The sequence below is a fragment of the Streptomyces sp. NPDC006140 genome (assembly GCF_040628815.1).
In the GTDB taxonomy this organism is placed as follows: domain Bacteria; phylum Actinomycetota; class Actinomycetes; order Streptomycetales; family Streptomycetaceae; genus Streptomyces.
This window is the reverse complement of record NZ_JBEXTS010000012.1, coordinates 57,049-104,283: the sequence shown is the minus strand read 5'-3', so window position 1 is coordinate 104,283 and position 47,235 is coordinate 57,049. Positions and strand designations below refer to the sequence as shown.

Annotated in this window: 40 protein-coding genes and 1 tRNA gene (1 of these 41 only partly in view); 17 read left to right on the top strand and 24 right to left on the bottom strand. The window is 71.3% G+C overall.

Translation table 11 applies throughout. The features are described 5' to 3' along the window. The 4 genes from ABZ386_RS28445 to ABZ386_RS28430 form a co-directional block, all read right to left on the bottom strand. Positions 1–1,334 (bottom strand): AAA domain-containing protein (locus ABZ386_RS28445; RefSeq protein ID WP_356500992.1); only part of this gene is annotated, 1,334 nt, incomplete at its 3' end. After that, entirely contained in the window at positions 1,331–2,923 is a 1,593-nt protein-coding gene (locus ABZ386_RS28440) for a hypothetical protein (protein ID WP_358966416.1), read from the bottom strand. The genes ABZ386_RS28445 and ABZ386_RS28440, both read right to left, overlap by 4 nt. After that, entirely contained in the window at positions 2,914–4,035 is a 1,122-nt protein-coding gene (locus ABZ386_RS28435; protein WP_358966599.1) for a hypothetical protein, read from the bottom strand. The genes ABZ386_RS28440 and ABZ386_RS28435 overlap by 10 nt, the downstream gene beginning before the upstream one ends. After that, a complete protein-coding gene (locus tag ABZ386_RS28430; RefSeq protein WP_351341819.1) occupies positions 3,986–4,939 on the bottom strand; it encodes a phosphatase PAP2 family protein in 954 nt (317 codons plus the stop codon). Before ABZ386_RS28430 ends, ABZ386_RS28435 begins: the two co-directional genes overlap by 50 nt. 190 nt (positions 4,940–5,129) lie before the next feature. On the opposite strand from ABZ386_RS28430, the gene ABZ386_RS28425 reads away from it, so the two are divergent. Further along, on the top strand, positions 5,130–5,723 hold the full coding sequence (locus tag ABZ386_RS28425) for a histidine phosphatase family protein (protein WP_114252905.1): 594 nt from the start codon (positions 5,130–5,132) through the stop codon (positions 5,721–5,723). Positions 5,724–5,730: 7 nt separating this feature from the next. On the opposite strand, the gene ABZ386_RS28420 is transcribed toward ABZ386_RS28425, so the two are convergent. Next, entirely contained in the window at positions 5,731–7,200 is a 1,470-nt protein-coding gene (locus ABZ386_RS28420; RefSeq protein ID WP_351341816.1) for a hypothetical protein, read from the bottom strand. Positions 7,201–7,497: 297 nt separating this feature from the next. Here ABZ386_RS28420 and ABZ386_RS28415 point away from each other — a divergent pair, with 297 nt between their 5' ends. Together ABZ386_RS28415 and ABZ386_RS28410 are read left to right on the top strand one after the other, a co-directional pair. Continuing rightward, entirely contained in the window at positions 7,498–7,893 is a 396-nt protein-coding gene (locus ABZ386_RS28415) for a hypothetical protein (RefSeq protein ID WP_351341814.1), read from the top strand. Positions 7,894–8,040: 147 nt separating this feature from the next. After that, positions 8,041–8,907 (top strand): fused MFS/spermidine synthase, encoded by an 867-nt coding sequence (locus ABZ386_RS28410; protein ID WP_355722217.1) that lies wholly within the window; start codon positions 8,041–8,043, stop codon positions 8,905–8,907. A gap of 76 nt (positions 8,908–8,983) precedes the next feature. Here the strand turns inward: ABZ386_RS28410 and ABZ386_RS28405 are convergent, their stop codons facing one another. Beyond that, the gene (locus ABZ386_RS28405) at positions 8,984–9,496 is read right to left on the bottom strand and encodes a hypothetical protein (RefSeq protein ID WP_356500988.1); all 513 of its coding nucleotides are present in this window, start codon (positions 9,494–9,496) and stop codon (positions 8,984–8,986) included. A gap of 132 nt (positions 9,497–9,628) precedes the next feature. On the opposite strand from ABZ386_RS28405, the gene ABZ386_RS28400 reads away from it, so the two are divergent. The 8 genes from ABZ386_RS28400 to ABZ386_RS28365 all read left to right on the top strand — a co-directional run bounded on the left by ABZ386_RS28400 (position 9,629) and on the right by ABZ386_RS28365 (position 21,070). Continuing rightward, positions 9,629–10,333 carry a response regulator transcription factor gene (locus tag ABZ386_RS28400; RefSeq protein WP_358966414.1) on the top strand — a complete coding sequence of 235 codons (705 nt, stop codon included), beginning with the start codon at positions 9,629–9,631 and terminating at the stop codon, positions 10,331–10,333. Further along, entirely contained in the window at positions 10,330–11,718 is a 1,389-nt protein-coding gene (locus ABZ386_RS28395) for a HAMP domain-containing sensor histidine kinase (RefSeq protein WP_358966411.1), read from the top strand. The genes ABZ386_RS28400 and ABZ386_RS28395 overlap by 4 nt, the downstream gene beginning before the upstream one ends. Positions 11,719–11,944: 226 nt before the next feature. Continuing rightward, positions 11,945–13,258 (top strand): ABC transporter substrate-binding protein, encoded by a 1,314-nt coding sequence (locus ABZ386_RS28390; RefSeq protein ID WP_114252891.1) that lies wholly within the window; start codon positions 11,945–11,947, stop codon positions 13,256–13,258. Between the two features lie 34 nt (positions 13,259–13,292). Then, complete coding sequence (locus tag ABZ386_RS28385; protein ID WP_351341803.1) at positions 13,293–14,276, top strand: sugar ABC transporter permease; 984 nt, start codon at positions 13,293–13,295, stop codon at positions 14,274–14,276. Next, positions 14,273–15,166 carry a carbohydrate ABC transporter permease gene (locus ABZ386_RS28380; protein ID WP_351341801.1) on the top strand — a complete coding sequence of 298 codons (894 nt, stop codon included), beginning with the start codon at positions 14,273–14,275 and terminating at the stop codon, positions 15,164–15,166. Before ABZ386_RS28385 ends, ABZ386_RS28380 begins: the two co-directional genes overlap by 4 nt. Before the next feature lie 21 nt (positions 15,167–15,187). Further along, the gene (locus ABZ386_RS28375; RefSeq protein WP_351341799.1) at positions 15,188–16,513 is read left to right on the top strand and encodes a glycoside hydrolase family 36 protein; all 1,326 of its coding nucleotides are present in this window, start codon (positions 15,188–15,190) and stop codon (positions 16,511–16,513) included. Positions 16,514–16,536: 23 nt separating this feature from the next. Further along, the gene (locus tag ABZ386_RS28370; protein WP_358966410.1) at positions 16,537–16,848 is read left to right on the top strand and encodes a trypco2 family protein; all 312 of its coding nucleotides are present in this window, start codon (positions 16,537–16,539) and stop codon (positions 16,846–16,848) included. Next, complete coding sequence (locus tag ABZ386_RS28365; protein WP_358966407.1) at positions 16,832–21,070, top strand: trypsin-like peptidase domain-containing protein; 4,239 nt, start codon at positions 16,832–16,834, stop codon at positions 21,068–21,070. The genes ABZ386_RS28370 and ABZ386_RS28365 overlap by 17 nt, the downstream gene beginning before the upstream one ends. A gap of 31 nt (positions 21,071–21,101) precedes the next feature. Here ABZ386_RS28365 and ABZ386_RS28360 read toward each other — a convergent pair whose 3' ends face one another. The 4 genes from ABZ386_RS28360 to ABZ386_RS28345 form a co-directional block, all read right to left on the bottom strand. Then, on the bottom strand, positions 21,102–22,538 hold the full coding sequence (locus tag ABZ386_RS28360) for a GH1 family beta-glucosidase (RefSeq protein WP_114252878.1): 1,437 nt from the start codon (positions 22,536–22,538) through the stop codon (positions 21,102–21,104). A gap of 121 nt (positions 22,539–22,659) precedes the next feature. Next, positions 22,660–23,580, bottom strand: a complete 921-nt coding sequence (locus ABZ386_RS28355) for a carbohydrate ABC transporter permease (protein ID WP_351341792.1) — start codon at positions 23,578–23,580, stop codon at positions 22,660–22,662. Positions 23,581–23,592: 12 nt separating this feature from the next. Further along, positions 23,593–24,603: a sugar ABC transporter permease gene (locus ABZ386_RS28350; protein ID WP_355713323.1), complete on the bottom strand. Its 1,011-nt coding sequence runs from the start codon at positions 24,601–24,603 to the stop codon at positions 23,593–23,595. Positions 24,604–24,608: 5 nt separating this feature from the next. Beyond that, the gene (locus ABZ386_RS28345) at positions 24,609–25,934 is read right to left on the bottom strand and encodes an extracellular solute-binding protein (protein WP_351341790.1); all 1,326 of its coding nucleotides are present in this window, start codon (positions 25,932–25,934) and stop codon (positions 24,609–24,611) included. 411 nt (positions 25,935–26,345) lie between these two features. Between ABZ386_RS28345 and ABZ386_RS28340 the strand changes: the two genes are divergently transcribed. Beyond that, the gene (locus tag ABZ386_RS28340; protein WP_114252870.1) at positions 26,346–27,401 is read left to right on the top strand and encodes a LacI family DNA-binding transcriptional regulator; all 1,056 of its coding nucleotides are present in this window, start codon (positions 26,346–26,348) and stop codon (positions 27,399–27,401) included. A gap of 124 nt (positions 27,402–27,525) precedes the next feature. Here the strand turns inward: ABZ386_RS28340 and ABZ386_RS28335 are convergent, their stop codons facing one another. Next, a complete protein-coding gene (locus ABZ386_RS28335) occupies positions 27,526–28,056 on the bottom strand; it encodes an NUDIX domain-containing protein (RefSeq protein ID WP_358966404.1) in 531 nt (176 codons plus the stop codon). Between the two features lie 418 nt (positions 28,057–28,474). Here ABZ386_RS28335 and ABZ386_RS28330 point away from each other — a divergent pair, with 418 nt between their 5' ends. Continuing rightward, entirely contained in the window at positions 28,475–29,227 is a 753-nt protein-coding gene (locus ABZ386_RS28330; protein WP_358966402.1) for a DUF6879 family protein, read from the top strand. Between the two features lie 10 nt (positions 29,228–29,237). After that, entirely contained in the window at positions 29,238–30,092 is an 855-nt protein-coding gene (locus ABZ386_RS28325; RefSeq protein ID WP_358966400.1) for a DUF5753 domain-containing protein, read from the top strand. A gap of 177 nt (positions 30,093–30,269) precedes the next feature. Here ABZ386_RS28325 and ABZ386_RS28320 read toward each other — a convergent pair. From ABZ386_RS28320 to ABZ386_RS28305, 4 genes are all read right to left on the bottom strand, one after another. Then, positions 30,270–30,342: transfer RNA gene (locus ABZ386_RS28320), tRNA-His, on the bottom strand. 115 nt (positions 30,343–30,457) lie between these two features. After that, the gene (orn, locus tag ABZ386_RS28315; protein ID WP_114252866.1) at positions 30,458–31,060 is read right to left on the bottom strand and encodes an oligoribonuclease; all 603 of its coding nucleotides are present in this window, start codon (positions 31,058–31,060) and stop codon (positions 30,458–30,460) included. Positions 31,061–31,535: 475 nt separating this feature from the next. Further along, on the bottom strand, positions 31,536–32,804 hold the full coding sequence (locus ABZ386_RS28310; RefSeq protein ID WP_358966397.1) for a helix-turn-helix domain-containing protein: 1,269 nt from the start codon (positions 32,802–32,804) through the stop codon (positions 31,536–31,538). A gap of 377 nt (positions 32,805–33,181) precedes the next feature. After that, the gene (locus ABZ386_RS28305) at positions 33,182–33,514 is read right to left on the bottom strand and encodes a hypothetical protein (RefSeq protein ID WP_351341782.1); all 333 of its coding nucleotides are present in this window, start codon (positions 33,512–33,514) and stop codon (positions 33,182–33,184) included. A gap of 305 nt (positions 33,515–33,819) precedes the next feature. Between ABZ386_RS28305 and ABZ386_RS28300 the strand changes: the two genes are divergently transcribed. Next, positions 33,820–34,347 carry a universal stress protein gene (locus tag ABZ386_RS28300; RefSeq protein WP_031114250.1) on the top strand — a complete coding sequence of 176 codons (528 nt, stop codon included), beginning with the start codon at positions 33,820–33,822 and terminating at the stop codon, positions 34,345–34,347. Positions 34,348–34,482: 135 nt separating this feature from the next. Beyond that, positions 34,483–35,043, top strand: a complete 561-nt coding sequence (locus ABZ386_RS28295; protein ID WP_356500972.1) for a GPR1/FUN34/YaaH family transporter — start codon at positions 34,483–34,485, stop codon at positions 35,041–35,043. A gap of 180 nt (positions 35,044–35,223) precedes the next feature. Here ABZ386_RS28295 and glmS read toward each other — a convergent pair whose 3' ends face one another. Beyond that, positions 35,224–37,041 carry a glutamine--fructose-6-phosphate transaminase (isomerizing) gene (gene glmS / locus ABZ386_RS28290; protein WP_351341776.1) on the bottom strand — a complete coding sequence of 606 codons (1,818 nt, stop codon included), beginning with the start codon at positions 37,039–37,041 and terminating at the stop codon, positions 35,224–35,226. A 12-nt stretch (positions 37,042–37,053) separates the two neighbouring features. After that, on the bottom strand, positions 37,054–37,311 hold the full coding sequence (locus tag ABZ386_RS28285) for a hypothetical protein (protein WP_031114246.1): 258 nt from the start codon (positions 37,309–37,311) through the stop codon (positions 37,054–37,056). Positions 37,312–37,497: 186 nt separating this feature from the next. On the opposite strand from ABZ386_RS28285, the gene ABZ386_RS28280 reads away from it, so the two are divergent. Beyond that, positions 37,498–39,057, top strand: a complete 1,560-nt coding sequence (locus ABZ386_RS28280; RefSeq protein WP_356500970.1) for a metallophosphoesterase family protein — start codon at positions 37,498–37,500, stop codon at positions 39,055–39,057. A gap of 12 nt (positions 39,058–39,069) precedes the next feature. Here the strand turns inward: ABZ386_RS28280 and ABZ386_RS28275 are convergent, their stop codons facing one another. From ABZ386_RS28275 to ABZ386_RS28245, 7 genes are all read right to left on the bottom strand, one after another. Then, positions 39,070–39,954 carry a DUF4429 domain-containing protein gene (locus ABZ386_RS28275; RefSeq protein ID WP_351341772.1) on the bottom strand — a complete coding sequence of 295 codons (885 nt, stop codon included), beginning with the start codon at positions 39,952–39,954 and terminating at the stop codon, positions 39,070–39,072. A gap of 40 nt (positions 39,955–39,994) precedes the next feature. Continuing rightward, on the bottom strand, positions 39,995–41,275 hold the full coding sequence (locus ABZ386_RS28270; RefSeq protein ID WP_358966392.1) for a transposase: 1,281 nt from the start codon (positions 41,273–41,275) through the stop codon (positions 39,995–39,997). Positions 41,276–41,449: 174 nt separating this feature from the next. Then, positions 41,450–43,222, bottom strand: coding sequence for an IucA/IucC family siderophore biosynthesis protein (locus ABZ386_RS28265; protein WP_358966390.1), 1,773 nt, complete (start codon positions 43,220–43,222; stop codon positions 41,450–41,452). Next, positions 43,219–43,749: a GNAT family N-acetyltransferase gene (locus ABZ386_RS28260; protein ID WP_356670062.1), complete on the bottom strand. Its 531-nt coding sequence runs from the start codon at positions 43,747–43,749 to the stop codon at positions 43,219–43,221. The genes ABZ386_RS28265 and ABZ386_RS28260 overlap by 4 nt, the downstream gene beginning before the upstream one ends. Further along, a complete protein-coding gene (locus ABZ386_RS28255; protein ID WP_358966387.1) occupies positions 43,746–45,023 on the bottom strand; it encodes a lysine N(6)-hydroxylase/L-ornithine N(5)-oxygenase family protein in 1,278 nt (425 codons plus the stop codon). Before ABZ386_RS28255 ends, ABZ386_RS28260 begins: the two co-directional genes overlap by 4 nt. Continuing rightward, positions 45,007–46,449 carry a lysine decarboxylase DesA gene (desA, locus tag ABZ386_RS28250; protein ID WP_356616301.1) on the bottom strand — a complete coding sequence of 481 codons (1,443 nt, stop codon included), beginning with the start codon at positions 46,447–46,449 and terminating at the stop codon, positions 45,007–45,009. The genes ABZ386_RS28255 and desA overlap by 17 nt, the downstream gene beginning before the upstream one ends. A 156-nt stretch (positions 46,450–46,605) precedes the next feature. After that, positions 46,606–47,235: the 3' portion of a siderophore-interacting protein gene (locus ABZ386_RS28245; RefSeq protein ID WP_358966383.1), read on the bottom strand. Its footprint extends 222 nt past the window's final position; 630 of the gene's 852 nt are visible here — the last part of the coding sequence; its start codon lies off the right edge, out of view; its stop codon occupies positions 46,606–46,608.

The following is a 47,235-nucleotide window of genomic DNA, read 5'->3' as shown; positions in this document are numbered from 1 at the left end:
CATGGCCGCCAGGCCACCCGGTGCTCCGCGAGATGTGCCAGCACCGCGTGATTCGCCTCCCAGCCGTCCGGGAACTTCACCACCGTCCCCAACTGCACCGGCTCCGTCGACGGATAGTCGTCCAGGAGGTCGGTCACGCCCGCCCGGCAGACCACAATGCAGGCGTGCCGGTGGCGGGAGGCCAGGACGCAGAGGCGGCCCGTCTCCAGGTGGAACGCGGTCGCGTCGGGGCGGCCGGAGAGGGGGTGCAGGACCACCGTCACGTCGTACTCGCGGCCCTGCAGCCGGTTCGCCGTGTCCACGACCACGTCGGTGACGCCGAGGTCGGCGAGGGCCGCCCGGACCGCCGCCGCCTGGTCCCGGTGGGCCGTGCCGACCGCGATCCGGTCGGCGGTCAGGGGCGAGGGGTCGGGCGAGCGTTCCGAGGTCGCCGCGCCGCCGCGGTCCAGCATGCGGCGGACGACCGTCGCCACCGCCCGTACCGCCTCCGGGTCCGTGCGCGGGGTGTGCCGGGCGGGCAGTTCCAGCAGGCCCCAGCCCGACGCGGCCGCCTCGTCGATCACCCGGTCGGGGCCCGAGCCGTCCGACGGCACGGCGAAGGACAGGGCGCGGTCGCCGTGGCCGGTGCCGCTGCGGAACGGCGTGTAGGGGTAGAAGGCGTCCGAGACCAGGGGCGCCGCCGAGGCCGGGAGCCGCCAGGAGACCGGCAGGCGGTGCTGCGGCAGGTCAGGGTTGTGCGCGAGCAGGGTCGTCACCGCCGAGGCCGACGGGTCGTAGGAGAGGCCCGCCCACTGCTCGCTGCCCACGATCGCGAAGGGGTCGAGCTGCCCCGGGTCGCCCACGAACAGCGCCCGCTCGAACAGCCCGGCCACCGCCAGCAGCGCGTCCGAGCGCATCTGGTACGCCTCGTCGACGATGGCGTGCCGCCACGGCTCGTCGACCTTGACGTGCGCCCACTTCGCCGCCGTCGAGAGCACCACGGCCTGCCCCGCGAGGTCCGCCGCCTTGGCCGACTTGCGTACGTTCTCCAGGCCGTCGAGCGCCTTGTCGTACGGGTCGGCGTCGCTGCTGTGCAGGCGCCCCACCGGCAGCTCGGGGTTCTTCTCGGCGAGCCGGAGGACGAGGTCGTCGACCTGGGCGTTGGTCTGCGCGACCACCATCAGCGGGTGACCGGCCTCCGCCAGTTCCAGGGCCGCCCGGACCACCAGCGTGGACTTGCCGGCGCCGGGCGGGGAGTCCACGACCACACCGCGCGCCATGCCGTGGAGGGTGTCGTGGAGGATCGCGTCGGTGGCCTGGGCCGCGGCGGCCGAGGGATCGAACACCGTGGTCACAGGACGTCCTCCTCGGTCACCGGGTCGGCGGCCTCCAGGGTCGCCTCGCCGGGCGGCCCGCCGTGCGTCCACGGCGTCTCCTCCGGGTCGGGCAGCTTCGCGCCGCCCCGCTGCTCGTGCTCGAAGAGCGTGAAGCAGACCCGGTCGCCCTTCTCCGGCACCGAGCCCGGCTCGGGCTCCTTGCCGCGGCCCATCTTGTCGAGGATCCGCAGCACGACGTACGCGCCGTCCTCCTCGTCCGCGACGAACTCCGCCGACTGCGGCTTCCCGCCCAGCGATCGGTACACCTTCGTCCGCTCCCCGAGATGCGGCCGGTCGTCCGTACGGATCGTGACCAGGGGGCGGGGGCTGGGCCGCTTGCCCTCGCTGTACGCCATCACGACGTCGGTGACCTCACCCGCGAACGCCTCCCCGGCCAGCCGCCTGCCCGCCATCACCAGCGGGTCGTCGAGGGCCTCCTGCGCCTCCAGCCGGGCCTGTTCGCGCTCGCGCGTCGCGAGTTTGTTCGCCGCGGTGACGGCGTCGTCGCGGCGCGGCTGCGGGGGCTCGCCCGACAGGACCCGGTCGCGGTGGCCGGTGAACGACCAGCGGTCGCGGGTCCACCGCTCCTCGACGTGGGCCCCCTCGGGCAGCTCCCGCAGCAGGTCCAGGCCCCGCCAGACCGCGTCCCAGGTGGGCCGGGTGCGGCTCAGCACCAGATCGCGGATCTCCCGCTCGGCGGCGGTCAGCGCCCCCAGCCGGTCGTCGGCCTCCAGGCCGTCCTCGGCGGCGGCGAGGGCCGTGCGGGCGCGGTCGTAGCGCTCGATGGCCGGGGCGAGGAGCTTGTTGTCGAAGGCCGGGTCGGTGGCCGGACCGGCCGGGGGACACGTCAGCTGCCCCTGGGCGTCCCGCTCCAGCTCGGCCTTCAGCGCGGCCTCGGCGCCGGTCATGCCCTCGGGCGGGTCGATCCAGGCGAGCAGCGCCCCCAGGTGCTGGTCCTCCAGCGTGGACTGCCCGGTCGCCCAGTGCCGGCCGAGGACGTCGGTCATCGCCAGCAGCAGCGAGGAGCCGGGCACCCGGGCCCGCTCCCCGAAGTGCGTCAGCCACCGCCCGAGCAGCGGCACCCGCGGCGGCGCCGGGTACGGGGCCTCCGGGTCCTGCTCGGCCGTCCGCCGGAACCGCATCGACCGCCCGAGCAGCCGCACCAGGTCGATGCCCGCCCGGCTCGGCACGATCAGCTGCGGCGTGTCCGCGCACAGGTCGACCTCGACCTTGACCCGCTTGCCGGTCTCCGGGTCGGTCTCGGTGCGCTCGGCGGCCTCGACGACCTCCGCGTACGCGTCGACGTAGGGCAGCACCACGTCGGCCAGGTCGGTCAGGAACGCGAACCTGAGGTCGCGGTCGCGGGGCTGCGGGACGACCAGCAGGCGCGGCGCGTCCCGGTCGGTGCCGACCAGCGCGCCGAGCGGGGCACCGGCCTCACCGGCGGTGATCAGCGGCACGAACACCAGGGGACGGTCGCCCAGGTGCCGGTGCCGGACGGTGGCGGCGGGCTGGGCGCGGCCTGTGCTGACCGCTTCGAGGCGGGCCAGGGTGGAGATCAGCGACACGCCGCCTCCAGGGCCTCGGCGCGCAGGGCCGCCGCGCGGCGCAGGGCCGCCACCGCCGGGTCGCCGGGGTCGCCCGCCTCACCGCGGGCGGCCGCGAGGACCTCCTCGACGGTCGTCAGGCCGCCCAGTTCCGCCCGCAGCGGGCGGCCGAGCGAGGTCACCGCGCCCGTCTCGCGGGACCGGGTCCGGCAGTGGAAGGCCAGCTCGCACGCGGACAGGCACTCGGGCGCGTACGTCGCCGGGACCGACTCCACGGCGGCCGTCAGCTCCTCGGCGGGCAGCTCGGGCGAGAAGCACGTGCCCTCGGGGAGGGCGTCGGCGATGTCCTCGATGCGGGTCAGCCGGGCCAGCTGGCGGGCCGTCACGGCGCGTTGCTTGCGGATGTCCACGGCGGACGCGGCCGGCTGGTTGGAGAAGTCCCGGGGACAGACCAGCAGGATCCGGTGCCGCACGCGCGGGGCCGGGTCCAGCCGGGCCGCGAGCTCCTCCAGCGCCAGCACGTACACCGCCGCCTGCCGGGCCGCCGCCCCCACCTTCGCCGGGTCCGCCGAACCGTCCAGCAGCGGGAACGACTTGATCTCCACCACCGTCCAGCTGCCGTCCGGGTGCACCACCACCGCGTCCGGCTCCAGGAACGCGGGGGAGCCCGCGACGTCCAGCGCCAGCATCGGGTGGTCGAGCAGCGTCCACGCGCCCGGGTGCGCCGCGGCCTCGCGCAGCTCCAGCGCCGTACGGGCCGTGCGCCCCTGGGGGCCGGTCGCGGTCAGGTCGGGCACGCGCGCGTCGGCGGGTGGTTCGGCCGCGCGGTCCAGCTTCTCGTGCACCAGCCGCAGCAGCTCCGCGCCGCCGTCGGCCTTGACCTTCGCCTCGAACGCGTTGCCCCGCGTGAGCGCGAACTGCGACTGGCCGAAGGCCGACGGCGAACCCAGCGCGCTCGCCAGGGCCGTCTTGTTCACCCCGGCGCCGTCGAGGATCGCGCGCCGCGCGCAACCGGGGTTGGCGGCCAGGGCCGCCAGGGCGCGCGCGTCCAGTGCCTTCGGGGGTACGTCGGGGCCGCGCAGCTCAGCGAGCCGGTGCCGGAGCGCCGTCCCCCGCGTCCTTGGGGGAGGCACCCGGCTCGGCTCCCGCTCCGAGCCGCGGCTCGCGCTGCCGTGGAATTCGCTCACCCGCGGAAGTCTGGCATCCGGCACTGACAATCGGGGAACCTGCGCCGGAAGAGTCCGCCGCGACCGGCGTGACACGCGGCAGGAGCTGTGCCCTGACCCGGTCCGCCGTCCGCATCACGAACGGCGCCAGCAGCAGTCCGACGCCCATGACGGCCGCGCCCGCGACGGCGTCGAGGAAGTAGTGGTTGGCGGTGCCCATGACCACGATCGTCGTGATCAGCGGGTAGGCGACACCGGCCGCCTTCGCCGTGCGCGTGCCGCCGTAGCGCCACAGCATCACTCCGCACCACAGGGCCCAGCCCACGTGCAGACTCGGCATGGCCGCGTACTGGTTGGTCATGCCCCCCATGCCGCGCGGTGCGCTCGCCGCGCCGCCCCACCAGCCGTAGGAGCTGTACTGGGCCATCGTGTCCACGAAGCCGTGGCTCGCGTCGAGGAGCCGGGGCGGGCAGGTCGGCAGCAGGGTGAAACCGATCAGGCCTATGAGGGTGGACGTCATCAGCCACGTCCGCGCGGCGCGGTAGCGCACGGCGCGGGAGCGGAAGAGCCACACGAGGACCGCCGGCGTGACCAGGTAGTGCAGGGACGCGTACCAGAAGTCGGCCGGTATGCCTATCCAGGCCTCGCGCGTGAAGAGGCGGTTGAGCGGGTGCTCGAAGTTGAGGTACAGGGCCTTCTCGAAGCGCAGGAGCGCCAGACCGTGGTCGACCGCACCGGAGACGTCGCCCCGGGCGAGGAGCCGGCCCGCCGTGTAGCACGCGTACACCAGCAGGATCAGCGGCAGCTCGGTCCACCAGCGCAGCCTGCGCGCGGGGGCCGCCTCGGTGCCCGGTGTCTCGGTGTGCGGCATCCGATCGCCTCCCCCTTCGTCGTCACGCGGCGCCCGGCCGTCCGGTCGTGCCACTTTACGGCGTACGTGCGCGCCCAGGGGGCGCTCTCCGGACCTCAAAGACGCAGAGATCGCCCCCCGGGTTGCCCGGGAACAGGGTGCGCGATGATGGGGGAGTTCCGCTTGCGTTTTTCTTCCGGAAAGGTGCCCCATGGCTGCGCGCATCCTGCTGGCCCGCCACGGACAGACCGAGTGGTCCCTGTCCGGCAAGCACACGGGCAGGACCGACGTGCCGCTTCTGGAGGAGGGCCGGCGCGGCGCCAAGCTGCTCGGCGAGCGCCTGCACCGGGCGCCCTACGACGGCCTGCCCGGCGTCGAGGTGCGCACCAGCCCGCTGGCACGCGCGCGTGAGACGTGCGAACTGGCCGGTTTCGGGGACCGCGCGCGTGCCTGGGACGCGCTGCTGGAGTGGGACTACGGCGCGTACGAGGGCATGACGCCGGCGGACATCCAGGCCGTCCGGCCCGGCTGGCTGATCTGGCGCGACGGCGTCCCCGAGGGCGAGACGCTCGCCGAGGTGACGGCCCGGGCGGACGAGGTCGTCTCCTGGGCCCGCTCCGAGGACCGCGACGTCCTGATCTTCGCCCACGGCCACATCCTGCGCTCCATCGGCGCGCGCTGGCTGGGCCTGCCGCTCGACTTCGCGGCCCGGATACGGCTGAATCCGACGTCCCTGTCGGTGCTGGGATGGGCCTACGGGGAGCCGGCGATCGAGAGCTGGAACGACCTGGGGCACCTGGCCTAGGTACGCGTCAGGTCATCCGGGGCGTGGACGCGTGCCGGTCCAGGAACGCCGACACCCCCGAAGCCCTGCGGTGCGGCAGCAGCACGCGCGCGGTGGCCGCCAGCATCGTCTGGATCCGGGACGACTGGACCTCCTCCAGCAGGTCCAGCACCCGCATCCCCGCCAACGCTGCCTCGTCCGGCCGTCCGCCCCGCGCGAGGTCGTCCGCCAGTTCCGCCGTGTACAGGGCGATGTTCCGCGTGAAGTGCGGATCCTGGAGTTCCGCCGCCCGCCGCGCGTGCCGTGCCGCCCGGGGCCAGTCGCCCAGCGTGGACCAGCACTGCGCCTCCAGGCCCTCCAGTTCGGCCTCCCCGTAGAAGCTCATCCACTCGGGGTCGGCGTCCGAGGGGCCCCGCTCGAACAGGGCCTGCGCCCGGGCCAGGGCCTGCTCGCAGCCGACGCGGTCGGCGAGGCCGGCCCAGCCGCCCGCCTCGCGCAGCGCGAGCAGCGACATCAGCCGGGCCGACCCCACGGGCCGGGCGACGCGCTGTGCCGCCTGGGCCGCCCGGACCGCCTCGCGCGGTCGGCCCGCGTCGCGCGCGAGGAACGCCGTGTTGCAGAAGGCGTGCGCCTCCAGCCCCGGGTCGCCGGTCATCCGGGCGGTCGCCAGGGCCTCGGCGTAATGGGAGCGGGCGTCGTCGAAGCGTCCCGAGTCGTGGGCCAGCCAGCCCACGGAGATGGCCAGTTCACCCGCGCCGGAGTAGAGCCGGTCCGCCGTCGTCTGCCGGGTCGTGCCGGCGTCGAGCAGCGCGTAGGCGGCACGCAGCGGGGCCGCCGCGCGGCGGTAGAGGCCGTCGGCGCCGTGCCGGTCGTCGAGCAGCCGGATCCGGCGGACGGCTTCTTCCAGGGCACCCGCGTCGCTCGCCCCGGCGCGGCGCACGGGGCGCTGTGCCGCCGCGGCGTCGAGGGCGAGGCCCATGGGCCCCAGCGAGGCGGCGGCCACCGTGGCGCCCCCGCCGGTCATGAATGCGCGACGTAGCACGTCGCTCTCCTCGTAGGTGTCGTGCGGGTGGTACGGGTCGTACGGGTTCTGTGTGTCATACGGCTCGGACGCCCCACTGGTCTCACTGGTCTCGCTGGTCTCACTCGTGACGTTCGTGAGGTTCGTGGTGCGCGTCAGGGGCGCGTTCTCGATGTCGCGCGCCCGGCGTCCGCGTACCGACGAGCGGGGCGCGAACCCGAGGTCGGTGAGCGTGCGACCCGGGAACATGTGCAGGAACACCCGTTCGTAGGCGTAGTTGGGGCAGCGGATCTCACCCGCCTCGACCCGGCCGATGTAGCGCGCGTCACAGCTGACCTGCTCGCCGATCTCGAGGCCGGCCCGGCGGATCGCCGCGGCGAACTCGGACGGCGAGCGCTGTCCGCGCAGCTGCCGGAAGGTGAGGTTCGGCCGTGCCGGCCGGTTGGGTGGGGACGAGGGCACCGCTGACGACGCCATGGCCGGGTCCTCTCGTGCGAACCGACGAACCATGCCGGTTTCAGGGTGACTTGTACGTGTTGTTCGTATTGCCTGCCCTGTTTCCGGCGAGCAAGAACGTACCTGCTGTGCCGGAGTCGTCACGTTGGGTTTGGCTACAAACCGGATATCTCATCCGTGATCTGCCATGAAGTGCCATCCTTTGCGGCTGACTTCCGCCGTAGCCGTTGACGGCCTCCCGCGTTGAACTCTGCGGACCGGGAGGCCCCCGACTCCCGACCGCTCGTCCAAGCAGGGGTTTTCGTGGTGGAGGCCGGGATGGAGACCAGCCGGATCAACGATCCTCGTACGCCGCCGAGCACACCGGCGGTCGGCTGCGATGTGGTGACGGTGCCGGCGCGGCAGGGGCTGGAGGCGGTCGACATCCTGCGCCGCGGGACGGCGGAGGCGGTGGGCCCCGTCCTGCACGACGACGGGGGCGGCACCCTGGGTTTCCTCGTGCCGCCGGGCACGGCCGCGGCGTGGGACGTACCGGGGAGCACGTGCACGGGGACCGACGGACGCGGACTGACCCTGGCACCGGAGCCTCCCGTGGAGGGCTCGGGCTGGCTGCTCCCGCCCGGTGAGGCGGACCTCGCGACGGACCCCGCGGTGCTGCGCCGGGCCCTCGGGGAGGCGGCCCGGACGATCAGGGCGGCGGACGGCTGCCGGTGAGGCGCCGGGCCGGAGGTGCCGGGCCCGCCGGTGCCGGTCCGTGTGGAGCGAGCGCCCCGCTTGACGGTGTGCCCCCGCGCCGGGCCCTCCAGGGACGGTCCGAGCGGAGCGGACCTTGCTCGACGGCGTGCCCCTGATAATGGGCCCGTGGGAAAGTCCAGGAGCGGGCGGCGCAGAGCCGGTGCGGAGGCCCTTGTCGAGAGTGTCGACGGCGGGCTCGCCGAGCTGATCCCCGACCGTGAGCGGGCCCGGGCCTGGACCCTCGTGATCGACGGGGCCCCGCAGTCGCACGTCGACCTGGATGACCCGGCGTACCTGTCCTTCGAGTACCAGCGCCGGCTCGGGCACGTCATCGACCTCGTCGCCCCGCCGGGCCGGCCCGTGCACGCCGTGCACCTCGGCGGCGGCGCGCTCACCCTCGCCCGGTACGTCGCCGCCACCCGGCCCCGCTCCACCCAGCAGGTCGTCGAACGGGACGCCGCCCTCGTGCAACTGGTCCGCCGCGAGCTGCCGCTGGACCCGAACGCGCGGATCCGGGTGCGGTCCGTCGACGCCCGCGAGGGACTCGCCAAGGTGCCGGACGGCTGGGCCGACCTCGTCATCACCGACGTGTTCAGCGGCGCCCGGACACCGGCCCACCTGACCTCGACGGAGTTCCTCGACGACGTCCGCAGGGCCCTCAGGCCCGGCGGCGTCTACGCCGCCAACCTCGCCGACGGGCCGCCGCTGACCCACCTGCGCGGCCAGATCGCCACCGCCGCCGCCCGTTTCGAGCAGCTCGCGCTGGTCGCCGACCCGACGGTGCTGCGCGGCAAGCGCTTCGGCAACGCCGTCCTGGTCGCCTCCGACCTCCCGCTGCCCGTCGCCGAGCTGACCCGCCGCGCCGCCTCCGACCCGCACCCGGGCCGGGTCGAGCACGGCAGGACGCTCACCGACTTCACCGGCGGGGCCGTGCCCGTCACGGATCTCGCTGCGGTGGCCTCCCCGGCGCCGCCCGCTTCGGCGTTCAAATAGCCCGCACGGCGCTCATGGGGCCTGGGTCCGGCGCTCACGGGGCTGGGCGCGGCGCTCACGGAACCTGGTACGGCGCTCAGTAGGTCCCGATCTCCACGCGCGGCGGCCCGTCGTGCCAGGTGCAGAAGACCGACACCCGGTCCGCGCCCCGGGAGAACTCCACGCGGATCCACGACTCCGTCTTCCACACCTGCATCGACCATCCCGCGCCCGGAGTCGCCGAGACGAGGGAGGCGGACACCGTCCCCAGGTCGAACACCGCCCGGCCGCCGTCGGTGTCGTAGCTCCTGACCCGGCCGGTGGCGGTGGGGGACGGGCTGGGGGTGCGTGCGGGGGCGGGGGTCGGCTGGGCCGCCGTCGGCGGGGTGCTCGGGGGCGTGGGCGTCCGCTGCGGCGAAGGCGTCCGGCGCGTAGGCGTGGCGAGCGGCCTCGGCTCCTGCGTGCTCGCGTCGGCGGCCTTGATGGGCAGGGCGCGCGGCGGGTCGTAGGCCGTGCCCGCCATCACCGTGTGGACACCCCACCACGACAGCGTGACCGCCGCGCCCGTGGCGAGCAGCCAGGCCAGTAGGTGTACGAGTCCTCTGCGCATCGCGGGTCATCCTGCCGCACGCGCCCCGCGCGCTGTCCAGGAACCGGCGTCGCGCAGGGGCGAGTTGTCCCCAATCCGGGAGTTGTCCACAGGCCCGCACCCGGCTGTTCGAGATGGCGTACGGTGCGGCGCATGGCAAGTGTGCTCGTGGTCGAGGACGACCAGTTCGTACGCTCGGCGCTCATCCGGCACCTGACCGACGCCTCGCACACCGTACGCAGCGTCGGGACGGCACTGGAGGCGCTGCGCGAGGTCGCCCATGTCCGTTTCGACGTGGTGATCCTGGACCTCGGACTGCCCGATCTCGACGGGTCCGAGGCCCTGAAGATGCTGCGCGGCATCACGGACGTGCCGGTGATCGTCGCCACGGCCCGGGACGACGAGACGGAGATCGTCCGGCTGCTGAACGCCGGGGCGGACGACTACCTGACCAAGCCCTTCTCGGTCGAGCACCTGTCGGCCCGCATGGCGGCCGTGCTGCGCCGCGCCCGCTCCGGCTCCGGGGAAGGGCAGCCCTCCCCGGTGCTCCGGGTCGGCGGCCTGACCGTCGATCCGCTGCGCCGCCAGGCCGAGCTGGACGGCGCCCGGCTCGACCTCACCCGCCGCGAGTTCGACCTGCTCGCCTTCCTGGCCCGCCGACCGGGAGTCGTCGTCCCCCGCAAGGAACTGCTCGCCGAGGTCTGGCAGCAGTCGTACGGCGACGACCAGACCATCGACGTCCATCTGTCCTGGCTGCGGCGGAAACTGGGGGAGACGGCCGCGAACCCCCGCTATCTGCACACCCTCAGGGGCGTCGGTGTGAAGCTCGAACCGCCGGGCGCGGAGGCGCCGCGATGAGGTGGGCCCTGGTCAAGGTGGCGCTGGCGGTGACCACCATGGTCGTGCTCGCCTTCGCGGTGCCGCTCGGACTCGTCATCCGGGAGATGGCCCGGGACCGCGCCTTTTCCAACGCCGAGCGTGAGGCCGCGGCCGTCGCCCCCGCCCTGTCCATCACCACCGACCGCGACCAGCTCGAACGGGTCGTGGCCGCTGCCGGATCCGACGCAGGCATGGCCGTGCACATACCGGCGGGCGACGGCCGGCAGGCCCTTGAGCTCGGGCGGCAGCGCGCCGCCGACGAGGACATCGCGGCCGTGCGGAAACTGGGCCGTGCCTCCACCACCGGCGCCCCCGGCGGCTCCACCCTGCTCCAGCCGGTCGCGCTCAGCACCGGCGAGATCGCGGTCGTCGAGGTGTACGTGCCGGAGGCCGACGTGACCAACGGCGTGGGCACGGCCTGGGCGGTGCTCGCCGGGGTCGGGTTCGCGCTGGTCCTCGGGTCGGTCGCGGTCGCCGACCGGCTGGGCGTGCGGATGGTCCGGCCCGCCAAGCGCCTGGTCGAGGGAGCGCGCGAACTGGGGGAGGGCAGGCTCGGCGCCCGCGTCCCCGAGGAGGGCCCGACCGAGCTGCGGCTCGCGGCCGTCGCGTTCAACTCCATGGCCGACCAGGTCGTCCAGCTCCTGGCGAACGAACGGGAGCTGGCGGCCGACCTCTCCCACCGGCTGCGCACGCCCCTGACCGTGCTGCGGCTCAACACCGCCTCGCTCGGCGAGGGACTGGCCGCCGACCAGACCCGGAGCGCGGTCGAGCAACTGGAGCGCGAGGTCGACACGATCATCCGCACGGCCCGGGAGGCCAAGCCGCAGACGGCCGCGGCCGGTCCGGGCGCCGGGTGCGACGCCGCCGAGGTGGTCCGGGAGCGAATGGCGTTCTGGTCGGCGCTCGCGGAGGACGAGGGCCGCAAGTGGCGGGTGGCCGGGGCCGACCGGCCGGTGCGCATACCGGTGGCCCGCGCCGACCTGGCCGCCGCGCTCGACGCGCTGCTCGGCAACGTTTTCCGGCACACCCCGGAGGGCACCGCCTTCGCGGTCGACCTGCACAACGGCGAGGACGCGGTGATCGTCCTCGTGTCCGACGCGGGCCCGGGCATACCCGACCCAGAGGCGGCGATGGCGCGGGGCCGCGGCTCGGGGAGCGACGGCTCGACCGGGCTCGGCCTGGACATCGTGCGCCGGCTCGCGGAGTCGACCGGCGGGGACGTGCGGATCGGCTCCTCGGTGCTCGGCGGGACCGAGGTGCGGATCTGGATCCAGGTGGACGCCCGGGCCCCCGCGGGCCGGGGACACCGGCAGCCGCGACGCCGACGGCCCGGCAGACTGTCCGCCGCCTTCAAGCACTCCTGATCTTCAAACACTCCTGATCTTCGAGCACTCCCACCTTCAAGCACTCCTGACTCAGAGGACACACGGGTCGGTCACGTTTCGACAAATGCACGGATCGGCTCTTGACGCATGACCGGACATACGGCTGTTATTGCGCCACCGTGTTCGGTCAAGTTGATTTCTGGTCGATTGCGACTGGATTTCACGCCACACCCTCGTGACCGAACCCTGCCCTCAGGAGCCGTTCATGCACGACCTCTCCCTCTCCGGAACCTCCCTCTCCGCTCCCGGCCGCCGCACCGTGCTGCGCGGCATAGGCGGTGCGGCCCTGCTCGGCGCGGGCATACCCCTGCTGTCCGCGTGTGGCGGCAGCGGCTCGGCCGCCGATCCGAAGACGGTCAGCCTGGGCTCCAACTCGTCGGACGCGGTGCCGAAGAAGGCGTTCGCGGAGATCTACGCGGCCTTCACGAAGAAGTCCGGGATCAAGGTCGACGTCAACACCAAGGACCACAACACGTTCCAGGAGCAGATCAACTCGTATCTGCAGGGCACGCCGGACGACGTGTTCACGTGGTTCGCCGGCTACCGGATGCAGTTCTTCGCGGCGAAGAAGCTGGCCTCCCCGATCGACGACGTGTGGCAGAAGATCGGCGGGAACTTCCCCGACGCGATGAAGAAGCTCTCCCAGGGCGCGGACGGCAAGTACTACTTCGTGCCGCTGTACACGTACCCGTGGGCGGTGTTCTACCGCAAGAGCGTCTTCGCCCAGCACGGCTACAAGGTCCCGGAGAAGTGGGACGACCTGGTGGCGCTGTGCAAGCAGATGAAGAAGGACGGGCTGGTCCCGATCGCGTTCGGCGACAAGGACGCCTGGCCGGCGATGGGCACGTTCGACCAGATCAACTTCCGTCTCAACGGCTACGACTTCCATGTCGAGCTGATGGCGGGCAAGGCCGCCTGGACGGACGCCAAGGTGCGCAAGGTCTTCGACCTGTGGGCGGAGCTGCTGCCCTACCACCAGGAGGGCGCGGTGGGGCGCACCTGGCAGGACGCGGCGCAGACGCTGGTGGCGAAGAAGGCGGGCATGTACGTGCTGGGCACGTTCGTCGCCCAGCAGTTCACCAACAAGGCCGACCTGGACGACCTGGACTTCTTCGCCTTCCCGGAGATCGACGCGCAGTTCGGTCAGGACACCGTCGAGGCCCCGACCGACGGCTTCATGCTCTCCAAGGCCCCCAAGAACCACTCCGGTGCGGTGAAGCTGCTGGAGTACCTGGGCACGCCGGAGGCCGAGCAGATCTACCTCAAGGCCGACTCCAGCGTGGTGGCCGCCTCCACCAAGGCCGACACCTCCTCCTACACCCCGCTGCAGAAGAAGGCGTACGAGATGATCTCGGGCGCCAAGAGCCTGACGCAGTTCATGGACCGCGACTCCCGCCCGGACTTCACCTCCACGGTGATGCAGCCGCAGCTGCAGGCCTTCATCCGCAACCCGAAGAGCATCGACAGCATCCTGTCGTCGATCGAGCGCCAGAAGAAGCAGATCTTCGCCTCCTCGTGACCGAACCGGAGAATCGACGACTCGGATCTGACACATGACTGCCACCCCCGCCCAGGTCCCGGAGACGGCTGCCACGCCGGCTCCGGGGCCTGCCCCCGCGTCCCAGCCCGCCAAGGTGCCGCACGGGCACCGGCGCCTGCTGACCCGCCGTGACCGCATCACGCTCGGCCTGATGGCGGGCGTACCCACGATCCTGCACGTCGCCCTGGTGTGGGTGACGGCCCTCGCGTCGATCGCGCTGGCCTTCACCACCTGGGACGGCATCGGCTTCGACTCCATCAAGTGGGTCGGCCTGCAGAACTTCCGTGACCTGTTCACCAGCAACCCGCAGTTCTGGCCCGCCGTCGAGCACAACGTCATCTGGTTCGTCGTGCTCATCTGCATCCCCACCCCGCTGGGGCTGTTCCTGGCCGTGCAGCTGGACAAGAAGATCCGCTTCAGCCGGGTCTACCAGACGGCGTTCTTCCTGCCGGTCGTCATCTCCATGGCCTGCATCGGTTTCGTCTGGCAGCTGGTCTACAACCCCGACACGGGCCTGATCAACAGCCTGATCGGGGCGAACAAGCCCGGCCACTACATCGACTGGATCGGCGACCCCGACCTCAACCTGTGGGCCATCCTGGTCGCCGCGTCCTGGCGGCACACCGGCTACATGATGATCCTCTACCTGGCCGGCCTGAAGAGCGTCGACCCCTCGTTGCGGGAGGCCTCGGCGCTGGACGGGGCGAACGAGTGGCAGACGTTCAAGAACGTCATCTTCCCCACCCTGCGCCCCACCAACACCGTCGTGCTGGTCGTGACGATCATCGAGGCGCTGCGCGCCTTCGACCTGGTCTTCGTCTTCAACAAGGGCGCCCAGGGCACCGAGCTGCTCTCCATCCTGGTGACGAACAACATCATCGGTGAGTCCAGCCGCATCGGCTACGGCTCCGCGATCGCGGTCGTGCTGCTGGTGATCTCCCTGGCCGTGATCATCCCCTACCTGATCGCCACCTTCCGGAAGGAGCGGAGCGCATGAGCACCGTCACCGGCGCCGCTTCGCTCAAGCAGCGCACCCCCGTCCGCCCCGCCCGGATCCTGCTGCACACCTTCCTGATCGTCACGGCGCTGGCCTGGCTGGCGCCCCTGCTGTGGGCGATCTTCGCCGCGCTGCGCCCGTACAGCGAGACATCCGCCAAGGGCTACGTCTCCTGGCCCGACAAGCTCGGCTTCGACAACTTCACGAACGCCTTCGAGCAGTCGGACATGATCCACTACTTCGGGAACACGCTGCTCATCGCGGTCCCGGCCGTGCTGCTCACGCTGTTCCTGTCGTCGTGCGTCGCGTTCTACGTCAGCCGCTTCGACTTCCGGGTCAACCTGTTCCTGCTGCTGGTGTTCACCGCCGGCAACCTGCTCCCGCAGCAGGTCATCATCACCCCGCTGTACCGGCTGTACCTGCTGATCGACCTGCCCGGCATCACGATGAGCGGCAAGCTCTACGACTCCGCGCTCGGCCTCGTGCTCATCCACGTGGCGTTCCAGTCGGGCTTCTGCGCCTTCGTGCTGAGCAACTACATGCGCTCCCTGCCCCACGAACTGACCGAGGCGGCCCTCGTCGACGGCGCCTCGGTGTGGCGGCTGTACTGGCAGATCGTGCTGCCGCTGTGCAAGCCCGCGATGGCCGCCCTGGCGACGCTGTTGTCCATCTGGATCTACAACGACTTCTTCTGGGCGCTCGTCCTGATCTCCACCGGCGAGAACATGCCGATCACCTCCGCGCTGAACAACCTCTCCGGCCAGTACTTCACCGACCCCAACCTGGTCGCCGCCGGCTCCCTGCTCACCGCGATCCCCACGCTGATCGTGTACTTCGCCCTCCAGCGCCAGTTCGTCAGCGGCCTCACGCTCGGCGCCAACAAGGGCTGACCCGTCCGGAAAGAGATCACCGTGCACCACCCCTTCACTCCGCTGGCCTCCGTGCCGGTGGACGTCCGCACCGGCCGCGTCCACGAGGAGGGCTGGCAGTCCTGGAGCCCCAGCGGCGCCTACACCCTCCGCGGAACCCCGTACCGCCCGACCAACGACAACTGGGCGACCGTCTGTTACCGCCCCGGCGTCACCGTCCCCTCCGGCGCCTTCCAGGGCGAGGGCCTGCTCGTGCTCGATCCCGGCGACGGCTCACCGGCCCGGCTGTGGGCGGCGGCCGAGCCGACGCGCGAGGTGCCGTCGATCCGGCTCGCCGTACGGGACGGGGTCGCGGAGGTCGGCGCGGACGGCCCGGTGAAGGAGTGGACGGGCCCGGACATCCAGTCGGTGCTGGGCGAGTGGGCCCGCGGCCTCGGACTCGACGCCCCGCGCCCGGCACCGACCGTCTGGTGCTCCTGGTACGAGTACTTCACGACCGTCACCGAGGACGACATCCACGAGAACCTCCGCGCGATGGACACCCTCGACCTGCCCATCGACGTCGTCCAGATCGACGACGGCTACCAGCGGGCCCTCGGCGACTGGCTCACCCTCTCCGGCCGCTTCCGCTCCCGCGCCGGAATCGCCGAGAAGATCCGCGCGCGGGGCCGCCGCGCCGGTATCTGGACGGCCCCGTTCCTCGTCGACCCGGCGAGCGACCTGGCCGCCGAGCACCCCGACTGGCTGGTCCGCGACACCACCGGCGGCTTCGCGCACGCCGGCCGCAACTGGGGCCACGACCTGCGCGTCCTGGACACCACACACCCCGACGCCGCGGCGTACCTGACCGAGGTCTTCACCACCCTGCGCGCCGAGGGCTACGACTACTTCAAGGTCGACTTCCTCTACGCGGGCGCCCTGGACGGCGTACGCCACGCCGACACCGACGCGCTCACGGCCTACCGCTCCGGCATCCGCCTGATCCGCGAGGCGATCGGCGCCGAGGCGTACCTCCTGGGCTGCGGGGCGCCCCTCCTGCCCTCCATCGGCCTGTTCGACGCGATGCGCGTCAGCCCGGACACGGCCCCGCACCGCCGCCCCGAGGCCGACGACTACTCCCAACCGGGCCAGGCGCCCGCAGAGTTCACCGGCGCGGCCCGCCAGTGGCAGCACGGCCGCCTCTGGACCAACGACCCCGACTGCCTGATGGCCCGCCCGGCCGTCGAGACCCGCGAGCAGTGGGCGGCCCACGTGGAGTCCACCGGCGGACTGATGGCCTCCAGCGACCGCCTGCTCTCCCTGGACCCGTGGGGCGTTCAGACCACGCGCCGTCTCCTCACGAAGGGCGCGGCCGCTTGTAGCATCTGAGCAGGGCCGCACAAGGGGGACGCGTGATCGAACTGGCCGACATGATCCGTGAGTTGCGTGAGCAGCTGACCACCGCGCTGACGGACGGCGACGGCAGGATGCTGCGCTTCGAAGCGGGCCCCGTGGAGATCGAGGCGACCGTCGCCGTCACGCGCGAGGGCGGCGGCGACGCCAAGGTGCGGCTGTGGGTGGTCGACGCGGGGGCCAACGGCAAGTTCAGCCAGGCCGAGACCCAGCGGGTCACGCTGACGCTCACGCCGAAGGTGATGCCGCCGGGCGGGGGCCGGGCGGAGACCGCGATGATCACGGGTGACGAGGTTGACGGCGAGCGCTGACCGCGGACTGCGGCCCCAGCGGGCCGCGGAGATCATCGTCGCACTGCCCGACGGGGCCCGCCGGGGCTCGGGTTACCTCCTGGCGCCGGGCCGGGTGCTCACGGCCGCCCATGTCGTCCGGGGCGCGCGGGACGTCCGGGTCCGCTTCGAGGCCGACCGGCCGGGGGAGCGAGTCGTCGGGGCGACGGTGGCGTGGGCGCACGACGGCATCGACGTCGCCGTACTGACACTCCCGGAGAACGCCGCCGGACCGACCCTGCCGGAGAACGGCGCCTCACCGACCCTCCCGGAGAACGCCGCTGTACCAACGCGCCCTGACCGGTTGCCCGATGACGTTCCGCCCGTGCGGTTCGGCGGAGTCGGCGAGCAGGACGCGGTGCTCGGCTGTTCGGCGATGGGGTTCCCCCGTTTCAAGCTCCGCGCGGACGCGGCAGGCGGGCGCTTCCGGGACGTCGAGCACATGGACGCGCGCTGCGCGGTGCTGGCCAACCGGCGCGAGGGCACCCTGGACCTGAGGGTCGCGGCGCCGCCCGCCGAGGACCCGGACCCCGAACGGGACGCCTGGGAGGGGATGTCGGGAGCGGCCGTCTTCAGCGGCGGGTACGTGGTGGGTGTGGTGAGCCGCCATCACCGCAGGGAGGGGGCGGGCCGGGTCGCGGCCGGCCGGGTGGACCGGTGGGCGCAGGCGCTGACCCCGGCGGAACGGACCGCCCTGGAAGCCCTGCTGGGACAGGACCTCACGGCGCTGCCCTGCGCGGTGCCCCGAGGCGCCCTCGGCCTCGTCCAGGAGGCCTATCGCGCCCAGCTCGCCGACCTCGCCCCGCAGCGGCTGGAGGAACGGGAAGCGGAACTCGCCGACCTCGTCTCCTTCTGCGGCGGCCCCGACCCCTACCTCTGGGTGCAGGGACCGCCGTGGGCCGGGAAGACGGCCCTGGCCGCGTGGTTCGCCCTGCACCCGCCCCGCGGGGTCGTCCCCGTCTGGTTCTTCGTCACCGCACGCGACGCGAGCCAGTCCGACAGCGACGCCTACACCGTGGCGGTCATCGACCAGCTCGCCACCCTCGCCGGCCGCGAACCGGCCGCGACCGGTTCCCCGACGGCCCGCGACGGCGAACGCCGGCTCCTGCTGCGCCAGGCCGCCGAGCGGGTGGCACAGGACGGCGGCACACTGCTCCTCGTCGTGGACGGGCTCGACGAGGACCAGTCCGCCTCGCCCGGCGGCAGCGGCGCGAGCATCGCCTCACTCCTGCCCGAACGCCTGCCGCCGAACGTCCGCGTCCTGGTGACCAGCCGGACCTACCCGGGCCTGCCGGCCGACGTCAAGGGCGGTCACCCGCTGCGCGGTTGCCGCGTGCTGGAACTCGCCGCCACCGAAGCGGCCCGGCACACCGAGCACGAAGCCAAGTTCGATCTGCACCGAGCCCTCTCCGGCGACCGCGTGCAGCGTGACCTCGTCGGCCTCCTCACCGCGGCGCGCGGCACACTCACCGCCGACGACCTGCGCGAACTCACCGGCGAGCCGGCCTTCGAGCTCCGCCGCCGACTGGAGAGCGGGTTCGGGCGGATCCTGCGGCTGCGGGGCGACGCCGGCGGCGGGGGCAGCGGCCCCGAGGGCTACGGGGACGATCTGAGCCTGTACACGTCCACCCGCGGTTACCTCTTCGCCCACGAGACCCTCCTCACCACCGCCCAGGACGAACTCGGCCCGGACCTGATCACCTACCTGGACCGGCTGCACGCCTGGGCGCGGTCGTACGAGCGCCGGGGCTGGCCGGCGGGCACGCCGCTGTACCTGCTCCAGCCGTACGGCCGCCTCCTCGCGTTCCTCCGGGACGCGGACCGGGCCACCGCCCTCGCCGTGGACGTCCGGCGGCGTGACCGGTTGCGGGAGGCGACGGGGAGCGACGGCGCCTGTCTCGGGGAGATCGCGGCGGCACGGGAGACCGTCCGGCGGGCCGCCCCCGACGACCTGGCGGCCCTGGCCGCGCTCGCGGCGGCGGGGGGCCTGGTGGCGCAGCGCAATGTGGGGCTGCACCCCGGCATCCCGGCGGTCTACGCCCGCCTCGGGCAGGTCCGGCACGCCATCGGACTGGCCCGCACGGTCCGCGCGCCGGTGGACCGGGCGCGGGCCCTGACCGGCGTGGCCCACGTGCTGGCGGAGGCGGGGGACCGGCGGGCGGTGGGCCTGGCGACGGAGGCGGTGGGGCTGACCGGGCGAGGGACACCGCAGAGCGTGGCGGCCCGAACGGCGCTGGCCTGCGCGCTGGCATCGGCCGGCCGGGGAGAGGAGGTGCTGCCCCTGGTCCGTGAACTGCCGTGGCCGAAGGAGGGCGAGGACACCGAACGTGTCACGGAGGCGCTGGTGAGGATCGCCGCCGCGCTGCGGGACCCGGCGCACGTGGCCGACGTGCTGGAACTGGCCGAGCAGGTCGCCGCGGAAGCGCACCCCCTGTCCACGCGCGTCCGGGCGCTGACGGCGGTCGCCGAGGCCTGCTCGCTCAGCGGCCGCGCCGACGAGGCGGCACGTCTCTTCGCGTCGGTCACCGCACTGGCCCTGCGCCACGCGATGGCCCCGGGGAACCTCCCCGCCGTCGCCGCGGAGGCACTGCGCGAGGCCCGCCCGCGCGAGGCCGCGCTCATGACCTCGCTGGCCACGGCATGGCTGGAGAGCCACGAGGAACCGCGCGACGTGGAGACGTTCCGGGGCGTGGTGCGGGGACTGCTGCTCACGGACCGGGTGGCGGAGGCCGGGCGGCTCCTGAACACCGCGCTGGACTCGTCGCCGCGCCTGAAGCCCCGGGAGTGGGGCGAGTTCCGGCAGCTGCTGGCCATGGGGTGGGCGCGTGCCGGGCAGGTGACGCGAGCCCTGAGGGCCGCGGCGGACAACCACTGGGACCGTGACCATCTCGCCGGGCCCATCACCGAGCTCCTGCTGAAGGCCGGTGCCGCCGACCATCTGGAGGACCTGCTCGTCCACCGGGCGGCCTCGCTGGACTGGCCGCTGACGGAGCTGGCCCCCACGGCACTGGTCACGCTCGCCGCGCACTTCGTCGCCGAGGACCGCGAGCGGTCCCGGCGGCTGCTCCACGAGGCGGAGCACGGAGACCTCGCGTCGGCCCTGTCGGACACCTGGGACCACGACGAGCGCGTGGTCGTCTTCGCCGGTGCGCTCGCCGCGGCAGGCCGGCCCGACGACGCCGAGCGGCTCGTGGAGACGGTCGACGAGATCCTGGGTCCTTCCGGGTATGCCGCGATGGCGGAGGCCCTCGTGCACGACCCGGGCCGGGCCCGGCACTTCGCCGAGCGCGCGTACCACCTGGCGTTCGATACTCCGGGCCCGCGCTTCAACCACGTCCAGATGTCAGCCCTCCAGGCCTTGGCGTGCGCGGGGGCCACGCAACGAGTCCTCGACGTCCTGGAGAACCCTCCCTCCGACCGGGCCGTGCTGCACGCGAACAGCCTTGACCGGCTCAGGGTGCTGCTGGTCGAGGGCCTGTGGCCGCACGCCCCGGACCTGGCCGCGCGATGGGTGGACGAACTGCTGGCCGAGCTGCCCGGAGAACCCGCGCTGACCGCCGCCCGACTCGTCGCCGCTGCGGGACGCCACGACCCCGACCACGCCCGGCGCATCGGACGGCTCGTCCGGTTCCGGATCGCCGACCTCGACGCCCGGCAGCGGACCGACCTCCGCCACGACGGCGTGCTCACCCTGCTCACGGCGGCGGACGATCCGGACGGCGCCCGTCACCGCCTCGACCTCCTGGCACCGCGGTACGACGCCCGTACCGAGCAACTCCCGGGAACAGCGGTCGTGCTGTCACTGGCCCACGCGGCACTCGGCGACTTCGAGGCAGCCCGGGACATGGCCGCACGCCCGAGGGACGAGGTGGAGCGAGCGGAGGCACGCACCCAACTCGCCGCGTACGTCGCGGGAGTGCAGGGCCCGGTGACGGTCCATCCGTTCCTCGGGGAGATCGGGGACAGCTTCACCTTCCTGCGCCGCCTGGCCGTCCGCCTCCTGCCACCCCCGGGCGGCCCGGACCTCCCGCGCGCACGCGCCCTCCTGGCGGACGCCCTCACCCCCGACGGCTGGTACATGGCAGCCCAGGTCCTCGCGGAGATCGACCCGGACGCCCTCCTGCGCGCCAAGGACGTCGCCTTCGCCCACTTGGGCCTCGCCGCAGAGAGCGAGCCAGGACAGCGGGGCGCGGCACTCCCCTAATCGTGCCGCGCCCCGTCCCCCCTCGCAGTGGTCAGACCGCCGAGACCTCGGGCAGCGTCCCCGTCCGGGCCGCCCGCCCGTACCAGTGGGCGCTGGTCTTCGGCGTGCGCTCCAGCGTCGCGTAGTCCACGTACACCGCGCCGAAGCGCTTGCCGTAGCCGTACGCCCACTCGAAGTTGTCCATCAGCGACCACAGGAAGTAGCCGCGGACGTCCGCACCGTCGGTGATCGCGCGGCGGACCGCCGACAGGTGGCCGTGGAGGTAGGCGACGCGCTCCGGGTCGTGCACCCGGCCGTCGGAGTCGACCTTGTCGTCGTAGGCCGCGCCGTTCTCGGTGATGTACAGCGGCAGGCCCGGCGCCTCCCGGGTGTAGCGCATGATCAGCTCGTGCAGGCCGGTCGGGTCGATCGTCCAGCCCATCTCCGTGCGGTCGCCCGGCGTCTGGTGGAAGGCCACGTCCTCCGCGGCGGGCCACGGCGAGTGGTCGCTCGACCCGTGGCCGTCGGCGCGCGGCCCCTTCGCCGCCGGGTCCGCCGCCGAGACCAGCGCGGGCGTGTAGTAGTTGAGGCCCAGCGCGTCCAGCGGCTGGTTGATCAGCGCCAGGTCGCCGTCCAGGACGTGGTCCCAGTCCGTGAGGCTCGCCGTCGCCACGTACAGCGACTCCGGGTAGGCGCCGTGCAGCATCGGCCCGTGGAAGACCCCGTTGGCCAGGTCGTCGATCTTCCGGGCCGCCGCGAGGTCCGCCGGGTCCTGCGAAAGGGGCCTTACCACCGCGGAGTTGAGGCTGACCGCGACCGTGTTGCGGGCCGGCATCACCGAGCGCAGCGCGGACGCGCCCAGCCCGTGCGCCAGGTTCAGGTGGTGCGCGGCCCGCAGCGAGGCCGCCGGATCCGTCCGGCCCGGGGCGTGCACGCCGGAGGCATAGCCCAGGAACGCGCTGCACCACGGCTCGTTGAGCGTCATCCACTGCTCCACGCGGTCGCCCAGCGCCTCGCCGACGATCTGCGCGTACTCCGCGAAGCGGTACGCCGTGTCCCGCTCGGGCCAGCCGCCCGCGTCCTCCAGCTCCTGCGGCAGGTCCCAGTGGTAGAGGGTGACGGCCGGCTTGATGCCCTTGGACAGCAGCTCGTCGACCAGCCGGCGGTAGAAGTCCAGGCCCTTCTGGACGGCCGGGCCCCGCCCGGTCGGCTGCACCCGCGACCAGGAGACGGAGAAGCGGTAGGCGCCCAGGCCCAGCTCCGCCATCAGCGCGACGTCCTCGCGGTAGCGGTGGTAGTGGTCGACAGCGATGTCACCGTGGTCGCCGCCGGCCGTCTTGCCCGGCGTATGGCTGAAGGTGTCCCAGATCGACGGCGTACGGCCGTCCTCCCGCACCGCCCCTTCGATCTGGTACGCGGAGGTCGCCGCGCCCCAGAGGAAGGCGGGGGGGAAGGTCACCGCAGTGGCCGGGTTCTCGGAGTCAGGCATGGAAGCGCTCCCATTGGGGGTCGTGGAGACCGACAGGTGGAGGGGGAGGAGGGGGGGAGAGGGGAGAAGCAGGGGGCCGGGGCGGCACTGACCCGGCCCCCGGAAGAACGGGGCGAGGGCGTCAGCCCTTGACGGCGCCCTGCATGATGCCGCCCACGATCTGCTTGCCGAAGATCGCGAAGACCAGCAGCAGCGGCAGCGTGCCCAGCAGCGCGCCCGCCATGATCAGGGACTGGTCGGGCGTGTAACCGCGACCGAGGCCCGCGATCGCGACCTGCACGGTCGGATTGCCCATCTGGGTCAGCACCAGGAACGGCCACATGAAGTCGTTCCACGTCTGCACGAACGTCAGCATCCCGAGCACGGCCATCGCGGGCCGCGCCGCCGGGAACACCACGTGCCACACCACGCGCCAGCTGCTCGCGCCGTCCACCCGGGCCGCCTCGATGATCTCGTCCGGCAGCGCCTGGATCAGGTACTGCCGCATGAAGAACACACCGAACGCGCTGACCAGCGACGGCAGGATCACCGCCTGGAGCTGGTCGGTCCAGTCCAGCTTGGCGACCATCATGTACAGCGGGATCACGCTCAGCTGCGGCGGCACCATCATCGTGCCGATCACGATCAGCATCAGCGCGCCGCGGCCCCGGAACCGCAGCTTGGCGAAGGCGAAACCGGCGATCGTCGACAGGAAGACGATGGTCAGCGAGGAAACCCCCGCCACGATCGTGGTGTTGAGGAACGCCTCACCGAGGTTGGCGTCCTTCCAGGCGATCTCCAGCTTGTCGAACAGCCCCGAGCCGAACCAGAACGGCGGCGGGGTCTGCGCGAGCCGCTGGTTGTCACGCGAGGCGGCGATCGCCGTCCACACCAGCGGGAACAGCGAGACGATCGTGAACACGATGAGGACCGCGTACGCGATCGGGCCGCCGTGCAGCTGCCCGCCCGCCCGGGCGGACTTCGGCAGACGGGGTCGTTTGGACGTTTTCGCGGGCGCCGCGCCGGGCGGCGGCGCGTCGGGGGGCGTCACAGTCGTCGTCACGGCCGGAACTCCTTAACTACTGGCGCGCAGCCGGCGCGAGATGACGTAGTTGACGATGCCGATGACGATCAGCATGAGGAACATCGTCCAGGCGATCGCCGAGGCCCGGCCCAGGTGCTGGGCCACCCAGCCCTGCTCGTACAGGTACAGGCCGAGCGTCTGGAACTGGTGCTCCGCACCGCCGGAGGTGCCCTTGTTGGCGTCGAACAGCAGCGGCTCGCCGAAGACCTGGCTCGCGCCGATCGTCGACACGACACACGTGAACAGGATCGTCGGGCGCAGCGCCGGCAGCGTCACGTGGATGAACTGCTGCCAGCGGTTGGCCCCGTCCAGGGCCGCCGACTCGTACAGGTCCTGCGGGATCGCCTGCATCGCGGCCAGGTAGATCAGCGCGTTGTAGCCGGTCCAGCGCCAGATGATGATGGACGAGACGGCGATCTGCGAGTACCACTTGTCGTTCTGCCAGTCGACCGGGTTGATGCCGACCATGTCGAGCGCCCAGTTGATCATGCCGTAGTCACGGCCGAAGAGCAGCACGAACACCAGCGAGGCGGCGGCGATCGACGTCGCGTACGGCGCGAGCATCGCGACCCGGAAGAACGTCGAGGCCCGCAGCTTGTAGTTGAGGATGTGGGCGATGCCCATCGCCATCAGCAGCTGCGGGACGGTGGAGATGATGCCGATGGTCAGGGTGTTCTTCGCCGCGTTCCAGAAGAACTCGTCGTCGAAGATCCGGGTGTAGTTGCGCAGCCCGACCCAGTTCATGTCGGTCGGCGCGGTCAGCTCCACCTGGTGCAGCGAGGCCCAGCCCGTGTAGATCAGCGGGAACAGGCCGAACGCGACGAACAGCAGGAAGAACGGGGAGACGAAGGCGTACGGGCTCCAGCGGATGTCCCGCTGCCAGCGCCGGGACAGCCGGTCCCGGCGCCGCCGCGCCTTCTCGTCGGCGGCGTCCCCGGGCGGGCGGCCCGGGGCCGCGCCCCCCTTCGCGGGGGGCGCGGCGGTGTCGTGGCGGGTGGCCATACGGGTCACTGGTCCAGCTTGTTGTCGATGGTCTTGACGGCGGACTCCCAGGCCTCCTTGGCCGACTTGCCCTTCGTCACGAGGATGACGCCGTTGTCCGTCAGGCCCTGCATGATGATCTGGTCCTTCGGGCCGATCACCTGGACCGGGGCGCCCTTGGCGGCCTCCGCGAAGATCGGGCCGATCTTCTGGTCACCGGTCATCTCGTTCGTCGCGCCGGTCACTTCGGGCATGGTGTAGGTGGACGGGGCGCTCGGGAAGCTGGCCTGCACCTTGAACAGCTTCGCCTGCTGCTCCGGCGCGGTCAGCCAGGTCACGAACTTCTGGGCTTCCTTCACGTTCTTGCCGCTCTTCGGCACGGTGAGGAAGGTGCCGCCCCAGTTGCCGCCCTTGGGCGCCTCGGCGACGGCCCACTTGCCGGCCGCGTCCGGCTTCGAGTAGCCCTTGATCGTGCCCAGCATCCACGGCGGGCAGGCGATGGTGGCGAACTTGTTGTTGGCGATCGAGGAGTTCCAGCCCGGCTGGAACTGCGTCTCCGACTGGACGAGGCCCTTCTCGGCGGCCTCGGAGGTCAGGTCGAAGGCGGCCTTCACGGCCGGGTTGGTCTTGTAGATGACCTTGCCGGACTTGTCGTAGAACTTCTCCTCCTCGCTGCCGATGATCGCCTGGATCAGACCGCCGGGGGAGTCCATGAAGAAGGTGCCCTTGGGGGCCTTCGCCTTGTACCGCTCGCCGACGTCGACGAGCTTGGCCCAGTCACCGGCCCACAGCTTGCCGACCTCGGCCGGGTCGGTGGGCAGACCGGCCTGCTTGAAGAGGTCCGTGCGGTAGCAGATGGCCATCGGGCCGACGTCGGTGCCGAGGCCGATGGTCTTGCCGTCCTTGGTGGTCGCCTGCTCCCACTTCCAGGGCAGCCACTTGCTCTTGTCCACGCCCGGGGCCTTGGACATGTCCTCGAGCTTGTCGGCCTGGGTGGCCGTGACCTCGGCGATGTTGGCGACTTCGACGGCCTGGACGTCCAGCAGACCGCTGTTGGTGGTGAGGTGGTTCAGCAGGGCCGGGTAGTAGTTCTCGTTCCGCTGGACGGAGTTCTCGGAGATCTTGATGTTCGGGTTGAGCTTCTCGTACTCGGCGTAGAGGCCGGCCTCCTTGAAGCCCATGGTGCCGAAGAGACCGATCGAGAGCGTCGTCTTGCCGCCGCTGTCGCCGTCCGAGGAGCCGGAGCCCCCGCTCTTGCCGTCGTCGGCACAGCCGGCCAGCAGCCCGGCGCCCAGCGACGCGGCGGCCGCGAGGACCATCGCCTTGCGGGCGGTTCGGATGCGTGCTCGCATGTCGTCCTCCTGTTGCCCTGACGTGCCGACCCCCCGGCCAACTGCATGGTTGCACCCGTTTTGGCTCGCTGCGGCTCGGGCGGGGAACGTGCGGGTTGTGTATGTGTCAGGTAGTGTGGGAGCGCTCCCACCAGTGATGTGTTGAAGAGTCCCCGGTAGTGGCGGGGGTGTCAAGGGACCGGGCAGCGAGAGATGCGTTCAGTTATCGGGACGTTAACTGGACCCCGGCCGGAGCCCGTTGCGGCCCCGGTCGGCGGTATCCGGCCAGCCGGCGGGCCGGGCCGGATGGGCTCGCCGGGCCCAAGCGGAACGGCCGGGCGGCAAGCCGCCGGGAGCGGTCACTACAGCCGACGAGCCTGTTAAATTCCAGGCCAGCCGCAGAGTGCGGGTGTGGAGGGGAAGGCGGAGCCCATGGCAAGCCACGGAGCGCGGGGCCGAAGCGGTGGCCGGCCCACCCTCGAAGAGGTGGCGGCGCGCGCCGGTGTCGGCCGCGGCACGGTCTCCCGGGTGATCAACGGTTCGCCCCGGGTGAGTGACGCGACCCGCGCGGCCGTCGAGGCGGCGGTCGCCGAGCTCGGCTACGTGCCCAACACCGCGGCCCGCGCCCTCGCCGCCAACCGCACGGACGCCATCGCGCTGGTCGTGCCCGAGCCGGAGACCCGGTTCTTCTCCGAACCGTACTTCTCGGACATGCTGAAGGGCGTCGGGGCCGCGCTGTCCGACACCGAGATGCAACTGCTGCTGATCTTCGCGGGCAGCGACCGCGAGCGCCGCCGCCTCGCCCAGTACCTGGCGGCGCACCGGGTGGACGGTGTCCTGCTGGTGTCGGTGCACGCGGACGACCCGCTGCCGGACCTCCTCGCCCAGCTGGAGATCCCGGCGGTGATCAGCGGCCCGCGATCGGCGGCGGAGACGCTGCCGTCGGTCGACTCGGACAACTACGGCGGCGCCCGGCAGGCCGTGGAGCACCTGCTGTCCCGGGGCCGCCGCCGGATAGCCCACATCACCGGCCGCCTCGACGTGTACGGCGCCCAGCGCCGCATCGACGGCTACCGGGAGGCCCTGATCGACGCGGGTCACGGGGTGGACGAGGCGCTGATCGAGCCGGGCGACTTCTCGGAGGAGGGCGGCCGCCGGGCCATGGCGGCGCTGCTGGAACGCGCCCCCGGCCTGGACGCGGTCTTCGCCGCCTCCGACGTCACCGCGGCCGGCGCCCGCCAGGCCCTGCGCGAGGCGGGCCGCCGCATCCCCGACGACGTGGCGCTCGTCGGCTACGACGACTCGGCCATCGCCCGCCACATGGAACCGCCCCTCACCAGCGTCCGCCAGCCCATAGAGGAGATGGGCCGCCGGATGATCGACCTCCTCCTCACAGAGGTCGCCGACCGCCGCCCCCTCGCGTCCCGCGGGCTGGAGCGACGGCAACTGGTCCTGGCGACGGAGCTGGTGTCCCGGTCGTCTTCGTGATGGGCCACCCCCTGCTGGACATCACGGAGGTTGCCCGGAGCGAGCCGTATCTGCGCCTGGCGGGGAACGGCGGCCCGACTCGAAGTCGTGGCACGGGCCACGCATCCCGACCCGGCCGAACGGTTCAGGGACGTGAGGGAGTTGACGGCGGCGTGGCGGCGGTCGGTTCCCTGAGGGCCAGGTAGCGGCGCAGTGCGTCCACACCGTCGGGCACGAACGCCCACCTGCGGAGTGCCTCGTGCAGCTCCCGCTCGCCGAACCAGCCGTGCCAGGCGATCTCGGACGGTTCGGGGGTCAGGGCCCCGGACACGACGGCCTCGTGCACCCCGAGCCAGTACGGGCTGATCGCCCCGCGACACAGGAACTTCAGGACGGGCCGCACCGGCACCCGCACCCCCAGCTCCTCGGCCAACTCCCGCACCGCCGCCTCCTCGTACGACTCGCCGACCCCGACGGCCCCGCCGATGAGCCAGTCGTACTGCCCCGGAAACCGCGACACGTGCTCCGGCCTCCGATACACGAGCACGCGCCCCCGCGGATCACGGCACACCGTCGTCGCGACCCGGTGCAGCCAGCCGTTCCGAATCGCCTCGCCCCGGTCGACGACCCCGACCACCCGGTCCTGCTCATCGACCCGCTCCACCGGCTCACCCATGTCCGTCACGATCCCACGGGCGTACGACCGGGCGCGCTCACGTTCTCGCCAGTGCCCTCCCCCGAGCGCCTGGGGCTTGCCGGGGAGGGCGTTTCCGAGTGGGGGACGGGGGCTGACAGGGGCGGCCGCGGAGGCCTGCTCCTCGCACGGTCGGGGGTACCACGTGTGGCGGAACCGCCAGGAGCGCCTGAACGGCGGCCCGGTAGCGGACGTTTTCGCGTTGCGCAGCAGCTACTTGCCGAGCGCCTGGAACTCGTTCTCGGGGTCGGGCGCCTCGAGTGTGACGGTCTCCCCTTCGGCGCCGCTCACGCTGTGGCCCCCGCCCTGTCCCGTTGCTGGGCGTCGCGGGCTGCGGCCGCGTCAAGTCGAGCGACTTGGTGATGCTGAAGGCGACATGACCCGGCACGAGGAGACAACCATGGCGCGTCGGCTGCGATTCAACGGCATGGACAGCAAGAACGGCGCGTGCCCCGCGCTGCACGAGGACGTCGACAGCGGTGAGATCATCGTCCAAGGGCGGCCTCTCACCGACCCTGCGGACGTGCGGCAGTTGCAGCACTTCGGGCTGGACGACGCGGCGGTGGTCGTCCCCCGGGAACTGCTCGTCAACCACGGCCCTGAGGAGGTCGACCGAGTGCCCAGGCTGATCGGCCTGGAAGAGTTCGGCAGGCTCTTCCACCACTTCGAGCATTCGGCGTGGCACCTGGAAACCCGGCGCGGCTACGCCTCCGACCGTGAAGACGCGGGGTACGCCGAGTTCCTCGCCACCGGCCGCGCGCCGATGGACCTCGACAGCGACTGGTGCCAGAACATCCTTCGGCAGACGCAGGCGGGCAAGTACGTCGGTCGCGTGCGCGTCGTCGACAATCCGCCGGCTGAGGGGCAGCGGTTCCTCCTCTCCTACGCCCGCTGCAACGCGGCCACCGGCGAGGACGTTCGGAACCTGTGGCGGGAGGACGCAGAGCGGGCGCACCTGCCCGCCGAGGACTTCTGGGTCTTCGACAGCCGCCTCGTGGCGATCCTCCGCTTCGACGACCAGGATGTCTTCCACGACGTCGAGATCATCACCGAGCCCGCCGAGGTGCTGCGGTACTGCCAGGTCCGCGACGCCGCGGTCCACGCGTCCGTGCCCTACGACGACTTCGCCGCGCAGCTCGGCGCGAAGGAGTAGACCTCCGCCGGTGAGCACGGACTACCAGCAGGCCCGGGAGGCCCTCGGTCGTCGACTGAGGGAGCTGCGCCTGTCCACCCCTGAGGGCCGCCTCACCGGGACACAGCTCGCGCAGCGGCTCGGCCGGCCGCACTCCAAGGTGTACAAGTTGGAGGGCGGTCGGCAGACCGCGACGAGCGAGGACCTCCACGCCTGGGGCCACGCTGTCGGGCAGCCCGAAGTGGTTGATGAACTGCACGCCCGCCTGAAGGGGTTCGAGTCCCACATCCGGTCGTGGCGCCGCCAGCTCGCCGCCGGGCACCGTCCCGTACAGGACACCTGGAACGTTGCTGTCGACCGAGCCCGCGTCATCCGCGCGTGGGAAGAAGCGGTCATCCCGGGCATGCTTCAGACCGCCGACTACGCCCGGCACATCTTCCTGCGGTACGCCGATCTGCAGGGCACGGTGCGGGACACGGAGGAGGCCGTCCGCTCCCGGATGGAACGGCAGGCGTGGCTGTACCAGGGCGGCCGGCGGTTCCAGGCGCTCGTGTGGGAGGCCGCGCTCCACGCGCTCGTGTGTCCGCCACCGGTCCTTGCCGCACAGCTGGACCGGCTCGCCGGACAGGTCGGGATGGACACGATCGAGCTCGGGATCCTTCCCCTGGGCGCGTCCTTGCGGGTCCCCGCCGCGAACGGGTTCTGGATCCTCGACGGCAGCCTCGTCATCGCTGAGGACTGGCATGCCGAGCTGTGGCTCGACGACGATGAGACGGTGGCCTCCTACCAGCGTGTCTGGGACGCCTTGAGCGAGTCCGCGGTCTACGGCGCGGATGCGCAGAACGTGATCAGCCGGGTCCGGCGAGGGCTCACCGTCCGGGCCTGAAAAAAGGGCACCCGGCCGTAGGCGGATCGTGCACCGCCCCGTGGGGGAGTCGTCCTGTATGACGTTGCAGATGGTGGCGGAGCCCGCCCGTGGCGTAGTCGGCAAGGCCCTGATCCTCTGACCTCAGGCACGACAAAGGGCTGGCCCGTTTTACCGGACCAGCCCTCTGTCATTCAGGGTGAGTGACGGGACTCGAACCCGCGGCATCCTGGACCACAACCAGGTGCTCTACCAGCTGAGCTACACCCACCATGACCGGCTTGGAGGTCAGTGATGTCCCCGACCGGCCGAGAAAAAGTGTACAGGGTCCGAAGGGGTGCTCGCGCACGGCTTTCGCGGCGCCCCTCGACCGGCCCCCGTTCCGCCTACTGGGCAGGCAGGACGTGCTTCGCGGCGATCGCCTTCGCGGTGTCCGAGTCGGGCCCGGGCTGCGGGACGAAGAGGGCCTCGCGGTAGTAGCGCAGTTCGGCGATGGATTCGCGGATGTCGGCGAGCGCGCGGTGGTTGCCGTTCTTCTGCGGGCTGTTGAAGTACGCCCTCGGGTACCAGCGGCGGGCCAGCTCCTTGATCGACGACACGTCGACGATCCGGTAGTGGAGGTAGTCCTCCAGGGTCGGCATGTCGCGCAGCAGGAAGCCGCGGTCCGTGCCGACGGAGTTGCCGCACAGCGGGGCCTTGCCCGGCTCCTTGACGAACTCCCTCACGTACGTCAGGACCTGCTCCTCGGCGTCCTTCAGTGTCGTGCCGTTCTCCAGTTCGGCGAGGAGTCCGGACGCGGTGTGCATCTGACGCACCACCTCCGGCATCGTCTCCAGCGCCCGCTCCGGCGGCCGGATGACGATGTCCACGCCGTCGCCGAGCACGTTCAGCTCGGAGTCGGTGACGAGGGCGGCCACCTCGATGAGCGCGTCGTCCGACAGCGAGAGGCCGGTCATCTCGCAGTCGATCCACACCATGCGATCGTTCATGTGTCTAACCTTACGGCGTCGCTCCGCGGGTCGGCCGTGTGTGCGGGTGCGGTTGTCTGCCGGGCCGGGGGGAAGGGGGGGGCGTTGCTGCCCGGCTCTCCCCGGGGGCTGCCGCCCCCGCACCCCCGCTTCGGCCTGAACGGCCTCGTCCTCAAGCGCCGGACGGGCTGAGTCTGGCTGATCGCCGTCGTGCGCGAGCGCCGGGCGGGCCGGGATGTGGATGAGCGCCCTGGTACGCGAGCGCCTGATGAGCTGGGGTGTGGCTGATCGCCGTGGTACGCCGAGCGTCGGGTGGGCCGGGATGTGGCTGATCGCCGTCGTGCGCGAGCGCCGGACCGGCGGTCGGGATGTGGCTGAGTGCCGTCGGGCGGGAGCGGGCGGGATGTGGTTGAGCTCCGCTGTCGTCCTCAGGGAACGTGCTCGAACGCCGGGCGGCCGAGTGGTCAGGTCGGTCGCCCGGCGGTTCGAGGTCACGTCATGGTGCGCTGCGCTGTCCCGGCAGGCTCGCCGACAGGGCCGGACCGGACGCGCTCGCGGCCGCCGTGCGGCGGGACTGGAGCGGGACGGGGTGGTCCGGGTGCAGCGCGGCCGGCGGCTGACCGGACTGGCCGGGCTGACCGGACTGGCCGGAATGCCCGGGGTGGCCGGTGTGGCCCATGTGGCCCGGCGTGCTGCCGGAGCCGGGGCCGCCCGGGCCGCCGTCGGTGTCCTGGGGCCGCTCGCCCTGCGGGCGCCGGGCCCGGTACGCCGCCCGGTACGCGGCCGGGGACGAGCCGAGCTGACGGCGGAAGTGGCCGCGCAGAGCCACCGGTGAGCGGAAGCCGCAGCGGCCCGCCACCTCGTCCACCGAGTAGTCCGACGTCTCCAGCAGGCGCTGCGCCTGGAGCACCCGCTGCGTGATCAGCCACTGGAGCGGGGCCGAACCCGTCAGCGAGCGGAAGCGGCGGTCGAACGTACGCCGGCTCATGTACGCGCGTGCCGCCAGCGTCTCCACGTCGAACTGTTCGTGGAGGTGCTCCAGCGCCCAGGCGACGACCTCGGCGAGCGGGTCGGCGCCGATCTCCTCGGGTAAAGACCTGTCGAGGTAGCGCTCCTGCCCGCCGGACCGGCGCGGCGGCACCACCAGGCGGCGGGCCAGGGCCCCTGCCGCCTCGTTGCCGTGGTCCGTCCGCACGATGTGGAGACAGAGATCGATTCCGGCCGCCGTGCCCGCCGATGTGAGCACGTCGCCGTCGTCCACGAAGAGTTCCCGTGGATCGACGTGCACGGACGGATAGCGCTTGGCCAGCGTCGGCGCGTACATCCAGTGGGTCGTCGCGGGACGGCCGTCCAGCAGGCCGGCCGCCGCGAGGACGAAGGCGCCGGTGCACAGCCCGACGATGCGGGCGCCCTCCTCGTGGGCGCGGCGCAGCGCGTCGAGCGCCTCGTCCGGTGGCGGAGAAGTGATCGAACGCCAGGCCGGTACGACGACCGTGCCCGCGCGCGAGATCGCTTCCAGGCCATGCGGTGCGCTGAGTTCCAGGCCCCCTGTGGTCCGCAGCGGGCCGTCCTCACCGCCGCACACCAGCAGTCGGTAGCGCGGTACGCCGGCGTCCTGGCGGTCGATCCCGAACACCGACAACGGTATGGAACTCTCGAAGATGGGGCCGCCGCTGAACAGCAGCACCGCGACGATCTCCTTGCGGCGTCGCCCGGAAAGCTTCCGGGCCGCGGCTTCCGGCGCGGCAGTGGAGTCGTGGCTCATACTGCTAAGCCCCCCTCGGTGGTCGCGGCTCCTCGGTTGTGTCGCTCCTGCACGTTTCCCCTCGGTCCTGCACGAGTCCCCCGCCGTAGACAGTCAAGATCGAATCTACTGTGTCGCATCGCGCCGAGGTGGCCGGTTCGGCACTCGGCACATTGTCGACTTGGCAACTTGGCGTGAAGCATTCGATCACGAAGCGTTGCACTCGTGGGGCGTGCAGGGAAGTGCGCCTTGTCGCAGTGGCCAATCCACGTAGGGTGCGCAGACCCCCTGAGGCCCTTTCCGTGCAGGTCGAACGGGGGTTGGGGGGTGGTTCGGCGGGGTGATGCACCAGTGCGAGAAGTTGGCTGAAAAGCAGCGTGCGTGTGCGCGGAAACCGGTCAGCCGACCGGTGTATCTCCGCCGGTGTGCCGTCCGCCACGGTGCGACCCCGTTCCGGTGCGGTGGTGCCGGCCCCGGTGGGGCGCCCGGTCCTCGGCCGCGAGGCGGGCCGCGCCGCGCTCGGACTGGCGCAGCAGGACCCGGCAGGCGGCCGTGACGGCGGCGAGCCCGAGGGCCGTACCGGCGGCGCCGGCGAGGGAGGCGCCGTAGCCGAGGAGCACGACCGGGACGAGCAGGCAGCTGAAGGCCGCCCAGCGGACCACGTCCGTCGCGGTGTCCCGCGGCGGCGGGGTCGCGCGGTCCGCCTCCGGGGCGGGGCGAGGTCCGGACATGCGTGCTCCCTGTGGCGTGACTCACGGGGTTCAACGCGTGGCCGGGACGTCGGTCACTGGCTGACCGGATCACCCCCACGGGTAAGTGAATCCTGTGCAAACCGCCTGTACAGCGCAGCAACCATTGCGTTACGGGCGTCGCCTCGTGCATGCTCCCTGGAACCCGCACGCACGGCGGGCGGGATCTGGGCTAAGGAGGCGTGCCGCCGTACCCTTGGGGGTATGGGGTTGGGAAGACCATTCCCGGACACAGCTCCGCCGCACACTGTCGTCCCCCATATAAGGATCACAACGCCGAGACAGCCATGGCCGGTCACGAATTCTTCGAACCCGCGGACCGCAAGCGGCCCGTCGCCGATCCCACGGCGGCCGAGCCCCTGGCGGCGGAAGAGCCACGCCATTCCTGCGACCCCGCCTTCAAGCACGGGGTCGTGGTCGGCTTCGACGGCTCCACGTCCAGTGAGCGCGCCCTGGCTTACGCGATCGGCATGGCCCATCGCTCCGGGTCGGGCCTGATCATCGTCCACGTGGCCAACCGGCTGCCGACCACGGTGTGGGCCGGCTGCGAGCCGCCCGTGTTCGTGGACGTGCCGGACCACCGCACCGAGGTGCTCGGTCTGGAGCTGGCCTGTGCGGACTACTTGGCCGAGGTGCCCTGGATCCTGGTCGAGCGCGGCGGTGACATCTGCCACGAACTCGAAGAGGTCGGCCGGGAGTACGAGGCCGACGCGATCGTCGTCGGGTCGACGCACGGCATCGTGGGCCGGATCTTCGGCTCCGTCGCCGGGCGGCTCGCCAAGCGGGCGCAGCGGCCCGTGGTCGTCATCCCCTGACGGATTCCCAGAGCGCCAACTCCCTTGCTCCCCTGGTGCAGTGCGTAAATCTACTCGCGCGTAGAGGTGTTTGTGCCCTTGTGAAGGGCATATACGGGACACCGCACAACTGCACATGCACGAAGGGAGCCCGCCGTGGACAAAGACGTCTCCGCGGGAAGCGGAATCACGACCGTGGTCGGTCGACTCGCCCTCGGAATCACCCTGTTGGCCTTCGGGCTGGGGCACACCGCCGTGATCGACGGTGTGTCGGCCGCTGACGCCGCATCGATCGCCCAGTACGTGGGCGGCATCGCGCTCTTCGTCGCCGGGCTGGTGGCCCTGCGCGAGGGCGACTCCGCCGGTGGGACGGCGTTCGCCGTGCTCGGCGCGCTGTGGTTCACCTGGGCCGTGTCCGAGGGGGCCGGCGGCAACGAGGCAGGGTTGTTCCTGCTGTTGTTCGCCCTGGTGGCGCTGTCCCTCACGCTGGCCGGTGGGGATCAGCTCGGTCAGGTGATGTACGGGCTGTTCTTCGTCGCCCTGTTGCTCATGGCGATCGCCGAGTTCGCCGGCAACGACGGGCTCACCAAGGTGGGCGGGTGGTTCGCCGTCGCCGCGGGTGCGGTGGCCTGGTACGCGGCGACCGCGGCGCTGGCGCACTGGCCGACTGTTCTTCCGAGGCGTGCTGCCGGCCGGGGGGTGACGGCCACCGGCTGAAATGGCAGCCGACGCTGGGGAATTGGGCGGCCCCGGCGTTTGAGACGGACCCCCCGTGCGCGGTGGCGGCACGTGGGGGTCCGTCCTCTTGTGTGGCCTCTGCGGGTGCGTTGTCGTTGCTCGCGCCCACGCGGCGGAGCCGCACATCGATACGGCCCCGCGTCCCCAAAGGAAGGTCAGTTACTCCACCGTCACCGACTTGGCCAGGTTGCGCGGCTTGTCGATGTCGCGGCCCAGGGCCAGCGCCGTGTGGTACGCCAGGAGTTGGAGGGGGATGCCCATCAGGATCGGGTCGAGTTCGTCCTCGTTCTTCGGGACGACGATCGTCTCGTCGGCCTTCTCCTGGTGCTGGTGGGCCACCGCGAGGATCTGGCCGCTGCGGGCCTTGATCTCCTCCATGGCGGCGCGGTTCTTCTCCAGGAGGTCGTCGTCGGGGACGATCGCGACCGTGGGGAGGGCCGGCTCGATCAGGGCCAGGGGGCCGTGCTTGAGCTCGGAGGCCGGGTAGGCCTCGGCGTGGATGTACGAGACCTCCTTGAGCTTCAGGGAGGCCTCGCGGGCCACCGGGTAGCCACGGACGCGGCCGATGAAGAGCATCGAGCGGGCCTCGGCGTACTGCACGGCCAGCTTCTTGACCTGCTCCTCCTGCTCCATGATCTCGGCGATCTGGGCGGGCAGCTTGCGCAGGCCCTCGATGATCCGCTTGCCGTCGCGGACCGAGAGGTCGCGGGTGCGGCCCAGGTGGAGGGCCAGGAGGGCGAAGGCGACCGTCGTGTTGGTGAAGCACTTGGTGGAGACCACGCAGACCTCCGGGCCCGCGTGGACGTAGATGCCGCCGTCGGCCTCGCGGGCGATCGCCGAGCCGACCACGTTCACCACGCCCAGGACGCGGGCGCCCTTGCGCTTCAGTTCCTGCACGGCGGCCAGCACGTCGTAGGTCTCGCCCGACTGGGAGACCGCGACGTAGAGGGTGTCGGGGTCGACGACCGCGTTGCGGTAGCGGAACTCGGAGGCGGGCTCGGCGTCGGCGGGGATGCGGGCCAGCTCCTCGATCATCTGGGCGCCGATCATGCCCGCGTGGTACGAGGTGCCGCAGCCGAGGATCTTCACGCGGCGGATCCGCCGGGCCTCACGGGCGTCCAGGTTGAGGCCGCCCAGGTGCACGGTGGAGAAGCGGTCGTCGATGCGGCCGCGCAGCACGCGGTCCACGGCGTCGGCCTGCTCGTGGATCTCCTTGTGCATGTAGGTGTCGTGGCCGCCCATGTCGTAGGAGGCGGCCTCCCACTCGACCGTGGTCGGCTCGGCCGTCGTGCGGGTGCCTTCCGTGGTGTACGTGCGGAAGTCGTCGGCCTTGAGGGTGGCCATCTCGCCGTCGTCCAGCGTGACTATCTGGCGGGTGTGGGTGACCAGCGCGGCGATGTCCGAGGCGACGAACATCTCCTTCTCGCCGATGCCGAGGACGACCGGGGAGCCGTTGCGGGCGACGACGATCCGGTCGGGGAAGTCGGCGTGCATCACGGCGATGCCGTACGTGCCCTCGATGAGCCGGAGGGTCTCGCGGACCTTGTCCTCCAGCTTGCTCGCCTGCGAGCGGGCGATGAGGTGGACGAGGACCTCGGTGTCGGTCTCGGAGAGGAACTCGACGCCGTCCGCCTCCAGCTTGCGGCGCAGGTCGGAGGCGTTGTCGATGATGCCGTTGTGGACGACGGCGACCTTGCCCTCGGCGTCCAGGTGCGGGTGGGCGTTCACGTCGGAGGGGGCGCCGTGGGTGGCCCAGCGGGTGTGGGCGATGCCGGTGGTGCCCTTGAAGCGGGCCGGGACCTTGGCCTCCAGGTCACGGACGCGGCCCTTGGCCTTGACCATCTTCAGGCCGGACGTCTTCGGGGACGTGACGACGATGCCCGCGGAGTCGTAGCCGCGGTACTCCAGGCGCTGCAGGCCCTCCAGGAGCAGGGGAGCGACGTCACGCTTCCCGATGTAACCGACGATTCCGCACATATATACGTATTCCTAGCCGTAGACGATGCGCCGCAGCTGCCGGAGCGAGAGCTCCGGCGGGGCCACCGCGCGGTATTTGAGGTCCGCCTCGATCCGCTCGAAGATCGCCGCGTTCACCAGGCCCTGGGCCTGGAGCTCGCGGTGGCGGCGACGGACGTACTCCTCGGTCGTCTCGTCGAAGTAGGCGAGCACGTCCTGGATCACACGCAGCGCCTCGCCCCTGCTGAGGGGCGTGGACCGCGTCAGATGATCTACGAGTTCGTCGTGCACTCGCTAGATCCTGGGGTACCGACGGCTCTTTCGCAAGAATTCTGCCCGGTTTCGGGCAGATGTCTGAGAGGAATCTTTGGGGGAACGTTGAACCCGTCATGAGGGCTTGTTCGTGCGGCGTCCACCGGACGTCCCGCGTCCCGTTGCCCGGGGCGTCGATTTTTGGACGCCATGGACATTCCTCGTATGGGCGTACCCGAGCGGCTCGCCGAGCGCATGAGCATGGCCGAGCAGCACGAGTACCTGCGCGCCCGCTTCTCGCGGCGCACGATGATCAGAGGCGGTGCCGTCACGCTCGGCGCCGTCGCGGGTGGCGCGTTCGTGCCCGGCGCCACCGCCCAGGCCGCCGTTCCGAGCGGCCGCCCCAGCAGCGAGACCGTCGACGGGGCGCACGTCGCCCCCTTCGGCCGCCACCTCGCCTACGGCACCGACCCGCGCACCGAGATGACCGTCTCCTGGCAGGTGCCGGTCGCCGTGAAGAAGCCGTTCATCCGGATCGGCGCCCACCCCTGGGACCTCTCCCGCAAGATCGAAGCCGAGGTCCGCACCCTCTTCACGCCCGCCGGTGTCGGCGCCAGCGGCAACCACACCCAGTACTACGTCCACGCCAAGCTGGCCCGCCTGCGCCCGGGCCGGACGTACTACTACGGCGTCGGCCACGAGGGCTTCGACCCGGCCGAGCCGCACCTGCTGGGCACCCTCGGCACCTTCACCACCGCCCCCGCGCACAAGAAGCCGTTCACCTTCACGGCCTTCGGCGACCAGGGCGTCAGCTACCACGCGCTGGCCAACGACAGCCTGATCCTCGGCCAGAACCCGGCCTTCCACCTGCACGCCGGCGACATCGCCTACGGTGACCCGGCCGGCCAGGGCAGGAGCGACGACACCGGCTTCGACTCGCGGGTGTGGGACCAGTTCCTCGCCCAGACCGAGTCCGTCGCCAAGTCGGTGCCGTGGATGCCCGCCTACGGCAACCACGACATGGAGGCCTGGTACTCGCCCAACGGCTACGGCGGCGAGGAGGCCCGCTGGACCCTCCCGGACAACGGCCCCGACAAGAAGAACCTCCCGGGCGTCTACTCCTTCGTCCACGGCAACACGGCCGTCATCTCCCTCGACGCCAACGACATCTCCTTCGAGATCCCGGCCAACCTGGGCATCTCGGGCGGCACCCAGACCAAGTGGTTCGAGGCGCAGCTCAAGAAGTACCGGGCCGCGCACGACATCGACTTCATCGTCGTGTTCTTCCACCACTGCGCGTACTGCACCTCCACCTCCCACGCCTCCGAGGGCGGGGTCCGGCAGGAGTGGGTGCCGCTGTTCGAGAAGTACACGGTGGACCTGGTCATCAACGGCCACAACCACCAGTACGAGCGCACCGACGTGATCAAGGGGAACAAGGTCGCCAAGAAGCTCCCCATCGGCGGCACCGCCTACCCGGAGACCGACGGCGTGGTGTACGTGACGGCCGGTGCGGCGGGCCGCAGCCTCTACGCGTTCAGCGCCCCGCTGTCCTACGAGGGCAACGAGCACGAGGTGGACTCCGTGGCCTCGTTCGTCAACCTCAAGGACGGCAAGCAGGACGAGACCGTCGCCTGGTCCCGGGTGCGTTACCTCGACTACTCCTTCCTGCGCGTGGATGTCACGCCCGCGCCGAAGGGGCGGCTCGCCACGCTGAAGGTGCGCGGCATCGCCGAGAACGGCGAGCAGGTGGACCACTTCACGGTGGCGCGCAGGGCGAAGTAACGCCCCGGGCTGTCACATCCGCTTCAGGACCGCCTGCTTGGCCGCCGTGAACTCGTCGTCCGTGAGCACGCCCGTGCGGTGCAGCTCACCGAGCTCGCGCAGGCGGCGCAGCAGGGCGTCGTGGTCGTCCTCGGCGGGCGCGACCGGAGGAGAAGGCAGTTCCGGTCGCGCGTCCCGCACGTCGGCGGCGGCGGTCTGGGCCGGGTGCGGAAGCCTGGCCTGGACCGCCGCCGCGACCAGCGCCATCAGCGGGTCCTTCTTGAAGCCCCACAGCTCCACGGCGTTGGGGTCGTACTTGGGCGGGGTCTTGGTGGGCGCGTTGCGCACCACGAAGCGGAGGTGGCCGTTCTCCAGGCCGGCCGCCGGGTGCCACTCCACGCCCGTGATGTCGCCGAGCGCGAGCGTGCGGGTGCCGGCGGCGGCCTTGGCGTCCTCCGTCTTCCAGTTCCACTCCAGGCGTATGCGCTCGCCGTCGAAGCTCGCGGTGCCGTCCCCGGCGGAGACCGAGAGCGGCACGGCCGGTCCCGGCAGCAGGTACTCGGTCACCGGGTCCGTCGGCACCTGGTCCAGCAGCAGCGCGTTGCGGACCTCGTCCGTGAAGTACTCGGCGACCCCGTAGCGGTCGGACTCGACGATCAGCTGGTACGGGTCGTGGGGCTCGGTGAGCCGCCCGCCGGTCGCGTGCAGCAGCGGATCGGCGCCGTCCCGCAGGCGCAGCCGCAGCCGGCCGCTCTTCTTGCCCTGCTCGAACGAGACCCCCGCCAACGCCCCCAGCGGGACGACCAGTTCACCCAGCTCCCTGCGCAGCAGGCTGACGTTCTTGTCCCGCCCGGGGGTCAGCCGCAGGGCGTCGCCGTCGAAGATCCACGAGCCGTCCTTCTGGATGATTTCCGCCATGGGTTGACATCCTCCCCCTCTGAAAGAGCGAGATTCCAACCTATTTGGGTTGAGGTTCACGGGCGCTCGAACGGCTGGTGGCCGTTGTCACCCCTCCGGCACCGCCTGATCGCCGGGGGCGGGGGATCCCGCCCTGTCCTGCCGCGACGTTGATACTGGCGTTGGTGTCCGCATTGCAGGCGAAGTCGCAGGAGGAACAGACGAACTCGGCTTGGCTCTTGCGCGAGTTCTTGTCGATCCATCCGCAGGCACTGCACCGCAGACTGGTGTAGGGGGCGGGCACGTCTTCGACCCGGCCGGGGGCTTTGTGTCCGGTGCGCTGCCGCAGAAGCCCCCAGCCCTGGGCGAGGATCACCCGGTTCAGGCCGGACTTCTGGGCGACGTTCTGGCCGGGCCGCTCCACGGTTCCCTTCGCGGAGCGGGTCATGTTCTTGATGTTCAGCTTCTCGAACCGGATCAAGCCGTAGCAGCGGGCGAGCATGGTGCTGGTCTTCTCGCACCAGTCCTTGCGCCGGTTCGCCTCCCGCGCCTTGAGCCTGGCGGCCTTCGCGTGCTCGGCCGCCTTGGCGGCGCTGCCTTTCGGGGCTCTGGCCGCCCGCCGCTGGTGCTTTCGGATTCGGGCGCGTTCCTTGGCGGTGAGCTGCGGGCAGTTCAGCTTCCGGCCGTCGGACAGGGCAACGGTGACCGTGACACCCCGGTCGATGCCGATCACCGAATCCGTGCCGGGCACAGGGAGCGGTTCAGGGACGAGGGCGAACGCGATATGCCACTGCCCGTTGCGGAAGGTGACCCGAAACGACTTCGCCTCGGGCAGCTTGGCACCCTTGCCTTTGACGCTGAGGCGGAAGCGGACCCAGCCGCAGCCGGGCACCCTGACCTGAGCCCACCGTCGGTTGAGCTTGTGCACCACGACCGACCGGCCCATGACCTGCCTGCCGGTCTTCGCGTTCCGCTTCGGCGACCCGTCCGCGTGATATTCCGGTACGCGGTCGGTGCCGATGACTCGAAAGCCCTCGTGCACATGCTTCCTGCGCCAGGTCGGCTCACCGAACCCGGAAGTGAACCTGGCGTTCTTGGCCCTGGCAAAGTCCTTCAAGGCCTGCTGCTGCACATCCGCGTTCCCCGAGCCCAGCCACTTGTTCTCCCGCCGGGCCTCGGTGAGCTGACGGCACTGCTCCGTGAAACCGGGTGCGCTCCTACGCCACCGCCGCCAGTGCGAGTGCTGCTCAACGGCTAGATTCCACATGTACCGGGCGTGCGCGCAGTGCGTGAGCATCTGCTCGGCCTGCACGGGCGACGGGTACATCCGGAAGCGTGACATGCCACGAACCTAGCCACCCCGTTCCTCTCCCGCGCACGTCTTCGATCAGCGTCACCCATCAGAGTGATCGGCGACGCTGTCGCCCTCCAGGAGCCTCAGCCGCGCCCTGAAGAACAAAGCCACATGACGGGCACCCCGGAGGACCGTACTCCGGGGTGCCCGTCTGTTTGGGGGTCAGAACTCCGCGATCGGGTTCTTCAGGTTGCCCACCAGCTGGAGGGCGCCGGACGGGTCCGCGAGGTCGACCATCTGCTCGTTGTTGCGGAGCTGGAGGCGGTTGAGGCAGGAGAGGGCGAACTCGGGGGTGAACATGTCGTACTGCTTGAACTTGTCGGCCAGTTCGGGCGTCGACTCCTGGTAGGCGCGGGTGACCTCCGCGACCGTGCGCCAGAAGTCGTCCTCCTCCAGGATCCCCTCGGTGGCGAGGTTCGCCGCGAGGAAACGGAAGAAGCAGTCGAAGACGTCCGTGAAGATCGACAGGAGTTTCTTGTCCTCCGGGACCTCCACGCGCAGCCGCTCGACCGTCGGCGGCAGCACCGCGTCCGGGTCCATGACCGCGATCTCCTCGGCGATGTCCTTGTAGATCGCCCGCTGCACCACCCCGTCCTTCAGCACGAGGATGACGTTCTCGCCGTGCGGCATGAAGACCAGGTCGTAGGCGTAGAAGCTGTGCAGCAGCGGGGTGAAGTACGCCTGGAGGTAGCGGCGCAGCCACTCGGTGGGGGCGAGGCCCGACCGCTCGATCAGCGCGCCCGCGACGGAGGCGCCCTGGTCGTCGACGTGGACCAGCGAGGCCATGGTGGCCAGCTGCTCGCCCTCCTGGAGGGACGGCACCGGGCTCTCCCGCCACAGCGCGGCGAGCATCTTGCGGTACGGCGAGTAGCGGTCCGTCGCCTGCTCGTACTCCAGGTGCCGGTAGCCGACGGCGGCCCGCTCGCGGATGATCGACAGGCCCGTGGACTTCAGCACCGGGTCGCCCTCGATGAGCTGGGCCAGCCAGTCGTTGATCGCCGGGGTGGCCTCCATGTAGGCCGCCGACAGGCCGCGCATGAAGCCCATGTTGATGACGGACAGGGCCGTCTTCACGTAGTGCTTCTCGGGGCTGGTCCTGTTGAAGAAGGTGCGGATGGACTGCTGGGCGAGGTATTCGTCGTCGCCCTCGCCCAGGCACACCAGGTGTTTCCGGGCGACCTCGGCCGCGAAGGTGACCGTGAGCTTGTTCCACCACTGCCAGGGGTGGACGGGGATGAGCAGGTAGTCGGCGGGGTCGAGGTCCTGGTCGCGCAGGACGGCGTGGAAGCGCTCGACCGTCTCCGCGCCCAGTTCCTCGCGCAGGAACGACTCGTACTCGATGCCGACGCCGGCCGTGAACGCGGCCCGCGACCGGTGCGCGGCCAGCCACACCAGGCGGACCGGGCTCGCCGTCTCCGGGGCGTACGACAGGTACTCGTGGATGCCGAAGCCGAGCCGGCCGTTGTTGGCGACGAAGCAGGGGTGGCCCTCGGTCATCGAGGTCTCGATGGTCTGGAAGTCGGCGCGGGCCAGCTCGGCCGCCGTGGTCTTCGGCTTGGTGAGCTTGTAGCAGGTGCCGGAGAGGGTGGAGGAGATCTCCTCCAGGTAGACCGGCAGGATGCTGTCGCTCAGGCCCAGGGACTTCTGCAGCTCGATGAAGAAGTCCAGGGCGGCGAGCGGGAGTTCGGCGCCGTCCCGGTGGCGGGTGATCGACTCGGCGTCGACCTGCCAGTGGTCGAGGGCGCGGACCGTCGCCGCGAAGGTGTACCGGGTCAGGCCGTCGTCACTGCGGACGACGTACGTGCCCTCGCCGGTGGCCTCCGGTGTGATGAGGCGCTCGTGCGCGAACTCGGCGAGCGCCTTGCGGATCAGGAGGCGGTTGGCCCGCGCCCAGCGGTGGGGGGACAGATGCGCTACGGCGTCGGACAGGGTCATACGGCAACTCCTCGGGCGGCCAGGAACTGTGCGCGCGTGCAGAAGCTGAGCAGCGCGCGCTTCTCCGGCTTCTGGATCTCGCGCTCGGGTACGAACCCGACGGCCTCGTTCAGGGCGTGGACGGCCTTGTTGTCCACGTCGGGCTCGACGACGACACGTTCCACCGCCGGGTCCTCGAAGAGGTGCTCCATCACGGCGGTTATGACGGACCGGGTGAAGCCGCGCACGGGCCGGTCGGTCGGCGGGGTGAGGAAGTGCATGCCGATGTCGCCCGGCTGCGGCTCGTACAGGCCGACCAGTTCGCGGTGGGCCGGGTCGTACTTCTCCATCAGGAAGGCGGGGACACCGTCCTGGAGGCCGAGCTCGGCGTGGTGGTGCTCGTCGGCCGCGATCTCCATGTAGGCGCGCTCGACGTCCTCCAGTTTCGCGTCCTGCATCATCCAGAAGGCGGCCTTGGGGTGGGTGACCCAGGAGTGCAGGAGCTCGGCGTCCTTCAGCGGGTCGAGGGGGCGGAACGTGAAGGTCATACGGCGAACTCCTGGAACGCGATCGTCTTCTCCACCGGGTAGTACTCGGAGCCGAGCAGCTCGCGGATGATGTACGCGTTCCGGTAGGGGCCCATGCCCAGGTCGGGGCTGGTGATGCTGTGGGTGTGGACGCCGGCGTTCTGCAGGAAGATCCCCCGGCCGGTGACGTCGATGGCGTAGTTGCGCCCCACGTCGAAGTTGCCCCGGGAGTCGTAGCGCAGGCGGTCGCGGACCGGCTCGAGGAACTCCGGCTCGGCGTAGCGGTAGCCCGTGGCCAGGATCAGGCCCTCGGAGGTCAGCTCGAAGTCCTTCTCCTGCTCCTCCTGGCGGAAGGACAGGGTGTACGTGCCGTTCTCGTACGAGGCCGCGGTCAGCGCGGAGTTGGTGAGCAGCCGCGTCGGGACCGGGCCGCCGAGGTTCTTCTGGTAGAGCAGGTCGAAGATCTCGTTGATCAGGTCGCCGTCAATGCCCTTGAACAGGCTCTTCTGCTCGGCCGTGAGGCGGTAGCGGGTGGCCTCGGGCAGCTCGCGGAAGTAGTCGACGTACTCGGGGGACGTCATCTCCAGCGTGAGCTTGGTGTACTCCAGCGGGAAGAAGCGCGGGGAGCGGGTGACCCAGTTCAGGCGGTAGCCGTGGACGTCGATCTCGCTGAGCAGGTCGTAGTAGATCTCGGCCGCCGACTGGCCCGAGCCGACCAGCGTGATCGAGTCCTTCTTCTGCAGCTCCTCCTTGTGCCGGAGGTAACGGGAGTTGTGGATGAAGTCGCCGCCCAGGCCCTGGCAGGCCTCGGGGATGTGGGGCGGGGTGCCGGTGCCGAGGACCAGGTGACGGGCGCGGAACACGTCCCCGGCCTCGGTGCGCACGACGTAGACGTCGTCCTCGTAGGTCACCTCCGTCACCGTCGTGCTGAAGCGGATGCTGCTCAGCTTGTTCGCGGCCCAGCGGCAGTAGTCGTCGTACTCGACCCGCAGCGGGTAGAAGTTCTCGCGGATGTAGAACGAGTACAGTCGGCCCTTCTCCTTCAGGTAGTTCAGGAAGGAGTACGGCGATGTCGGGTCGGCGAGGGTGACCAGGTCCGACATGAACGGCGTCTGGAGGTGGGCGCCGTCGAGGAACATCCCCGCGTGCCACTCGAAGTCGGGCTTCGACTCCAGGAAGACGCCGTCGAGTTCGGCGATGGGCTCGGTCAGGCAGGCCAGGCCGAGGTTGAAGGGGCCGAGCCCGATGCCCACGAAGTCATGGGTTCCGGTCGGGGTGTCAGGACGCGCGGTCAAGGGATTCTCCCAGGTACTGCTCGGCGTGGCCGGCGATCAGGTCGAGGACGGCGGCGATGTCGGACGCCTGCGTCTCGGGGTTGAGCAGGGTGAACTTCAGGTAGTGGCGACCGCCGACCTTGGTGCCCGCGACGATGGCGTCACCGGAGGCGAACAGGGCCTTGCGGGCGTAGAGGTTGGCGCGGTCGATCTCGGCCGGGTCGGTGACTGCGGCCGGGATGTAGCGGAAGACGAGGGTGGACAGGCTCGGCTCGACGACGACGTCGAAGCGCGGGTCGGCGGCGAGCAGCTTCCAGCCCTCCTGGGCCAGTTCGCACACCTCGTCGAAGAGCTGCCCGATGCCGTCGGCGCCCATGGTCCGCAGCGTCATCCACAGCTTGAGGGCGTCGAAGCGGCGGGTGGTCTGCAGGGACTTGTCCACCTGGTTGGGGATACGTTCCTGCGCCATGCGGCGCGGGTTGAGGTACTCGGCGTGGTAGGTGGCGTGGCGCAGCGTCGTGGCGTCCCGTACCAGCACGGCCGAGGAACTGACCGGCTGGAAGAAGGACTTGTGGTAGTCGACGGTGACCGAGTCGGCGCGCTCGATGCCGTCGATGCGGTCGCGGTGCTTCAGGGAGGCGAGCAGGCCGCAGCCGTAGGCGGCGTCGACGTGCATCCAGGTGGTGAACTGCTCGCACAGCTCGGCGATCTCGGGCAGCGGGTCGATGGAGCCGAAGTCGGTGGTGCCGGCGGTGGCGACGACGGCCATGGGGACGAGGCCGTCCGCCGTGCAGCGCTCCAGCTCGCGGGCGAGGGCGACGGTCTGCATGCGCTTGTCGTGGTCGACGGGTATGGAGACCACGGCGTCCTGGCCGAGCCCGAGGAGCTTCGCGGACTTCTTCACGCTGAAGTGGCTGACCTCGGAGGCGAAGATGCGCAGTTTGGCGAGCGTGTTGGTCTTGGCCTCCTCGCGGGCGAGCAGCAGCGCCTGGAGGTTGGACTGGGTGCCGCCGGAGGTGAACACGCCGTCGGCGTTCTCGCCGAGGCCGATGCGGGCCGTCGTCCAGTCGATCAGTTTCCGCTCGATGAGCGTGCCGCCGGCGGACTGGTCCCAGGTGTCCAGGGAGGAGTTCACGGCGGACAGGACGGCCTCGCCCAGCACGGCCGGGATGACGACCGGGCAGTTGAGGTGGGCCAGGTAGCGCGGGTGGTGGAAGTAGATCGCGTCCCGGAGGTAGACCTCCTCCAGTTCGTCGAGCACCGCGGCGGTGTCGTGCAGTGGCTGGTCGAGGTCGATCTCGTCGACGCGGGGAGCGAGGGCGTCGACGCTGACGCCGGTGAACGGCCGGTCGGTGGCGGCGATTTTGGCGGCCACCCGCTCGACTCCTTCGGTCACGGAGCGGCGGTACTGCTCCGCGGTGGTGTCGTTGAGCAGGTGCGAGCGCATGTGGGGGTCCTCCGGTGGGGACAGTCCGGTGCGGGACAGGGGCGAGCCCGATCTAACTTAGGTAAGCCTAACCTAAGTTGATCGAGGGGAGGTCAGCCCCTGCCGTGACTGTGGTCACTCAGATCACTTGGGTCGTGTGGGGTCGGGTCCGCGGGGCTATCCCTCGGCCCGCAGCTGCTCCTCGGTCACGCCACGGCGCCAGTAGCCGACGAACGTGACCCGCCGCCGGTCGATCCCGCGCTCGCGCACGAAGTGCCGGCGCAGCTCCTTCACGCAGCCGGACTCGCCGGCGATCCAGACGTACGGCCGCTCGGCGACCGGGAGTTGGGCGTCGCGGAGGGCGTCGAGGGCCATGGGGGACCCCTCGCGGTCCTTCTCCCGCACGAGCCAGGTGATCTCGGCGTCGGCCTCCGTCACCAGGTCCTGGACGTCCCCGGCGTGGGGCACCTCCAGCCAGACCCGGGCGCGGGTGCCGGCCGGCAGCGACTCGACGATGGCCGAGGCGGCCGGTACGGCGGTCTCGTCGCCCCAGACGACCACCAGGTCGGTGTCCTCCGGCGGCCGGAAGCGGATCGCCCGGTTGTCGGCGACGGCCGGGCCGAGCAGCAGCACCCGGTCCCCGGCGGCGGCCCGGGCCGCCCAGCGGGAGGCGGGCCCGGCCTGGACGGCGGAGCCCGGCTCGATGCCGTGCAGGGCGAAGTCGATGTCGATCTCGTCCGGGTCGCGGCGCAGCGCGCGCAGCGTGTACGACCGCATCACGGCCCGTACGTCGTCCGGCAGTTCACG

Excerpts from the sequence above, each read along its gene's own strand:
- ABZ386_RS28430 (WP_351341819.1), bottom strand. The coding sequence starts at position 4,939 with ATGCCGCACACCGAGACACCGGGCACCGAGGCGGCCCCCGCGCGCAGG.
- ABZ386_RS28425 (WP_114252905.1), top strand. The coding sequence starts at position 5,130 with ATGGCTGCGCGCATCCTGCTGGCCCGCCACGGACAGACCGAGTGGTCC.
- ABZ386_RS28420 (WP_351341816.1), bottom strand. The coding sequence starts at position 7,200 with ATGGCGTCGTCAGCGGTGCCCTCGTCCCCACCCAACCGGCCGGCACGG.
- ABZ386_RS28415 (WP_351341814.1), top strand. The coding sequence starts at position 7,498 with ATGGAGACCAGCCGGATCAACGATCCTCGTACGCCGCCGAGCACACCG.
- ABZ386_RS28405 (WP_356500988.1), bottom strand. The coding sequence starts at position 9,496 with ATGCGCAGAGGACTCGTACACCTACTGGCCTGGCTGCTCGCCACGGGC.
- ABZ386_RS28400 (WP_358966414.1), top strand. The coding sequence starts at position 9,629 with ATGGCAAGTGTGCTCGTGGTCGAGGACGACCAGTTCGTACGCTCGGCG.
- ABZ386_RS28395 (WP_358966411.1), top strand. The coding sequence starts at position 10,330 with ATGAGGTGGGCCCTGGTCAAGGTGGCGCTGGCGGTGACCACCATGGTC.
- ABZ386_RS28390 (WP_114252891.1), top strand. The coding sequence starts at position 11,945 with ATGCACGACCTCTCCCTCTCCGGAACCTCCCTCTCCGCTCCCGGCCGC.
- ABZ386_RS28385 (WP_351341803.1), top strand. The coding sequence starts at position 13,293 with ATGACTGCCACCCCCGCCCAGGTCCCGGAGACGGCTGCCACGCCGGCT.
- ABZ386_RS28380 (WP_351341801.1), top strand. The coding sequence starts at position 14,273 with ATGAGCACCGTCACCGGCGCCGCTTCGCTCAAGCAGCGCACCCCCGTC.
- ABZ386_RS28360 (WP_114252878.1), bottom strand. The coding sequence starts at position 22,538 with ATGCCTGACTCCGAGAACCCGGCCACTGCGGTGACCTTCCCCCCCGCC.
- ABZ386_RS28350 (WP_355713323.1), bottom strand. The coding sequence starts at position 24,603 with ATGGCCACCCGCCACGACACCGCCGCGCCCCCCGCGAAGGGGGGCGCG.
- ABZ386_RS28345 (WP_351341790.1), bottom strand. The coding sequence starts at position 25,934 with ATGCGAGCACGCATCCGAACCGCCCGCAAGGCGATGGTCCTCGCGGCC.
- ABZ386_RS28340 (WP_114252870.1), top strand. The coding sequence starts at position 26,346 with ATGGCAAGCCACGGAGCGCGGGGCCGAAGCGGTGGCCGGCCCACCCTC.
- ABZ386_RS28335 (WP_358966404.1), bottom strand. The coding sequence starts at position 28,056 with ATGGGTGAGCCGGTGGAGCGGGTCGATGAGCAGGACCGGGTGGTCGGG.
- ABZ386_RS28330 (WP_358966402.1), top strand. The coding sequence starts at position 28,475 with ATGGCGCGTCGGCTGCGATTCAACGGCATGGACAGCAAGAACGGCGCG.
- orn (WP_114252866.1), bottom strand. The coding sequence starts at position 31,060 with ATGAACGATCGCATGGTGTGGATCGACTGCGAGATGACCGGCCTCTCG.
- ABZ386_RS28310 (WP_358966397.1), bottom strand. The coding sequence starts at position 32,804 with ATGAGCCACGACTCCACTGCCGCGCCGGAAGCCGCGGCCCGGAAGCTT.
- ABZ386_RS28305 (WP_351341782.1), bottom strand. The coding sequence starts at position 33,514 with ATGTCCGGACCTCGCCCCGCCCCGGAGGCGGACCGCGCGACCCCGCCG.
- ABZ386_RS28300 (WP_031114250.1), top strand. The coding sequence starts at position 33,820 with ATGGCCGGTCACGAATTCTTCGAACCCGCGGACCGCAAGCGGCCCGTC.
- glmS (WP_351341776.1), bottom strand. The coding sequence starts at position 37,041 with ATGTGCGGAATCGTCGGTTACATCGGGAAGCGTGACGTCGCTCCCCTG.
- ABZ386_RS28280 (WP_356500970.1), top strand. The coding sequence starts at position 37,498 with ATGGGCGTACCCGAGCGGCTCGCCGAGCGCATGAGCATGGCCGAGCAG.
- ABZ386_RS28275 (WP_351341772.1), bottom strand. The coding sequence starts at position 39,954 with ATGGCGGAAATCATCCAGAAGGACGGCTCGTGGATCTTCGACGGCGAC.
- ABZ386_RS28270 (WP_358966392.1), bottom strand. The coding sequence starts at position 41,275 with ATGTCACGCTTCCGGATGTACCCGTCGCCCGTGCAGGCCGAGCAGATG.
- ABZ386_RS28265 (WP_358966390.1), bottom strand. The coding sequence starts at position 43,222 with ATGACCCTGTCCGACGCCGTAGCGCATCTGTCCCCCCACCGCTGGGCG.
- ABZ386_RS28260 (WP_356670062.1), bottom strand. The coding sequence starts at position 43,749 with ATGACCTTCACGTTCCGCCCCCTCGACCCGCTGAAGGACGCCGAGCTC.
- desA (WP_356616301.1), bottom strand. The coding sequence starts at position 46,449 with ATGCGCTCGCACCTGCTCAACGACACCACCGCGGAGCAGTACCGCCGC.